The organism is Micropruina sonneratiae, from assembly GCF_025972045.1.
In the GTDB taxonomy this organism is placed as follows: domain Bacteria; phylum Actinomycetota; class Actinomycetes; order Propionibacteriales; family Propionibacteriaceae; genus Micropruina; species Micropruina sonneratiae.
This window is the reverse complement of record NZ_JAPDHX010000006.1, coordinates 57672-113801: the sequence shown is the minus strand read 5'-3', so window position 1 is coordinate 113801 and position 56130 is coordinate 57672. Positions and strand designations below refer to the sequence as shown.

55 protein-coding genes and 1 pseudogene (2 of these 56 running past the window's edge) are annotated in these 56130 nt (G+C 71.3%); 38 read left to right on the top strand and 18 right to left on the bottom strand.

Annotation, left to right across the window (positions count from 1 at the left end; genetic code table 11):
* The 6 genes from dhaK to OIE40_RS15180 form a co-directional block, all read left to right on the top strand.
* Window positions 1–630 carry the 3' portion of a dihydroxyacetone kinase subunit DhaK gene (gene dhaK, locus OIE40_RS15205; RefSeq protein WP_264703634.1) on the top strand. The gene continues 372 nt to the left of window position 1, outside the view, so only the last 630 of its 1002 coding nucleotides appear in the window; its start codon lies beyond the left edge, outside the window; it ends in the stop codon at window positions 628–630.
* Window positions 631–727: 97 nt separating this feature from the next.
* The gene (locus OIE40_RS15200) at window positions 728–1966 is read left to right on the top strand and encodes an AI-2E family transporter (protein ID WP_264703632.1); all 1239 of its coding nucleotides are present in this window, start codon (window positions 728–730) and stop codon (window positions 1964–1966) included.
* Window positions 1963–2229: a DUF6578 domain-containing protein gene (locus OIE40_RS15195; protein WP_264703630.1), complete on the top strand. Its 267-nt coding sequence runs from the start codon at window positions 1963–1965 to the stop codon at window positions 2227–2229. Before OIE40_RS15200 ends, OIE40_RS15195 begins: the two co-directional genes overlap by 4 nt.
* 68 nt (window positions 2230–2297) lie before the next feature.
* Window positions 2298–3392 (top strand): hypothetical protein, encoded by a 1095-nt coding sequence (locus OIE40_RS15190; protein ID WP_264703628.1) that lies wholly within the window; start codon window positions 2298–2300, stop codon window positions 3390–3392.
* A 1-nt stretch (window position 3393) separates the two neighbouring features.
* On the top strand, window positions 3394–4605 hold the full coding sequence (locus OIE40_RS15185; RefSeq protein ID WP_264703626.1) for an NAD(P)/FAD-dependent oxidoreductase: 1212 nt from the start codon (window positions 3394–3396) through the stop codon (window positions 4603–4605).
* Entirely contained in the window at window positions 4563–5723 is a 1161-nt protein-coding gene (locus tag OIE40_RS15180; protein WP_264703624.1) for an amidohydrolase, read from the top strand. The genes OIE40_RS15185 and OIE40_RS15180 overlap by 43 nt, the downstream gene beginning before the upstream one ends.
* A 22-nt stretch (window positions 5724–5745) precedes the next feature.
* Here OIE40_RS15180 and OIE40_RS15175 read toward each other — a convergent pair whose 3' ends face one another.
* On the bottom strand, window positions 5746–6558 hold the full coding sequence (locus OIE40_RS15175) for a DUF4253 domain-containing protein (RefSeq protein ID WP_264703622.1): 813 nt from the start codon (window positions 6556–6558) through the stop codon (window positions 5746–5748).
* Window positions 6559–6596: 38 nt separating this feature from the next.
* Between OIE40_RS15175 and OIE40_RS15170 the strand changes: the two genes are divergently transcribed.
* The 4 genes from OIE40_RS15170 (at window position 6597) to OIE40_RS15155 (ending at window position 14988) form a co-directional block, all read left to right on the top strand.
* Window positions 6597–8513 carry an acyl-CoA dehydrogenase family protein gene (locus tag OIE40_RS15170; protein WP_264703620.1) on the top strand — a complete coding sequence of 639 codons (1917 nt, stop codon included), beginning with the start codon at window positions 6597–6599 and terminating at the stop codon, window positions 8511–8513.
* A gap of 22 nt (window positions 8514–8535) precedes the next feature.
* Complete coding sequence (locus OIE40_RS15165) at window positions 8536–9045, top strand: hypothetical protein (RefSeq protein ID WP_264703618.1); 510 nt, start codon at window positions 8536–8538, stop codon at window positions 9043–9045.
* A gap of 543 nt (window positions 9046–9588) precedes the next feature.
* Window positions 9589–14142 (top strand): ATP-dependent helicase, encoded by a 4554-nt coding sequence (locus OIE40_RS15160; protein ID WP_264703688.1) that lies wholly within the window; start codon window positions 9589–9591, stop codon window positions 14140–14142.
* A 9-nt stretch (window positions 14143–14151) separates the two neighbouring features.
* Window positions 14152–14988 carry an Fpg/Nei family DNA glycosylase gene (locus tag OIE40_RS15155; RefSeq protein WP_264703617.1) on the top strand — a complete coding sequence of 279 codons (837 nt, stop codon included), beginning with the start codon at window positions 14152–14154 and terminating at the stop codon, window positions 14986–14988.
* Between the two features lie 13 nt (window positions 14989–15001).
* Here the strand turns inward: OIE40_RS15155 and OIE40_RS15150 are convergent, their stop codons facing one another.
* Together OIE40_RS15150 and OIE40_RS15145 are read right to left on the bottom strand one after the other, a co-directional pair.
* Window positions 15002–15289: a putative quinol monooxygenase gene (locus OIE40_RS15150; protein WP_264703615.1), complete on the bottom strand. Its 288-nt coding sequence runs from the start codon at window positions 15287–15289 to the stop codon at window positions 15002–15004.
* Window positions 15290–15301: 12 nt separating this feature from the next.
* Window positions 15302–15730 (bottom strand): SRPBCC domain-containing protein, encoded by a 429-nt coding sequence (locus tag OIE40_RS15145; RefSeq protein ID WP_264703613.1) that lies wholly within the window; start codon window positions 15728–15730, stop codon window positions 15302–15304.
* Between the two features lie 62 nt (window positions 15731–15792).
* On the opposite strand from OIE40_RS15145, the gene OIE40_RS15140 reads away from it, so the two are divergent.
* The 10 genes from OIE40_RS15140 to OIE40_RS15095 all read left to right on the top strand — a co-directional run bounded on the left by OIE40_RS15140 (window position 15793) and on the right by OIE40_RS15095 (window position 24372).
* A complete protein-coding gene (locus tag OIE40_RS15140) occupies window positions 15793–16578 on the top strand; it encodes a phosphotransferase family protein (RefSeq protein WP_264703611.1) in 786 nt (261 codons plus the stop codon).
* 4 nt (window positions 16579–16582) lie between these two features.
* Entirely contained in the window at window positions 16583–16897 is a 315-nt protein-coding gene (locus OIE40_RS15135) for a TFIIB-type zinc ribbon-containing protein (protein ID WP_264703609.1), read from the top strand.
* Between the two features lie 83 nt (window positions 16898–16980).
* The gene (locus tag OIE40_RS15130; RefSeq protein WP_264703607.1) at window positions 16981–18456 is read left to right on the top strand and encodes an FG-GAP repeat domain-containing protein; all 1476 of its coding nucleotides are present in this window, start codon (window positions 16981–16983) and stop codon (window positions 18454–18456) included.
* Between the two features lie 33 nt (window positions 18457–18489).
* Window positions 18490–19338: a hypothetical protein gene (locus OIE40_RS15125; RefSeq protein ID WP_264703605.1), complete on the top strand. Its 849-nt coding sequence runs from the start codon at window positions 18490–18492 to the stop codon at window positions 19336–19338.
* Between the two features lie 26 nt (window positions 19339–19364).
* Window positions 19365–20492, top strand: a complete 1128-nt coding sequence (locus OIE40_RS15120; RefSeq protein ID WP_264703603.1) for a carboxylate-amine ligase — start codon at window positions 19365–19367, stop codon at window positions 20490–20492.
* Window positions 20489–21217 (top strand): glutamine amidotransferase, encoded by a 729-nt coding sequence (locus OIE40_RS15115; protein ID WP_264703601.1) that lies wholly within the window; start codon window positions 20489–20491, stop codon window positions 21215–21217. The genes OIE40_RS15120 and OIE40_RS15115 overlap by 4 nt, the downstream gene beginning before the upstream one ends.
* Window positions 21218–21289: 72 nt before the next feature.
* Window positions 21290–22120 carry an ABC transporter ATP-binding protein gene (locus OIE40_RS15110; RefSeq protein ID WP_264703599.1) on the top strand — a complete coding sequence of 277 codons (831 nt, stop codon included), beginning with the start codon at window positions 21290–21292 and terminating at the stop codon, window positions 22118–22120.
* A gap of 1 nt (window position 22121) precedes the next feature.
* A complete protein-coding gene (locus tag OIE40_RS15105) occupies window positions 22122–22763 on the top strand; it encodes an ABC transporter permease (protein WP_264703598.1) in 642 nt (213 codons plus the stop codon).
* The gene (locus OIE40_RS15100; protein WP_264703597.1) at window positions 22760–23422 is read left to right on the top strand and encodes an ABC transporter permease; all 663 of its coding nucleotides are present in this window, start codon (window positions 22760–22762) and stop codon (window positions 23420–23422) included. The genes OIE40_RS15105 and OIE40_RS15100 overlap by 4 nt, the downstream gene beginning before the upstream one ends.
* A gap of 26 nt (window positions 23423–23448) precedes the next feature.
* Window positions 23449–24372 (top strand): ABC transporter substrate-binding protein, encoded by a 924-nt coding sequence (locus tag OIE40_RS15095; protein ID WP_264703595.1) that lies wholly within the window; start codon window positions 23449–23451, stop codon window positions 24370–24372.
* Here OIE40_RS15095 and OIE40_RS15090 read toward each other — a convergent pair.
* From OIE40_RS15090 to OIE40_RS15080, 3 genes are read right to left on the bottom strand one after another with little or no spacing between them, the layout of a single operon-like run.
* A complete protein-coding gene (locus OIE40_RS15090; RefSeq protein ID WP_264703593.1) occupies window positions 24369–24857 on the bottom strand; it encodes a guanyl-specific ribonuclease in 489 nt (162 codons plus the stop codon). The two genes, OIE40_RS15095 and OIE40_RS15090, sit on opposite strands and share 4 nt — an antisense overlap.
* Complete coding sequence (locus OIE40_RS15085) at window positions 24854–25318, bottom strand: barstar family protein (RefSeq protein ID WP_264703591.1); 465 nt, start codon at window positions 25316–25318, stop codon at window positions 24854–24856. The genes OIE40_RS15090 and OIE40_RS15085 overlap by 4 nt, the downstream gene beginning before the upstream one ends.
* A complete protein-coding gene (locus OIE40_RS15080) occupies window positions 25315–25809 on the bottom strand; it encodes a universal stress protein (RefSeq protein ID WP_264703589.1) in 495 nt (164 codons plus the stop codon). Before OIE40_RS15080 ends, OIE40_RS15085 begins: the two co-directional genes overlap by 4 nt.
* Window positions 25810–25870: 61 nt before the next feature.
* On the opposite strand from OIE40_RS15080, the gene OIE40_RS15075 reads away from it, so the two are divergent.
* The 4 genes from OIE40_RS15075 to OIE40_RS15060 all read left to right on the top strand — a co-directional run bounded on the left by OIE40_RS15075 (window position 25871) and on the right by OIE40_RS15060 (window position 30427).
* On the top strand, window positions 25871–26788 hold the full coding sequence (locus OIE40_RS15075; RefSeq protein ID WP_264703587.1) for an ABC transporter ATP-binding protein: 918 nt from the start codon (window positions 25871–25873) through the stop codon (window positions 26786–26788).
* Complete coding sequence (locus OIE40_RS15070) at window positions 26785–28032, top strand: ABC transporter permease (protein ID WP_264703585.1); 1248 nt, start codon at window positions 26785–26787, stop codon at window positions 28030–28032. Before OIE40_RS15075 ends, OIE40_RS15070 begins: the two co-directional genes overlap by 4 nt.
* A 103-nt stretch (window positions 28033–28135) precedes the next feature.
* Complete coding sequence (gene rocD, locus OIE40_RS15065; protein WP_413774503.1) at window positions 28136–29356, top strand: ornithine--oxo-acid transaminase; 1221 nt, start codon at window positions 28136–28138, stop codon at window positions 29354–29356.
* 177 nt (window positions 29357–29533) lie between these two features.
* Window positions 29534–30427: a hypothetical protein gene (locus tag OIE40_RS15060; RefSeq protein WP_264703582.1), complete on the top strand. Its 894-nt coding sequence runs from the start codon at window positions 29534–29536 to the stop codon at window positions 30425–30427.
* 66 nt (window positions 30428–30493) lie between these two features.
* Here OIE40_RS15060 and OIE40_RS15055 read toward each other — a convergent pair whose 3' ends face one another.
* The 3 genes from OIE40_RS15055 to OIE40_RS15045 all read right to left on the bottom strand — a co-directional run bounded on the left by OIE40_RS15055 (window position 30494) and on the right by OIE40_RS15045 (window position 31622).
* The gene (locus OIE40_RS15055) at window positions 30494–30808 is read right to left on the bottom strand and encodes a hypothetical protein (RefSeq protein WP_264703579.1); all 315 of its coding nucleotides are present in this window, start codon (window positions 30806–30808) and stop codon (window positions 30494–30496) included.
* The gene (locus OIE40_RS15050) at window positions 30787–30939 is read right to left on the bottom strand and encodes a hypothetical protein (protein WP_264703577.1); all 153 of its coding nucleotides are present in this window, start codon (window positions 30937–30939) and stop codon (window positions 30787–30789) included. Before OIE40_RS15050 ends, OIE40_RS15055 begins: the two co-directional genes overlap by 22 nt.
* 125 nt (window positions 30940–31064) lie before the next feature.
* Entirely contained in the window at window positions 31065–31622 is a 558-nt protein-coding gene (locus tag OIE40_RS15045; RefSeq protein ID WP_264703575.1) for a YceI family protein, read from the bottom strand.
* A gap of 213 nt (window positions 31623–31835) precedes the next feature.
* Here OIE40_RS15045 and OIE40_RS15040 point away from each other — a divergent pair, with 213 nt between their 5' ends.
* Window positions 31836–33116, top strand: a complete 1281-nt coding sequence (locus OIE40_RS15040) for a citrate synthase (RefSeq protein WP_264703573.1) — start codon at window positions 31836–31838, stop codon at window positions 33114–33116.
* On the opposite strand, the gene OIE40_RS15035 is transcribed toward OIE40_RS15040, so the two are convergent.
* Together OIE40_RS15035 and OIE40_RS15030 are read right to left on the bottom strand one after the other, a co-directional pair.
* Window positions 33092–33934 carry a class I SAM-dependent methyltransferase gene (locus tag OIE40_RS15035; RefSeq protein WP_264703687.1) on the bottom strand — a complete coding sequence of 281 codons (843 nt, stop codon included), beginning with the start codon at window positions 33932–33934 and terminating at the stop codon, window positions 33092–33094. The two genes, OIE40_RS15040 and OIE40_RS15035, sit on opposite strands and share 25 nt — an antisense overlap.
* A 57-nt stretch (window positions 33935–33991) precedes the next feature.
* Window positions 33992–35791, bottom strand: coding sequence for a DUF2207 domain-containing protein (locus tag OIE40_RS15030; RefSeq protein ID WP_264703571.1), 1800 nt, complete (start codon window positions 35789–35791; stop codon window positions 33992–33994).
* Between the two features lie 359 nt (window positions 35792–36150).
* On the opposite strand from OIE40_RS15030, the gene OIE40_RS15025 reads away from it, so the two are divergent.
* Entirely contained in the window at window positions 36151–37446 is a 1296-nt protein-coding gene (locus OIE40_RS15025; RefSeq protein WP_264703569.1) for an HNH endonuclease, read from the top strand.
* 366 nt (window positions 37447–37812) lie between these two features.
* A complete protein-coding gene (locus OIE40_RS15020; protein WP_264703567.1) occupies window positions 37813–38331 on the top strand; it encodes a phospholipase D-like domain-containing protein in 519 nt (172 codons plus the stop codon).
* Window positions 38332–38358: 27 nt separating this feature from the next.
* Here OIE40_RS15020 and OIE40_RS15015 read toward each other — a convergent pair whose 3' ends face one another.
* From OIE40_RS15015 to OIE40_RS15005, 3 genes are read right to left on the bottom strand one after another with little or no spacing between them, the layout of a single operon-like run.
* Window positions 38359–38538: a hypothetical protein gene (locus OIE40_RS15015; protein ID WP_264703565.1), complete on the bottom strand. Its 180-nt coding sequence runs from the start codon at window positions 38536–38538 to the stop codon at window positions 38359–38361.
* A 58-nt stretch (window positions 38539–38596) separates the two neighbouring features.
* Window positions 38597–40408, bottom strand: coding sequence for a hypothetical protein (locus OIE40_RS15010; RefSeq protein ID WP_264703562.1), 1812 nt, complete (start codon window positions 40406–40408; stop codon window positions 38597–38599).
* The gene (locus OIE40_RS15005; RefSeq protein ID WP_264703560.1) at window positions 40405–40776 is read right to left on the bottom strand and encodes a hypothetical protein; all 372 of its coding nucleotides are present in this window, start codon (window positions 40774–40776) and stop codon (window positions 40405–40407) included. The genes OIE40_RS15010 and OIE40_RS15005 overlap by 4 nt, the downstream gene beginning before the upstream one ends.
* Window positions 40777–40869: 93 nt before the next feature.
* Between OIE40_RS15005 and ilvD the strand changes: the two genes are divergently transcribed.
* Window positions 40870–42840 (top strand): dihydroxy-acid dehydratase, encoded by a 1971-nt coding sequence (gene ilvD, locus OIE40_RS15000; RefSeq protein ID WP_264703559.1) that lies wholly within the window; start codon window positions 40870–40872, stop codon window positions 42838–42840.
* Window positions 42841–42946: 106 nt separating this feature from the next.
* Window positions 42947–43348 (top strand): hypothetical protein, encoded by a 402-nt coding sequence (locus tag OIE40_RS14995; protein ID WP_264703557.1) that lies wholly within the window; start codon window positions 42947–42949, stop codon window positions 43346–43348.
* Between the two features lie 5 nt (window positions 43349–43353).
* Here the strand turns inward: OIE40_RS14995 and OIE40_RS14990 are convergent, their stop codons facing one another.
* Window positions 43354–44316, bottom strand: a complete 963-nt coding sequence (locus OIE40_RS14990) for an NAD-dependent epimerase/dehydratase family protein (RefSeq protein ID WP_264703554.1) — start codon at window positions 44314–44316, stop codon at window positions 43354–43356.
* A gap of 46 nt (window positions 44317–44362) precedes the next feature.
* On the opposite strand from OIE40_RS14990, the gene OIE40_RS14985 reads away from it, so the two are divergent.
* The 7 genes and pseudogenes from OIE40_RS14985 (at window position 44363) to OIE40_RS14955 (ending at window position 51664) form a co-directional block, all read left to right on the top strand.
* Window positions 44363–45361, top strand: coding sequence for an HAD family hydrolase (locus OIE40_RS14985; protein WP_264703553.1), 999 nt, complete (start codon window positions 44363–44365; stop codon window positions 45359–45361).
* 26 nt (window positions 45362–45387) lie between these two features.
* Window positions 45388–46842 (top strand): DUF2252 domain-containing protein, encoded by a 1455-nt coding sequence (locus tag OIE40_RS14980; protein ID WP_264703552.1) that lies wholly within the window; start codon window positions 45388–45390, stop codon window positions 46840–46842.
* A gap of 173 nt (window positions 46843–47015) precedes the next feature.
* Window positions 47016–47747 (top strand): annotated as a pseudogene (locus tag OIE40_RS14975) (ABC transporter ATP-binding protein); the annotation flags it as partial.
* Window positions 47747–50194 carry an FtsX-like permease family protein gene (locus tag OIE40_RS14970; protein ID WP_264703548.1) on the top strand — a complete coding sequence of 816 codons (2448 nt, stop codon included), beginning with the start codon at window positions 47747–47749 and terminating at the stop codon, window positions 50192–50194. The pseudogene OIE40_RS14975 and the gene OIE40_RS14970, both read left to right, overlap by 1 nt.
* 111 nt (window positions 50195–50305) lie before the next feature.
* Window positions 50306–50641 carry an ArsR/SmtB family transcription factor gene (locus OIE40_RS14965; RefSeq protein ID WP_264703546.1) on the top strand — a complete coding sequence of 112 codons (336 nt, stop codon included), beginning with the start codon at window positions 50306–50308 and terminating at the stop codon, window positions 50639–50641.
* Entirely contained in the window at window positions 50638–51120 is a 483-nt protein-coding gene (locus tag OIE40_RS14960; protein ID WP_264703545.1) for an SRPBCC domain-containing protein, read from the top strand. The genes OIE40_RS14965 and OIE40_RS14960 overlap by 4 nt, the downstream gene beginning before the upstream one ends.
* Window positions 51110–51664 carry a TIGR03086 family metal-binding protein gene (locus OIE40_RS14955; RefSeq protein WP_264703544.1) on the top strand — a complete coding sequence of 185 codons (555 nt, stop codon included), beginning with the start codon at window positions 51110–51112 and terminating at the stop codon, window positions 51662–51664. The genes OIE40_RS14960 and OIE40_RS14955 overlap by 11 nt, the downstream gene beginning before the upstream one ends.
* A gap of 21 nt (window positions 51665–51685) precedes the next feature.
* Here OIE40_RS14955 and OIE40_RS14950 read toward each other — a convergent pair whose 3' ends face one another.
* Complete coding sequence (locus OIE40_RS14950) at window positions 51686–51955, bottom strand: TetR family transcriptional regulator C-terminal domain-containing protein (protein WP_264703686.1); 270 nt, start codon at window positions 51953–51955, stop codon at window positions 51686–51688.
* Here OIE40_RS14950 and OIE40_RS14945 point away from each other — a divergent pair.
* Window positions 51909–52178: a DMT family transporter gene (locus tag OIE40_RS14945; RefSeq protein WP_264703542.1), complete on the top strand. Its 270-nt coding sequence runs from the start codon at window positions 51909–51911 to the stop codon at window positions 52176–52178. The two genes, OIE40_RS14950 and OIE40_RS14945, sit on opposite strands and share 47 nt — an antisense overlap.
* On the top strand, window positions 52175–52540 hold the full coding sequence (locus OIE40_RS14940; protein ID WP_264703540.1) for a DMT family transporter: 366 nt from the start codon (window positions 52175–52177) through the stop codon (window positions 52538–52540). Before OIE40_RS14945 ends, OIE40_RS14940 begins: the two co-directional genes overlap by 4 nt.
* Here the strand turns inward: OIE40_RS14940 and OIE40_RS14935 are convergent.
* Window positions 52524–55874, bottom strand: coding sequence for a S8 family serine peptidase (locus OIE40_RS14935; RefSeq protein WP_264703538.1), 3351 nt, complete (start codon window positions 55872–55874; stop codon window positions 52524–52526). The genes OIE40_RS14940 and OIE40_RS14935 overlap by 17 nt on opposite strands.
* Before the next feature lie 97 nt (window positions 55875–55971).
* Window positions 55972–56130, bottom strand: partial view of an arsenate reductase/protein-tyrosine-phosphatase family protein gene (locus OIE40_RS14930; RefSeq protein ID WP_264703536.1) — the 3' end only. 249 nt of this gene lie beyond the right edge of the window; 159 of the gene's 408 nt are visible here — the last part of the coding sequence; its start codon lies off the right edge, out of view; the stop codon is at window positions 55972–55974.

Below are 56130 nucleotides of genomic sequence, written 5' to 3'. Positions count from 1 at the left end.
GAGATCGACGTCAAGACCGTCGTCATCGACGACGATGTCGCGGTCGAGAACTCCACCTACACGGCCGGACGCCGCGGCGTCGCCGGCGCGATCGTCGCGTTCAAGCTGGCCGGCGCGGCCGCCGACCGGGGCGACGACCTCGAGAACGTCACCCGCATCGCCGCCAAGGCCAACGACAACATGGCCACCATGGGCCTTGCGATGACCGCCTGCACGGTGCCGACCGTCGGCAAGCCGTCGTTCGAGCTCGGCGAGGACGAGATGGAGCTCGGCATCGGCGTGCACGGCGAGCCCGGCGTCAAGCGGGTGCCGATGATGAAGGCCGACGACATCGTCGACGTGCTGCTGGAGAAGGTGCTCGCCGACCTGAAGCTCGAATCGGGCGAGAACGTGCTGCTGTACATCAACGGTCTGGGCGCCACCCCGCTGAGCGAGCAGTACATCATGTACAACCACGCCCACGACGTGCTCACCGAGAAGGGCATCAACGTCACCCGCAGCCAGATCGGCAACTTCTTCACCTCGCTGGAGATGTCGGGCGCCTCGCTGACCGTGATGCGGCTGGACGACGAACTGACCGAGTTGTACGACGCCCCGGTGCGGACGGCGGGCTGGCGCGCCGGTATGTGACCAGGGACGGCGGTCCCGACGACGGGATGGCCCGGGACACGGAATTCGTGCCCCCGGGCCTCCCTTCCTGGCGCGCGTGCGGGCCTAGACTCCTCGCGTGAGCGCACCCGGCACCCCCTCGAGTCCCGCCGTACCGGTGGTTGCGGCAGAGGGCATCCGCATCCTCTACGCGGGTGCCGCGCTCGTCGCCTGCCTGGTCGGCATCTACTTCATCAGGGACGTGGTCGCCCCGGTCTTCCTGGCCATCACCCTGGTCCTGACCGTCCGCCCGCTGGTGCTGTGGCTCAACGACCACAAGATCCCCAAGCTGGTCAGCGCACTGACCGGCATGCTGGTGGTGTTCCTGGTCCTGCTCACGATCCTGTTCGCCGTCACGGTGGCGATGATCCAGTTCGTCCAGGCGATGCCCGCCTACGCCGACCGGTTCACCGAGCTGTACAACGCCGCGTCCCAACAGTTGCTGGCCTGGGGCGTCAGCCAGGAGACGATCACCGAGTGGCTGCGGACCTTCGACTACACCCGGCTGCTCGGCTACGTCACCGGGGTGATGAGCTCGGTTCAGTTCTGGGCGACCTTCCTCGGCTCGCTCTTCCTGTTCGTCGCCTTCGTCGCGGTCGACCTGACCGACACCACCGAGCAGCGGTCCAAGCTGGCCCAGCTGCGGCCCAACCTGGCCGCCGCGCTGCTCGACTTCTCCTGGCGGGTGCGCAAGTACTGGATCGTCAACACGATCTTCGGCGTGGCCGTGGCACTGATCAACATGGGGATCCTGACCTGGTTGCAGATCCCGCTGGTGCTCACCTGGGGCATCCTCGCCTTCGTCACCGCCTACATCCCCAACGTCGGCTTCATCATCGGCATGGTGCCCCCGGCGCTGATGGCGCTGCTCGCTCGGGACTGGCAGACCATGGTGATCATGGTCGCCGCCTACGTGGTGATCAATTTCATCGCCTCGATGGTGATCCAGCCGAAGGTGACTGGCGACGCGGTCGGGCTGAACATCACCACCACGTTCATCTCCCTGGTGTTCTGGGCGATCATCATCGGCCCGCTGGGCCCGATCCTGGCCGTGCCGCTGACCCTGTTCTGCAAGTCGGTGCTGTTCGACGCCGACCCCCGGACGCGTTGGCTGTCGGTGTTCATGGGCGGCAGCCTCGACAACCTGGTCACCGGCGAGGAGGTGCCGCCGGTGCAGGCGCCGGCCGTGGTCGAGGACGACGAGATCCAGCCCGATCCCGATCCGACCGGTCGGGTGGACGGCCAGCCGGAGGCCCCGGGGGGCGTCGTGGAGACCGAAGACGAGGCTGAGGTGGCCGAGGACGACGGCCGGTCATGACGATCGAGGTGTTCGTCGGCGGCTGGGAACACGAATGCTGCGGACCTCAGTACGTCGTGGACCAGGTGGTCACCTGGGACCTCCGCGCAAACGGCGACGGCCACCTCTGGGAGACACACCACCTACCCGAGAACGTCGTCCGCACCGTGACCGGTCGGGTCATGGCCATCCGTGAGATCGACGGCGACGGTGACCCGGAAGAGGCAGGCATGGTGATCGCACGCGATGGCGAACACACCTACCTGGTGACGCTCAGCACCTGACAGCGGTATCAACCGCGCCCGCCGGGGCACTCAATGCACAACACCGTGCATTCGAGACAGGAGCCGCCGTGAGCGACCCGACCGCCGCCGCCGCCGCCGCGAAGCGATTCGCCTTCCTCGTTCATCCGCGCGCCGACGTCGCCTCAGACATGGCGCGGGTGTGGCGTCCGCTGGGTCGCATGCCGGCCGCAGCCTGGGACTGGGGGCTGAAGACCCTGCCCGTGCCGCCCGTGCCGCTGGCGACCGTGCACCGCCGCGACGTTGCCGACGGGCGGCCCGCCGGCTGGGTGATCGTCGTCCCGGTCGGCGCCAGCCAACTGCTCACCGAGGACCGCCGCTGGGTCATAAGCAAGGTCGAACAAGCCGTCGACAAGGCCGAACGTCTCGGCGCCGAGGTGGTCGGGCTGGGCGCCCTCACCGCGCCGGTGACCGGTGGCGGCCGGCTGCTGCGGCCGCGCCCGGGGCTCACGATGACCACCGGCAACGCGTTCACGGCCCACCTGACCGTCGAGGGTCTGCGCCGGCTGCTGCCGGCGGCACCGGGCGGGCACGTCGCGATCGTCGGCGCCACCGGCAGTGTCGGCTCGTGCGTGGTGCGGCTGCTCGCCGACGAACCGCTCGGCACGCGGCTCACCCTGATCGCCCGCGGCGAGCGCCGGCTGCAGAACCTGGCGATGGACGTCGCCGCCCGCGGTACCGGGGTCGAGGTGCACACCTCGACCTCGCTGGACGCTGTGCGCGAGGCCGACCTGGTGCTGGTCCTCACCTCGGCCGCCGACGCCCTGCTCGGTTCGGCCCAGTTCAAGCGCGGCGCGGTCGTCCTGGACGACACCCAGCCCCGCAACACCGACGCGGCCCTGCTCGTGCAGCGTCCCGACGTGACCGTGATCGACGGCGGGGTGGCCGCCGTTCCCGGCATCGACCTCCGCGGCGACATCGGCCTGCCCCGTGGGCTGGCCTACGCGTGCCTGTGCGAGACCATGTTGATGGCGTTCGACGGGCACGACGCGCACGCCCTCGGCGAGGCCGACGTCGAACATGCCCTCCGGATGCGGGACGCCGCCCGGCGGTTCGCGTCCCTGGGCTTCACGCTGGCCGACCCGCTGTCGTTCGGCCGGGCGACCAGCTGGCCCGAACCGGCCCCGCTCACCCTGGCCGCCTGAGATGACCGAGATCGTCGTCCTGGGCGGGGGCTACACCGGGGTGTGGGCGGCCCGGACCGTCTCCCGGGCGATCCGGGCCGGGCTGCTCGAGGGCGTCCGGGTCACCCTGGTGTCGGCGACGCCGGAGCACTCCTTCCACGGCTGGACGGCCGAGGTGATCACCGGACACGTCCGCCCCGAACACGCCCGGGTGCCGCTGACGCAGCTGCTGCCCGGCGTCCGGCTGGTGCACGGCCGGGTGAGTGCCGTCGACGTCGGTGCCCGGACGGTGAGCGTCGCGACGGCGTCCGGCACAACCCAGGTGGGCTACGACCAGCTGGTGGTCGGGGTGGGCAGCTTCGACGCCACCGAGCGGGTGCCGGGCCTGGCCGAGCACGGCTGGTCGCTGAAGGATCCCGACGGACTGGCCGCCCTGCGGACGCACCTGGGCACCCTGGCCGCCGGCGAGACGGTGCTGGTGGCCGGCGCCGGCTTCACCGGGCTCGAGGCCGCGACGGCGATCGCGCAGCGGCACCCGCGGCTGCGGGTGAAGCTGGCGCACCCGGGCACGCGTCCGCTGCCGATGCTGCGGCCCCGCTTCGACCGGGTGGCCGACTACGCCGTCGCGCAGGCGAGGAGCGCCGGGGTCGAGTTCCTGCCGGACAGCCGGCTCGCCGAGGTCAGCCCCGACGGTGGCTGGCTCGACCCGCACGGGCCGATCGCCACTCGGACGGTGATCAGCACCATCGGCCAGACCCCGGTCGCCCTGCCCGGGCTGGTCGATCAGGGCCTCGACGGGGGCGGACGGCTGATCACCGACCTCTTCCTGCGTGTCGCACCCCGGATCTGGGCCGGTGGCGACGTGGCGGCCGTGCCGCAGCCCGGCGGTGAGGGCGCCTGCCCGGCCAACGCGTTGTGGGCAATCCACCACGGCACCCACATCGGCGCCAACCTCGTGCGGCACCTGCTCGGCTGGCGCCTGCGGCCGTTCCGGTTCCCCGGCCTCGGCCACGGCGCGGGCTTCGGTGTCGGACGCGGCGCCGCCGAGCTCTACGGCGTCCAGTTGACGGGGTGGGCCGCCTGGCTGGCTCGCTGGCTCTTCTTCCACTGGTACATGCCGTCGCGCCGGATCGGCGTCCGGACAGCGGCGGAGTGGCTGCTCGGGCCGGTCTCCGATGGCAGGGTGGCGGCATGGCAACCATCGCGATCACTGCAGGTCATGTCGTCGGAGTAACCGGCGAGCCGTTCGACGGCACCGTCGTCATCACCGACGGCCGGATCGCCGCGCTCGGCCCGAAGGCGAAGGTGCCGCGCGGCGCCGAGGTGATCGACGCGTCCGGCCAGTGGGTGCTGCCCGGCTTCCTGGACGCCCACACCCACCTCGGCGTCGACGAGGCGGCCGAGGGCTGGGCCGGGCAGGACACCAACGAGAAGACCGATCCGGTGACCGCGCAGGTCCGGGCGCTGGACGCCATCAACCCCGCCGACTTGGGCTTCGCCGACGCCCTCGCCGGCGGGGTCACCACCGTCGGTGTCAACCCGGGATCGGCCAACGTGGTCGGCGGGTTGTGCGTCGCCGTGCACACCCACGGCCGCACCGTCGACGAGATGGTGCTGCGCTCGCCGGCCGGGGTGAAGTCGGCCCTCGGCGAGAACCCCAAGCGGGTTTACGGCGAGCAGAAGACGATGCCCTCGACCCGGCTGGGCACCGCCGCAGTGCTGCGCAAGGCGTTCGTGGACGCCGAGAACTACCGCCGCAAGCGGGCCGCGGGCGGCGCCGACTTCGACGGCCGCGACCTGAAACTCGAGTCCCTGGCGGCGGTGCTCGAGGGCGAACTGCCGTGGCGGCAGCACTGTCACCGCGCCGACGACATCGCCACGGCACTACGGGTGGCGGACGAGTTCGGCTACCGGCTGGTCATCGACCACGGCACCGAGGCCCACCTGATCGCGGACCTGATCGCGGCGCGGGGCATCCCGGTGCTCATCGGTCCGTTGTTCACGTCGCGCTCGAAGGTGGAGCTGCGCAACAGGTCACTGGCCAACCCGGGCCGGCTGGCAGCGGCCGGGGTGGAGATCTCGATCATCACCGACCACCCGGTGGTGCCGATCAACTTCCTGGTGCACCAGGCAACCCTGGCGGTCAAGGAGGGCCTCGACCGCGAGGTGGCGCTGCGGGCGCTGACGATCAACCCGGCCACGGTGCTCGGCGTGCACGACCAGGTCGGCTCGCTGGAACCCGGCAAGCTCGGCGACGTCGTGCTGTGGTCGGGCGACCCGCTGGACGTGATGCAGCGGGCCCTGCGGGTCTTCATCGCCGGTGACCAGGTGTACCGCTACAGCCCTGAGTGAGCCGGCGTCGGGCCGCCTGTCGCTAGTCCCACCAGAAGTTCCAGATCGCCTTGCCGGCCACCTCGGCGCCGTACTGGGCGAGGTCGTCGATGCCCTGGTCGATGTTGTCGGGACAGAACGCGTAGTGCTCGGCGACCAGCCGGTCGAGCTGCTCGCCCGAGGACGGCACCGCCTCGCTGAGCGTCGCCAGGGTGTCGAAGCCGACCACCACCGGCACCGTGCCGAACCGGTCCTCCCATGACCGCAGCACCACCGTCAGGTCGCCGGACTGGTGCACGTTGGTGGCGCCCAGCCAGCCCAGCCGGGACAGGACGTCGGCCGGGCGCGTCGTCGGCACCAGCAGGATCGACCCCGAAGGCAGGCCTACGCGCGGCAGGGTCACGGTGTCGGCGTCCGCCCGCAGCCGCTCGGCCAGGCCGGGGAAGCCCTGCGGGTAGCGCCACGAACCGTCGAGGTCGACCTCCTCGTGGCCGGCGAGGGTGGCGGCGAAGAACTCCTCGGCGCTGCGGCCCGGCTCGGTCGGGTCGGAGAGTTCACCGTCGCTCCAGGGCCGTTGACGCGTGTGCGGGTCGTCGAGGCTGTGGGCCACCAGCGGCCACAGCCCGGACTCGGGGAACTGCCGCGCCAGCTGCCACCACAGGTCGGTGGGACCGTCGAGCTCACCGGCGCTCATCCAGGCCCGCTGGGTGGCGTGCGCCGGCTCGGTGGAGAACTCCGGGTCGGCGTTGACGATGACGCCCAGGGGCAACTGGATGCTCTGCAGCGTCGTGGGCGCGGCCGGCGGGAGGCGTCCGGGGGCGTCGGCTCGGATCGACAGGGTCTCGGTGTCGGCCATGTGAACTACCGTAGGCGCACAGGCACGAGGAGGTGCGCATGTCCCCCAGTCAGAGCGGGCCGACCGAACGTGAGGCCCGGAAAGTCGCCGAGGCCGCGCGAGAGGCGGAGTGGACCAAACCGAGCTTCGGCAAGGAGTTGTTCCTGGGCCGGCTGCGGCTCGATCTGGTCGATCCGTGGCCGGCCAACGACGCCGAGCAGGTGGCCAGGGGCGAGGCGTACCTGGAGCGGCTGCGGCCCTTCGTCGAGTCCATCGACGGCGCGCAGATCGAACGCGACGCCTCGATCCCCGACGACGTGTTCGCCGGGTTGGCCGAGCTCGGGGCGTTCGGCATGAAGCTGCCCACCAGCTACGGCGGGGTCGGGCTGTCCCATCTCTACTACTGCAAGGCGCTCACCCTCGCCGGTTCGGCGCACGCCTCGATCGGCACCCTGCTGAGCGCGCACCAATCGATCGGCGTCCCGCAACCGGTGAAGATGTTCGGCACCGACGAGCAGAAGCGGCAGTACCTGCCCCGTGTGGCCGGCGGCGAGGTGTCCGCCTTCCTGCTGACCGAACCCGATGTGGGCTCCGACCCGGCCCGGCTCGCCTGCGAAGCCCGACCCGTCGAGGGCGGCTACCTGCTCAACGGCGTGAAGCTGTGGGCCACCAACGGCCCCATCGCCACCCTGCTGGTGGTGATGGCCCGGGTGCCGAAGTCGGCGGACCGCCGCGGCGGCGTCACCGCCTTCGTGGTCGAGGCCGACTCGCCCGGCATCACCGTCGAAAGCCGCAACGCCTTCATGGGGCTGCGCGGCATCGAGAACTCGGTCACCCGCTTCGACGACGTGTTCGTCCCCGAGGCCAACGTGCTCGGCGGTGAGGGCCGCGGACTGAAGATCGCCCTGACCACCCTCAACACCGGACGCCTCTCGCTGCCGGCGATGTGCGTCACCTCGGCCAAGTGGTGCCTCAACGTGGCCCGCGGCTGGTCCGCGCAACGGGTGCAGTGGGGGCGACCGGTGGGCCGGCACGAAGCCCTGTCGACCAAGATCAGCTACATTGCAGCCACCACCTACGCGATGGAGGCGATGCTCGACCTGTGCTGCCTGCTCGCCGACGACGAATCGAACGACATCAGGATCGAGGCGGCGCTGCTGAAGCTGTGGGCGTCCGAGAAGGCGTGGACGATAGCCGACGAACTGGTCCAGATCAGGGGCGGTCGGGGCTTCGAGACCGCCGACTCGCAACGCGCGCGGGGCGAGCGCGGCATCGAGGCCGAACAGGTGCTGCGCGACCTGCGGATCATGCGCATCTTCGAAGGCTCGACCGAGATCATGCACCTGCTGATCGCCCGCGAGGCGGTGGACGCCCACCTGGCCGTGGCCGGTGACATCATCGACCCCGAGGCGTCCCGCGAGGACAAGATCCGAGCGGTGGCGAAGGCCGGCGCCTTCTACGCCGCCTGGCTGCCCACCCTCGTGGCCGGCAAGGGCATGGTGCCGAACTCGTTCGGCGAGTACGGCCCGCTGGCGGCGCAACTGCGCTGGGTGGAGCGCACCACCCGCAAGCTGGCCCGCTCCATCTTCTACGGAATGGGTCGTTGGCAAGGTGCGATGGAGCGCAAGCAGGCCTTCCTGGGCAGGGTGGTCGACATCGGCGCCGACCTGTTCGCGATGACCGCAGCCTGCCTTCGGGCGCAGACCGAGCGGGCCGGGCACCCCGAGGGCGTCGAACTGGCGCAGGTGTTCTGCGAGCAGGCCCGGGTACGGGTGGGCGCGCTGTTCACCGCGCTGTGGGACAACACCGACGACAGCGACGACGCCACTGCCGCGCAGGTGCTCGAGGGCCGGTACTCGTTCCTCGAGGGCGGCATCAGGTTGCCCTCGACCGACGGTCCGTGGGTCAGCCCGGTTGAGCCAGGAGCGTCGGTCAAGCCCGACGTGCGGCGACGCCTGCCGCACCAGGGCGGCTGACGCTCGCCGCTACCCTGGGGGCATGCCTCCGCTGCGTCTTGCCGCCCTCGGGTTGGTGCTGGTCCTGGTCGAGATCCGCCTCGGGTCGCTGACCCTGTCGCTCGACCTGGTCGGCTGGGTGCTGGCCGCGATGGGGATGAATCAGCTGATCGACTCCGGAAAGTGGTTCCTGTGGGCGCGCAACCTGGCGATCACCGCGCTGGTGCTCGAATTGGTGCTGTTGATCTCGCCGCTGGCCGCGATCAACGTGCTCGCCGACCTGCTGCTGCGACTGACCGTGCTCGCCTTCGTGTTCGCGTTGTGCACGGCGCTGCTGGCTCGGCTCGGCAAGCGGGATCGCGGGTACTCCACGACGTTGCAGATCCTGCGGGTGCTGATCCCGGTGGTCACCCTGCTCGGCGCGGTGTTCGCGGTGCTGGGCGCCCCCGCCGGCCTCCCGGTCGGCTGGCTGTACCCGATCCAGCTCGCGGCAACGGTGGTGCTGGCCGTGCTGATGTGGATGCTCGGCTCCCGGTACAGCTACAGCCGCTGACTCTTCAGCCTTGCCGGCGCCGCCGTCCAGCGTGAGCCGGCGGGCCGGATCGAGGCTGTAGTCGGCCATGAAGTCGAAGACGCCGCGCAGCAGCTTCCGTTCGGGATCGCGATAGTACGGCCGCTGGATCGCGGCGAGGTCGGCCCAGCTGCCGACGAAGTCGAACGCCCAGGTGAATAGATCCTTGGGTTCGTCGGCAACGGCGAACAGGCAGCGGAAGCCGTGCCGCTCCCGGACGGCGACGTTGCGGCGCCAGATCGCCAGGAACCGCCGCCAGTCACCGACGATCGAGTAGCGGCGCAGGCACACGGTCCGGCCGGGCTCGTCGGGCGGGTCGCGCAGCAGTTCCAGCGTCACCGGGCGAATCACCAGGTTGCCGAACACGTGCGGGGCGAGCCGTTCGCGCAGCGCGGCGGTGTCGGGGTCGCGGCCAGGGCGGCTGCGCCGGCGTCCGGCTCGGGGTGGGAGTACAGCCAAGTCAGCGTAGGCCGCGGCACCCGGCACCGATTCCTGTCGGTGCCGCGTGGCATTGTTGTGCGCGACATGACCGATGACGTGCTCGAACGCTTCTCCCCGGCAACCAGGGCGTGGTTCCGGGGCAGCTTCTCCGCGCCGACGGCCGCCCAGGCGGGGGCCTGGCAGGCCATCAGTTCGGGCCGGCACACGCTGGTGGTCGCACCCACCGGTTCGGGCAAGACACTGTCGGCGTTCCTGTGGGCGCTCGATCGGCTCGCCACCGAACCGCCGCCCAAGAAGCTGAAGCGCTGCCGCGTCCTGTACGTGTCACCGCTGAAGGCGCTGGCCGTCGACGTCGAACGCAACCTGCGCTCACCGCTCGTCGGCATCGGCCACGAGGCCGCCCGGCTGGGGCTCGAACCGCCCGGCATCACCGTCGCCGTCCGCTCCGGCGACACCCCGGCCGACCAGCGGCGCAGCTTCGCCCGCGAGCCGTCGGACATTCTGATCACCACCCCCGAGTCGCTGTTCCTGCTGCTCACCTCGGCCGCGCGCGAAACCCTGGCGGGCATCGAGACCGTCATCGTCGACGAGATCCACGCCCTGGCCGGCGGCAAGCGCGGCGCCCACCTGGCGCTGTCGCTCGAGCGGCTCGACGCCCTGCTGCCACGGCCCGCGCAACGCATCGGGCTGTCCGCCACGGTGCGGCCCATCGAAGAGGTGGGCCGGTTCCTGGCGGGCGGGCGTCCGGTCGAGATAGTGAACCCGCCCAGCGAGAAACGCTGGGACCTGTCGGTCGTCGTCCCGGTGCCCGACCTGGGCGCACTCGGCGAGACGACCGACGACCTGTCCGGCCCGGCCGCCAGCGACCCGCGGCGCACCTCGATCTGGCCGCACGTCGAAGAGCGCATCGTCGACCTCGTCGCCGCGCACCGCTCCACCCTGGTGTTCGCCAACTCGCGCCGGCTGGCCGAGCGGCTCACCGCCCGGCTGAACGAGATCTGGGCCGAGCGGCAGGATTCGGCGGCCGAACCGGCGTCCGCCCAGCAGTCCACCCCCGCCCAGGTGATGGCCCAGTCGGGGCAGTCCGCCGGCGCGCCGGCGCTGATCGCCCGCGCCCACCACGGCTCGGTCAGCAAAGAACAGCGCGCCGCCACCGAAGAGGACCTGAAGGCCGGCCGGCTGCCGGCCGTGGTCGCCACCTCGTCGCTCGAACTCGGCATCGACATGGGTGCGGTCGACCTGGTCGTCCAGGTCGAGGCACCGCCGTCGGTGGCGTCCGGGCTGCAACGGGTGGGGCGCGCCGGGCACCAGGTCGGCGCAACCTCGCGCGGGGTGCTGTTCCCCAAGTTCCGCGGCGACCTGGTGCAGACGGCGGTGATCACCGAGCGGATGCGCGCCGGCGCCATCGAGTCGCTACGGGTGCCGAGCAACCCGCTCGACGTGCTCGCCCAGCAGATCGTCGCCATCTGCGCCCTGGACGACATCACGGTGGGCGACCTCGAGCAGTTGGTTCGCCGGGCCGCGCCGTTCACCGGCCTGACCCGCGGCGTCCTGGAATCGGTGCTCGACATGCTGGCCGGGCGGTACCCCTCCGACGCGTTCGCCGAATTGCGGCCCCGGCTGGTGTGGGACCGCACCACCGATCTGCTCACCGGACGCCGCGGCGCCCAGCGGCTCGCGGTCACCTCGGGCGGCACCATTCCCGATCGCGGCATGTTCGGCGTGTTCATCACCGGCGACGGCGCCGGCCGGCGGGTCGGCGAACTCGATGAAGAGATGGTCTACGAGTCCCGGGTCGGCGACGTGATCACCCTCGGCACCTCCACCTGGCGGATCGAGGACATCACCCACGACCAGGTTCAGGTCAGCCCCGCCCCCGGCCAGCCGGGCCGGCTGCCGTTCTGGAAGGGCGACACGCTGGGCCGCCCGGCAGAACTGGGCCGGGCGCTCGGGGCGTTCGTCCGCGAGCTCGGCGCGCTCAGCCCGGACGCCGCCCGCGACCGGGCCCGACGCGCCGGCCTGGACGACTGGGCCGCCGACAACCTCGTCGACTACCTGACCGAGCAGCGCGAGGCGATCCCGCAGCTGCCCAGCGACACCACGATCGTCGTCGAACGGTTCCGCGACGAGTTGGGCGACTGGCGGGTCGTCGTCCATTCGCCCTTCGGGGCGCCGGTGCACGCGCCGTGGGCGCTGGCCATCGCCGCCCGGCTGCGCGAGAGCCACGGCGTCGACGTGCAGGCGATGCACGGCGACGACGGCATCGTGCTGCGGCTGCCCGAGGTCGGTTGGGCCGACGACGCCGAGCACCAGCCCCTGCCCGACCTGCTCGAGGCGATCGTCATCGACCCCGACGAGGTGGCCGGGCTGGTCACCGACCAGATCGGCGGCTCGGCGCTGTTCGCCAGCCGGTTCCGCGAGTGCGCGGGCCGCGCCCTGCTGCTGCCCAAACGGCGGCCCGACCGGCGGCAGGCCCTGTGGCAGCAGCGGCAGCGGGCGTCCCAGCTGCTGCAGGTGGCCTCGGAGTACCCGAGCTTCCCGATCGTGCTCGAGGCCGTCCGCGAATGCGTGCAGGACGTGTTCGACGTGCCGGCCCTGGTCGACCTGATGCGCGCCGTGGCCTCCCGCCAGGTGCGCACCGTCGAGGTGACCACGTCGCGGCCGTCGCCGTTCGCCGGCTCGCTGCTGTTCGGCTATGTCGCGCAGTTCCTCTACGAGGGCGACTCGCCGCTGGCCGAGAAGCGCGCCGCAGCGCTCACCCTCGACCCGACACTGCTGTCCGAACTTCTGGGCAGCTCCGAGGGCCTGGCGCTGGCCGACCTGCTCGACCCCGAATCCCTGACCCGCACCGAGAACGAGCTGCAGCATCTCGCCGACGGACGGCGGGCGCGCGACGCCGAAGACCTCGCCGACATCATCCGGGTGCTGGGTCCGCTCGACCTGCCCGCCCTGCAGGCCCGCAGCGACGACGCCCAGGCCACCGCGCGGTGGCTGGTCGAGCTCACCGAACAGCGCCGGGTGATCGAGGTGCGCATCGGCGGCGGCACCCGCTGGGCGGCGGTCGAGGACGCCGGCCGGCTGATCGACGCCCTCGGCGTCACGGTCCCGGTCGGGGTCCCCGAGGTGCACCGCGCCCCGGTGCCCGACCCGCTCGGCGACCTGGTGCTGCGCTACGCCCGCCACCACGCCCCGTTCCTGGCCGGCGAACTGGCGGCCTGGCTCGGGCTCGGCCACGCGGTCGTGCACGGCGTGCTGCGTCGGCTGGTCGGCGAGGGGCGGCTGGTCGAGGGCGATCTCAGACCCAACGGCGGCGGTGCCATCGCCTATTGCGACCCCGGCGTGCTGCGGGTGTTGCGGCGCCGTTCGCTTGCCGCCCTCCGCGATGCCGTCGAACCCGTTCCGGCCAGGCAGTTCGCCCGCTTCCTGCAGCACTGGCAAGGGCTGCCGGCGCCGCTGCCGGGCACCGCCGGGTTGCTGTCGGCGGTTCAGCAACTGGCCGGGTACGCCGTTCCGGCCAGCTCGCTGGAGTCGTTGGTGCTGCCCGTGAGGGTGGCCGGCTACGCCCCCGCCATGCTCGACGAACTGCTCGCCACCGGCGAGGTGGTCTGGCAGGGCGCCGGGGCGCTGGCGGGCACCGACGGCTGGGTCACCCTGCACCCGGCCGAGTTGGCCCCGCTCACCCTGCAACGGCCCGGCGAGGTGCCCGGCGAACTCGGCCAACGCGTCCTGGAGGCCCTCGACGGCGGCGGCAGCTACCTGTTCCGGGCGCTGGCCAGCCGGCTCGGGGTCGGTGACGGCGAACTGTCCGAGACGCTGTGGTCGCTGGTGTGGGCCGGCCACGTCACCAACGACACCCTGGCCCCGCTGCGCGCGCTGCTCGGTGGCGGCCGGGCCAGCCTGAAGGCCCGGCCCGCCCCCGCCCGGGGGCGCTTCGGGCGTCGTCCGATGCCCCGCGGGCCGCTGCCCCGCCCCGCCGGACCGCCCGAGACGGCCGGACGCTGGTCGCTGCTGCCGATCGTCGAGGCCGACCCGACGGTGCTTGCCGCCGCCCGCGCCGAGGTGCTGCTCGACCGGTACGGCATCGTCACCCGCGGCAGCGTCGCCGCCGAAGAGGTGGCCGGCGGGTTCGCCTCGGCGTACCGGGTGTTCAGCGCCTTCGAGGACGCCGGGCAGGTGCGCCGCGGCTACTTCGTCGAGGGGCTGGGCGCCTCCCAGTTCGGCGACCGGCACGCCGTCGACCTGGTCCGCGAGGCGAAACCGATCGCGGACGCCGTGGTGCTGGCGGCGTCCGACCCGGCGAACCCGTACGGCGCCGCCCTGCCCTGGCCCGCCCGCGACCAGCCCGGCCGGCATCAGCCCGGCCGCAAGGCGGGGGCGCTGGTGGTGCTGTCCGACGGCGCCCTCACCCTCTACGTCGAACGTGGCGGCCGCACCGTGCTCTCCTACAGCGCCGAGCCCGAGGTGCTCGCCGCGGCCGCGGCGGCGCTGGCCAGGGCCGTCCACGCCGGGGTGCTGGGCCGGTTGACGGTGGCGAAGATCGACGGCGAAAGTGCTCTCGGCTCCGACAACGCGCTGGCCGAGGCCCTGGCGGGGGCAGGGTTCCGGCTCACCCCGCAGGGCCTGCGGCTGCGCAGGTGAGATCCCGCCATGCCCGAGGGTGACACCGTCTGGCGCACCGCTCAGCGCCTCGACCAGGTCTTCGCCGGCCAAGAACTGACCCGCACCGACCTGCGCTGGCCCGACCTGGCGACCATCGACTTCACCGGCGCGACGACCATCGAGGTGGTCGCGCGGGGCAAGCACCTGCTGCACCGCCTCGACTCAGGTTGGACGATCCACTCCCACCTGCGGATGGAGGGCCAGTGGCGGGTCGAGGATGCCGCCGCCGCGCGTCCCAACAGCCAGACCCGGGCCGTGCTCAGCACCCGGCAGTGGACGGCGCTGGGCCAGCGGCTGGGCATGCTCGACGTGGTGACGACGCCCCTGGAGGACACCCTGGTCGGGCACCTGGGGCCCGACCTGCTCGGCCCCGACTGGGACGCCGACCTCGCCAGCGCCAACCTGGCCGCCGCGGGCACGACGATCGGCGCCGCGCTGCTCGACCAGCGCAACCTCGCCGGGCTGGGCACCCTGTACGCCTCGGAGGCGCTGTTCCTGCAGCACCTCAACCCGTGGACGCCGGTCGCCGAACTGACCGGTGGCCAGCTCGCCACCCTCGTCGAACGAGCCGGCCGGCTGCTGCGGGCGGGCCGGCGCTCCGTCGTCCAGTCCACCACCGGCAGCACCCGGCGTGGCGAGACGCACTGGGTGCACGCCCGCTCGGGGCTGCCGTGCCGACGCTGTGGCGAGGGTGTCCGGGTCGCGCTGATCGGGCCGCCCACCAGGGAACGGACGATGTTCTACTGCCCCACCTGTCAGGGGGGTCTCGCCCCCACCGACGACGGACGCCCGCAGCGTCCGCTCGGCTCGGGGCGGCGCTACTGAGCGCCGGGCACGCTCAGAGCTTGTCGCCGAACTGGTAGGTCTGCCGCGGCGTCGCCATCAGGTCGGCGACGGTCTGGCGCCAGGTCAGATAGTGCTCGGTCGTCTTGTGCGCCTCGGTGGCGGCCACGTCCACGTACTCCTCGTAGAGGATGAACCGGGTCGGGTCGTCCACCTGTTGCAGCAGATCGAAGCGGGTGATGCCGGGTTCCTGCCGGCTCGCCTCGGCGTTGGCCAGCGAGGCGGCCTTGAACGCCTCGATGCCGTCGTCGGTGACGTGCACGTTGCAGACGGTGGTGATCACGATGTTCCCCTCTCAGGCCTCGGCGGCCGTCACGAAACGCTTCAGCAGATGGGGCCATTCGGTGAACTTACCCCGCGCGTCGGCGTTCAGTTCGTTCCAGCCGTCGTGCTCGAAGGTCACCTGGGTGCCCGCGTCGGAGGGCACGAACGTGACCCTGACCACCGACGGCACGGTCCGGTCCTGGGCGAGGGTGAAGCTGAATGCGACCTTGGCCGGCGGATCCCAGGCGATCACCTCGCCCCAGTCGTGCTCGGCGCCGTCGGAGTGCCGTTCGGTGATCTGGCCACGCATCCGCGGATCGATGGTGACCGTGGTGAAGGTGTCGGCGTTGCCGGTGTAGGCGGGATCCCACCACTCGCCGATCCCGGAGGTGAAGACCTCGAAGGCGTGTTCGGGGGTGCAGCGCACGCTGAGCTCGTGCACGATCGGGCTGGTGTCCATGCCCCGATCCTTCCACGATCTTGCGTTCCGCGGCACTGCCCGGACGCGCCAGAATGCAGACCATGTCGGCCGACTCGTCTGCTGCCTGGGTGCGTACCGCGTCCGGTTCGATGCTGCGGTTCGACCGGCACACCGTGACCAAGCGGCACCATCCGCGCACCGATCGTGAGGCCCTGACCCGGCGCCTCGCGTTGGCCGCCGACTGCGCCGCGTTCGTGCCGCCAGTGGACGCCGTGCCCGGCAGCGCACCCGACGGACGGCTCATGTCGCGCTGGCCGCGGGTGCCGGTACTGAGTTCCGACCGGCTCGACCCGCCCTGGTCGGACGCCGGGGCGTTGCTCGCCGCCCTGCACGTCACCCCACCGCCCGAGGGCCTTCCCCGGCACGGCTGGGCGTCCCGGCTGACCCGCGCCGCCGAGCGGGCTCCGGCTGAGCTCCGCGACCTGGGCGCCGCCCTGGCCGCCGAGGCGTCCGCACGCGTCGAGCCGGCCCTGCTGGTGCACGGCGACTGGCACTTGGGTCAGCTCGGTCATTGGACCGATGGCTGGCGACTGCTCGACGTCGACGACGCCGGTCTCGGCGACCCTGCCTGGGACCTGGCCCGACCGGCCGGCTTCTGGGCGGCGGGACTGCTCCCCGATGACGACTGGGCAGCCTTCCTGGACGGCTATCGCGAAGCCGGCGGTCCGGCCGTGCCGCCGGCGACAGACCCGTGGCCGGCCCTCGACCTGCCGGCGCGGGCGGCCGTCTTCGTCGCCGCAGTCCGAACCGTCAGCCAGACCGGCCACGATCACAGCCGATCCACGGCCGATCCACTCCTCGCGGCTTGTCGTCGGATGGCACCCTGAAACCATGTCCACCAAAGACCCGCTGCCCCGCTACGAGCCCTACGCCCCCACCGGCGCCTCCCCCGCCGGCTACACCTGTCCCAAGTGCGGCGGCGGCATGCGCACCGTCGACCGCAACAGCGTGCACATCGAACAGTGCCTGAACTGTCGAGGCGTGTTCCTCGATTTCGGCGAGCTGGAGAACATCACCCAGCTCGAGAGCCGCTTCGTCGCCGCCCCGCAGCCGGGCCCCGGCTACGGCTACGGACCCGAGTGGGGTCATCGCGGCAACAAGCACTACCGTCGCGGCGGTCTGGGCTCGCTGTTCTTCTCCAGCTGACGCGGCGCGGCACGTCCACGAGGCGTATCAGCGGGACCGCGGCGATGCACCTGTGCGTTGACCCGAATGCTCAGGAGGCCCGCATGTCCCGCACCCGCCGTCTGCTCACCACCCTCGTCGCCCTGGGCCTGACCGGTTCGGGCCTTGCACTGTCCGGGCCGGCGGCCACGGCCGCGGCGTCCTGCGACCCCGGCAACGGCGTGGCCGGCGACCTGAACTCCGACGGAAAGGCGGACGTCGTGGTCGGCGTCCCCGGCTACGACGACGAACGCGGGGCGATCGACATCCTGTTCAGTGACGGCGAGCGGCGCTTCGTCCCGGCCAGCCAGATCGTCTCCACGTCGATGCCGGGCGATCGGTTCGGCGCCTCTGTGGCGCTGGGCGACCTGGACGGCAACGGCTGCGCCGAACTCGCGGTCGGGGCGCCCGGCCGCGCCGGCAGCCGCGGCGCGGCCTACCTGCTGCGCAGCGGCACCGGCAACGAGGTCACCCTGGTCAACATCTTCAACGGCACCGCCGCCCACGGCAGCTTCGGCGCCCAGGTGGTGCTGCTCACCCCGGACGCCGCGACGCCGGCCCCCCAACTGGTCGTCTCGGCGCCCACCGCCGACGACGGAACCAAGTGGGAGGCCGGGCAGGTCGCGGTGATCCCGCTCACGGCGTCCGGCACCCAGGCAGCCCCGCGCACTGTGCTCACCCAGAACTCGCCCGGCGTGCCCAACACCTCCGAGAACGGTGACCGGTTCGGCACGGCGCTGGCCGGCCAGGACCGGACGATCGTGATCGGCACCCCGGACGAGACGGTCGGCAGCCGCCGGCAGGCCGGGATGGTGACGTTGCTGTCCGCCACCGCGGCCGCCCCGACCGGCTACCGCGGCGTGGCCGTCACACAGAACTCCGCCGGCGTCCCCGGCACCGCCGAGTCCGGTGACGGTTTCGGTTCGGCGGTCGCCTACCGCGACCACTACGTGCTGATCGGCGCCCCCAACGAGACCATCGGCTCGGCGCGCTGGACCGGTCAGGTGCACATCCTTAACTTCGACCCGTCCAAGCGGACCTTCCGCTCGCTGCGGGCGGTACACCAGGACACCGCGGGCATTCCCAGCAGCAACGAGACCGGGGACGCCTTCGGCTCGGCGGTCGCCCTGGGCATCAACACCGTCGACCAGTTGACCGCGATCGTGGGCGCACCGGGCGAGGCGGTCGGTTCGGTGCTGGGCGCCGGCACGGTCACCCTGTTCCGCGCCAACCGCAGCGGCGGCGCCGCCCGCCTGCTCCGCCAGGGCGCCGGCGGCGTCGGCGGGGTGGTCGAGGCGGCCGACCATTTCGGCTCGTCGGTCGCGGTGCTGTCGGGCGACCTGAACGACGGTGAGGCGATGCGTGACGGGCTGGTTGTCGGCGTCCCGGGCGAGGATGTCGGCAGCGTCCCGGACGCCGGGGTCGTGGTCTACAGCCGGACGCCGTCCACGGCCCCCACCCTCGTGCTGGAGGACACCGGCTCGGCCACCGTGCCCCCCTACGCCGGCTTCGGGGAGTCGTTGGGCCAGCCTGCGGTCTGAGATCGGTCACCGCCCCGTGTTACCGTCTGGCGCATGACGAGGCGGATGGAGCGGCTGGCTGCGGGCCTGGCGCTTCCCTGCCTCCTGCTGGCCGGTTGCACGGGATCGGCGGCCGGCCCGCCGACCCCGAGCCCGACGCCCACGAAGGCCTCGCCAACCAAGCCGCCGACGGTGCAGGGCACGGTGCGCACCAACAAGTCGACGCCGCTGTCGCTGCGCAAGCAGCCCACCATCGAGAGCGACCGGCTGGCCCGCATTCCGCACAAGACGAAGATCACCCTGCAGTGCCGCACGATCGGCACCACGGTGAGCAACGGCACCCGCGCGTCGAACGTGTGGAACAAGGTGACCTTCAAGAAGAAGACCGGCTACGTGGCATCGGTCTACGTCGCCGGCGGAGACTCCACCACCTTGTCGGTGTGCCAGACGGCGACGGTGAAACCGTCGGCCACGCCGAGCCGTCCGCCCAACGTCGAGCCAGCCATCATCAAGGCGGCCCGCAGCCAGAAGGGCGTCACCGAGAAGAAGGGCAAGAAGAAGAACTGCACGCCTTACGGCGGCTGCATGCCGTGGTCGTCGCTGTTCGCGACCTGGGCGTGGAACAAGGCGGGCAACACCGTGCCCAGGTTCTCGTTCTCGGGCGACCTGTACAACTGGGGCGCGATGCACGACCGGGCGCACGACGGCGTCGAGGGGGTCGGCCCGGGCGACCTGGTGCTGTACGGGAAGAGCCCGCAGAACTCCACCACCTCGACCCACGTCGACATCGTCATCGAGGTGTTGCCCGACGACAGGCTGCGGGTGATCGGCGGTGACGTGAAGAACAAGGTGACCGAACGGATCGTCTCGACCAAGAAGGTGTACGGGTGGGTCGACGCCTGAGCACGGCGCCCCACTAGACTGCGGCCGTGCGGTTCGACTTCGTGCCGGGCGGAAAATCCACTATCGGCGTGGAGTGGGAACTCGCGCTCGTGGACGCCACCACGCTCAGCCTGGCGCCTCGCGCCCAACAGGTCCTCGACGCCGTCGACGACCCGAAGTCAGGCGCGATCCGGCGCGAATACCTGACAGACATGATCGAGCTGGTCACCGGCGTCCATCACCGTGTCGATGCCGCGATGGACGACCTGCGCGGCAGCCTGCACCGGGTGCGGGAGATCCTCGGCGACGACACCAGGCTGCTGGGAGCGGGCTCCCACCCCATCGACCGCGCCGCCGACTCCCAGCCGTTCGACTTCTGGCGCTACAACGTGGTGAAGGAACGCAACGCCTACTGGGGGCGGCAGATGGCCGTCTTCGGTACCCACATCCACGTCGGGGTCGACCACCGCGACAAGGCACTGCCGATCACCTACGGGCTGGCCCGCTTCACCCCCTACTTCATCGCGCTGTCGGGCTCGTCGCCGTACTGGGAGGGCGAGGACACCGGGTACGCCTCGCAACGCACGCTGATCTTCCAGCAGCTGCCCACCAACGGGCTGCCGTACCCGATGGAGACCTGGGACGAGTTCGAGCACTACGCCTCCGAGCTGGAAGAGGCGCGGATGATCTCCGCCCCCAACGAGATCCGCTGGGACGTGCGGCCCTCCACCTTCGGCACCGTCGAGAACCGGGTGCTCGATTCCGTGCCCACCTTCGCCGAGCTGGCCGCGCTGACCGCGCTCACCCAGTGCCTCGCCGAGTACATGTCGCGCGAGCTGGACGACGGGCGCGCGATCGCCAAGCTGCCGGTGTGGTTCATGAAGGAGAACCGCTGGCGCGCGGCCCGCTACGGCCTGGACACCGACGTGATCACCCCGCGGGTCGGCCAGAAGGTCCGGCCGATGCGCGAGGGCATCGAGGACTGGCTGAACCGGCTGGAGCCGATCGCGGCCGAACTGGGCTGCGGCACCGAGCTGGCGTTCATCGACCAATTGCTGCGGCACGGCCCCAGCTACGTGCGGCAGCGGGCGGCCGGCGGCCCGGCCCAGGCGCTGCGGCAGCTGGTGGACTCGACCGGGGCCGATCGCCCCGACGGGCTACCCTTGCGGCCGTGAAACCGTTCGTCCTGCTGGCCACCCGCGATCATGACAAGGCGGCCAGGGACGAATACGAGTCGGTCCGGCAGCACGCCGGGCTGGCGCCCGACGAACTGGTCCACATCCGGGTCGAGTCCGGCCCGCTGACCGGGCTGCGGCTCGACGACTACTCCGGGGTGCTGCTGGGCGGCAGCCCGTTCAACATCTCCGACGCGGTCAAGTCCGACCTGCAGCTGCGGGTCGAATCCGACATCCGCGCCGTCGTCGACGAGATCGTCGACGCCGACTTCCCGTTCCTGGGCATGTGCTACGGCATCGGCACCGTCACCGTGCACCTGGGCGGCACCGTCGACCGGACCTACGGCGAGGGGCTGGGCGCCATCGAGGTGACGCTGACCGAGGCGGCGGCGTCCGACCCGGTGCTGCAGGGCCTGCCCGAGAAGTTCCAGGCGTTCGTCGGGCACAAGGAGGCCTGCAACAGCGCCCCGCCCGGGGTGACCCTGCTGGGCACCGGCGAGGCCTGCCCGGTGCAGATGTACCGGCACGGCGACAACGTCTACGTGACCCAGTTCCACCCCGAGCTCGACGTCGACGCGCTGGAGCAGCGCATGTCGATCTACCGCAACGCCGGCTACTTCCACCCCGACGACTTCGACATCCTGATCGGGATGGCCCGGGCCTCCGGCGTCGAGCATCCGTACCGCCTGCTGCGCAACTTCGTCACCACCTACGCCCGCGACTGACGGCACGCGCACGACCGCCGGGTATTCCTTGGGGGGGAGACAACCCCGTCCGATTGGGGTTGAGTGGGCGACATGATCCGTTTCGACGACGTGAGCAAGTCCTACCCGGACGGCACAGAAGCCGTCCGGTCGTTCACGTTGGAGGCGCCCACCGGCCAGACGACCGTCCTGGTCGGCAGCTCGGGCTGCGGCAAGACCACCCTGCTGCGGATGGTGAACAGGATGGTCGACCCGACCAGTGGCCGGGTCTGGATCGACGACGAAAACGTGGCCGACGTGCCGCCGGTGCCATTGCGCCGCCGGATCGGCTACGTGATGCAGAACGCGGGCCTGCTGCCGCACCGCAAGGTGATCGACAACATCGCCACCGTGCCGCTGCTGACCGGGACGCCGAAGGCGCAGGCGCACGCCCGCGCCCACGAGCTGATGGAGCTGGTCGGCCTGGAGAGCTCGATGGCAAACCGGTACCCCGATCAGCTCTCCGGCGGCCAGCAGCAGCGGGTCGGGGTGGCGCGCGGGCTGGCCGCCGACCCGAACATCCTGCTGATGGACGAGCCGTTCGGCGCGGTCGACCCGCTGGTGCGGGCCGACCTGCAGGCCGAGTTGCTGCGCATCCAGCGCGAACTGCACAAGACCATCGTGTTTGTCACCCACGACATCGCCGAGGCGTTGGCGCTCGGCGACCAGATCGTCATCCTGGCCAAGGGTGCCCGGATCGCGCAGGCCGGGACGCCGCAGCAGGTGGTGTCCGAACCCGCCGACTCGTTCGTCGCCGACTTCCTGGGACTGGGCCGCGGCGCCCTCGACCTGCACCTGCGCGAGACCGCCGGCGGCACCCTGGTGGTGGACGCCCTGGGCAGACCCGCCGGGCGGCTCGCCGACGGCCCCGGCCCGGAGGCGTGAGATGGGCTGGGTGCTGGCGAACCTGGAGTTGATCGGCTCCCGGACCGTGTCCCACCTGCTGCTGGCGCTGCCGGCGATCGCGCTGTCGTTCGTGCTGGCACTTCCGCTGGGCTGGTTCGCCGCCACCCGACGCTGGTCCCGGGCCACGCTGCTCACCGCCGCGGGCCTGCTGTACGCAATCCCGTCGCTACCGCTGTTCGTGGTGCTGCCGACCATCTTCGGATTCGGCGTCCGCGACGCGCTGAACGTGATCGTCGCGCTCACCCTGTACGGCCTGGCGCTGATGGTGCGCTCCGCCGCGGACGCGCTGGACTCGGTCGGACGTCCCGTGCGGCTGTCCTCGACCGCTCTGGGCTACTCGACCTTCAGCCGGTTCTGGCAGGTGGAGCTGCCGCTCGCCGGGCCGGTGTTGCTGGCCGGGCTGCGGGTGGTGGCGGTCAGCACGATCAGCCTGGTGACGGTGTCGTCGCTGCTCGGCGTCGACAACCTCGGGTTGCTGTTCGTGGACGGCTTCCAGCGCGGCATCCTCGCCGAGGTGCTGACCGGCATCATCGCCACCGTGCTGCTGGCGGTCGCGGTCGACGGCCTGCTGGTGCTGCTCGGCCGGCTGCTGATGCCGTGGGCGAAGGCGGCGGGCCGATGAACTACTTCAGCGAGGCCATCGCCTGGATCCTCGACCCGGCCAACGCGTCCGGGCCCTCGGGGGTGTGGGCGCGCTGCTGGGAACACCTGTGGTACACCCTGCTCGCCGTCGTGCTGGCCTGCGTGATCGCCATCCCCCTGGGCTACCTGGTCGGCCACACCCGCCGCGGCCGGGGGCTGGTGGTCGTCTCGTCGGGCGCGGCCCGCGCCCTGCCGACCCTCGGTGTGGTCACCCTGGTCGGCCTGGTTCTCGGTATCGGCCTGGTCGCGCCGATGGTGGCCCTGGTGCTGCTGGCCGTGCCGTCGGTGCTGGCCGGCGCCTACGCCGGCATCGAAGCCATCGATCGCCGCACCGTGGACGCCGCCCGCGCGATGGGCATGTCCGAGTGGGAGGTGCTGACCAGGGTGGAGATCCCGCTGGGGCTGCCGCTGCTGCTCGGCGGCGTCCGGTCGGCGACGCTGCAGGTGATCGCCACCGCCACCCTGGCCGCCTACGTCGGCGCCGGTGGGCTGGGCCGCTTCCTGTTCCTTGGACTGAAGACGCAGGATTATCCTCAGATGCTCGCCTCCGCCCTGCTGGTGGTGGCGATCGCGCTGCTCATGGAAGGAGTGTTCGAGATCTCCGAACGCGCGGCCGCCCGGCGGCTGCACACCGCCTGACCCATCCGAATACGAGAAGGAAACCCATGAAGATCCGCATCGCCGCCGCCCTCGCGGCGGGAGTGCTGGCGCTCAGCGCCTGCTCGTCGTCCAACCCGCTGGGGTCGGCCTCCGCCCAGCCGTCCGGTTCGACCTCGGCCGCCGGCGGCGGGACGCTGGTCGTCGGCTCGCAGCAGTACTACTCCAACGAGATCATCGCCGAGTTGTACGCGCAGGCGCTCGAGGCCAAGGGCTTCACCATCGACCGGCAGTACCAGATCGGCCAGCGTGAGGTGTACCTGCCCGAGCTGCAGGCCGGCACGATCGACGTCTTCCCCGAGTACGCGGGCAACCTGCTGCAGTACCTGGACAAGGACTCCACGGCCAAGACCGGCGAGGAGGTGATCGCCGCGCTGCCCGCCGCGCTCGGTGACACGCTGCGTCCGCTGACCGCGGCGGCGGCCACCGACCAGGACTCCTACAACGTCACCAACGAGTTCGCCACCACCAACGGCCTGACCAGCATCGCCGACCTGGCGAAGCTGAACCGCACGGTCAAGGTGTGCGCCAACTCGGAACTGGAGAAGCGGCCCTACGGACCGCCCGGGTTGAAGTCGACCTACGGGCTGGACGTCGAGGTGATCCCGGTGGAAGATTCGGGCGGCCCGCTGACGGTCAAGGCCCTCAAGGACGGCAAGTGCGACACCGCCGACATCTACTCGGCCGACCCGTCGATCGTCGCCAACGACCTGACCACGCTCACCGACCCGCAGAGCCTGATCCTGCCGCAGAACGTGGTGCCGATCGTCTCGACCAAGGTGGACGACGCGGCCGCGGCCGTGATCGACAAGGTGAGCGCCGCGCTCAGCACCGAGGAGCTGGTGGCGCTGAACGCGCTCAGCGTCGACAAGCAGCAGTCGTCGGCGCAGATCGCCAAGGACTGGCTGACGGCCAAGGGGCTGCTGAGCTAGAGGCCCACCAGTTCGCAGAACGACTCGTAGTGGTCGGCGGTGTAGTACCAGACCTCGGGCTCGGCGCCCAGCCTGGACTGCCCGCCGGTGATGAGGCGCCGGGGGCCGGGGAACCGCTCCCCCGGCGCCTCGACCGTGTATTCGCGGTAGTACCCGCTGCGCCGCTGCGGCAGCAGCCGTTCCCGGTTGCCGAAGACGCCGCCGTCGTCGCGGGGGCGCAGGTAGGGGCCGTTGGCACGAACGGCCGCCACGGCGTCGGCCACCTCGGGTGGGCTGCCGGTGCACGACGGCAGCCCCGACGTGGTGGTGGTCGAGGCGCTCGCTGTCGTCGTCATCCGAGCGGATGCGGTGGCGGACGCGGTCGCCTGTGGCCGGACGGTGGTGTCGGCCTGCCTGTTCTGCAGCAGCTGGGTGAGCGCGAACAGCAGCACCAGCACCGCACCGACCGTGACCAGGGTGCGGCCCCGCGGCGTCAGCCCCTTCACGCGTCCAGCCCGTCGGTCAGCAGCAGCGTCTCGAACAGCCGGTCGGCGGGGTCGGCGCCGCCGCGCCACAACCGTTCGGACGCCTCGACGAGCACGTCGGTGAGCCGGAACCACCCCGGCGTGTCGGCCTCGATGATCTGTTCGGGATGGCACCACACCAACGCCAGCCGGGGCGAGTCCGGCCAGTACCGCGCCAGGTCGTGCAGGCTGTCGGCCAGGGCGTCCAGGTTGCGCCCGGCAGTCTCGGGCAGCCGCAGGCCTACCGCTATCCGGCGCTGCGCCTCGCGGAAGTCGAGCACCCCGGTGGTGTCGACCGCCACCACCGTGTAGCCGGCATCCCGGCACCGGTCGATCAGCGCCTCGCCCCGGGCCGCGTCGGCGAAGACGAGCCGGTCGCCCTCGACGTCCAGCACATCGGCCAGCGACATCCGGTGCGCCGGTTCAGGGGCCGCGGGAGTCACTGGTCGAGGAAGCGATCCAGCTTCAGCCGCCGGTCGGGGGACATCTCGTTGATCCCGCGACGCACGACCAGCACGTCGCAGGCGGCGTGCTCGACCACCTGGTTCGACACCGACCCCATCAGCAGCCCCTTGAAACCACCGGCGCCGCGGGTGCCGACCACCAGCACCCTCGCCTGTTCGGCGGCCTTCAACAGTTCCCGGCCGGCCGGACCGTGCGGGGTCTCCAGCGTCACGCTGACGTCGGAGTAGTCGGCGAGGGTCGCCGCCACGTCACGCTGCAGCCGTTCGCGCACCGCGACCTCGAAGTCGTCGGCCGGCGGAACGTAGCCGGGAGACCAGGTCGAGGGCCGGGGCGCCGTGCTGATCGACCAGGCCCTGATCACCCGCACCTCGGTCTTGAGCTGCCGACCGAGCCACAGCGCCCGGTCCAGCGCGAGCAGCGCGAAGTCCGATCCGTCGTTGCCGACGACGATGGGCAGTTCGACGTCCATGTCGGCAGCGTAGCCGCATCGGGGCACCGGGCGGGGGCGGCGGATGTGGTTCAGTGGGGCCATGGACGCGCAACCCATCCCCGCCATCGAGGTCCGCGGCTTCCGGATGGCGTTCGGCGACCAGGTGGTGATCGACGACCTGAGCTTCGCCGTCCGGCCCGGCGAAACCTTCGGCCTGCTCGGCTCGAACGGCTCTGGCAAGACCACCACGATCCGCGCGCTGCTCGGCATCTACACCCCGACCGCCGGACAGCTGCTGGTCGAGGGACGCCGCTTCGACCCGGCCCAGGGCTCCCGGCTCGGCTACCTGCCCGAGGAGCGCGGCCTGTACCGCAAGGAGTCCGTGCTCGACGTGATGACGTACTTCGGCCGGCTCAAGGGGCTCAGCCGCGAGCAGGCCGACGGCTGGTCGCGTGCCTACCTGGAGCGGGTCGGGCTGGCCGGGCACGCCCGGACCAGGCTGGACAAGCTGTCCGGAGGCCAGCAGCAGAAGGTTCAGCTCGGCGTGACGATCATGAACAGCCCCGACATCCTCATCCTCGACGAGCCGACCAAGGGCTTCGACCCGGTCAACCGCCGGCTGCTGATGGACCTCGTCGACGAACAGCGCTCGCAGGGCGCGACGGTGGTGATGGTCACCCACCAGATGGACGAGGTCGAGAGGTTGTGCGACCGGATCCTGTTGCTGAAGGACGGCCGCGCCGAGGCCTACGGCACCGTCGCGGAGGTGCAGGACGCCTTCGGCGGACGCCGGATGCGGGTCACCTTCTCGGGCGTCCTGCCCGCGTCGGCGAACTTCCGGGTGGCCGTCGGCGAACGCAACTACGCCGAACTCGAGCTGCCCGACGGGGTGGAGCCGAACCTGGTGGTGCGCGAACTGCTGGACGCCGGCGTCCGGCTGCGCGGGTTCAGCACGGCACGGATGTCGCTCGACGAGATCTTCCTCAAGGTGTACGGCGAACAGGAGGCCGCGGCATGAACCGGCACAATCTCGGCACCGTCATCGGCTTCGAGTTCCGCCGCACCGTGTTCAAGCCGCGGTTCTGGCTGATCTCGCTGTCGGTGCCGGTGCTGATCGCGGTCGTCGTCGGGCTGATCGCGCTGAGCGGGCAGACCACCGCCGAGCGGGCGGAGAATCAGGGTTCCGAGCCGGTGACGTTCACCTACACCGACGCGTCCGGCCTGGTCGACCCGGCGATCGCGAAGGCCGCCGGCGGCACCGAGGTGACCGACGCCGCGGCCGCCCGCCAGGCCGTCGTCGACGGCACCTCGCAGTGCCACATCGACTTCCCCAAGGACCCGCTCAGCCAGAGCGTCGAGGTGCGCGGAACGGATCTCGGCCTGTTCGACTCCGGCCGCTACAGCGCGGTCGCGCAGGCGGTGCTGAGCGCCTCGGTCGAGAAACGGATCGGCGACCCGGTGGTGGCCAAGCTGGCCGTCAACGGGGCCGACATCAGCCTGGTCACCTACGCCGACGGACGCCCCACGCCCGGCCTGGCCGGGGTGATCGCGCCGGGGCTGTTCCTGGTGCTGTTCTACCTGGCCGTGCTGATGCTGGGCAACCAGATGCTGAACGTCACCCTGGAAGAGAAGGAGAACCGGGTCACCGAGATGATCCTCACCACCATGAACCCGACCACGCTGATCGTCGGCAAGGTCATCGCCTTGGCGCTGATCGGCATCGTCCAGGGAGTGGCGGTGGGGCTGCCGGCCGGCATCGTGTTCGGGCTGTTCAGCGGGTCGCTCGGGCTGCCGTCGGCATCCGACGAGGCGGGGGCGGCCGCGGTGCTGGGACTGATCCCGATCGATCCGGCGACCATGCTCGTCGGCTTCGCGCTGTTCCTGCTCAGCTTCCTCATGTTCACCGGGTTGCTGGTGGCGATCGGGGCGGTGATGCCGTCGGCGAAGGAGGCTGGCAACGCCTTCGGCGTGGTGGTGATGTCGATGTTCGTGCCGCTGTACGCGGCGTCCCTGCTGGTGTCGGACCCGCACGGCGTGGTGTCGCAGGTGTTCACCTTCTTCCCGCTCACCGCCCCGGTCTCGGCGCTGCTGCGCAACGCCACCGGCGGGTTGTCGTGGTGGGAGGCGGGCATCGCGCTGGTGGTGCTGGGGGCGTTCGGCTGGGCGTTCCTGGTGCTCGGCGTCCGGCTGTTCAGGACGGGGTCCATAAGCTACGGCAGCCGGGTACGGATCGGCCGAGCCCTGGGGATCGGACGCCGTTAGGGGCTTCGCCACGGCGTCCTGGTACGATTCTGGCTTTCTTGCGTCGAACCAGTCCAGTTCCGCAAGAACTCGCGCTGTCGCGGTGATTGAGCGGAGGTTTTCCATGGTGGATCGCAGGGTGACCAGCCCAGCGCAGCAGTGCGCGATCGAGCAGGCCGAGACGTGGGGGGCGCACAACTACCAGCCGCTGCCGGTCGTCATCGCCGGCGGCGAGGGGGCGTGGCTGACCGACCTGGACGGCAACCGCTACCTCGACCTCCTGTCGGCATATTCCGCAGTCAACTTCGGCCACTGCCATCCGGCCCTGACCAGGGCCGCCGTCGAGCAGTTGCATCGGGTGACGATCACGTCGCGCGCGGTGTACTCGGCCGGCTACGGGCCCTTCGTGCAGGCACTGGCCGAGCTGTGCGGCAAGGAGATGGCCCTGCCGATGAACACCGGGGTGGAGGCCGTCGAGACCGCCATCAAACTGTCCCGCAAGTGGGGCTACGAGACCAAGGGCGTCGCCGAGGACCGGGCGAACATCGTCGTGATGGACGGCAACTTCCACGGCCGCACCACCACGGTGATTTCGTTCAGCAACGACGAGACCGCGCGGCGCGGCTACGGGCCGTTCACCCCCGGCTTCCGCAGCGTGCCGTTCGGTGACCTGGCCGCCGTGGCCGAGGCGATCGACCCTGACACCGTGGCGGTGCTGGTCGAACCGATTCAGGGCGAGGCTGGTGTTGTGGTGCCGCCGGCGGAGTTTCTGCCGGGGGTGCGTGAACTGTGCAGTGAGCATGGCGTGCTGCTCATCGCCGACGAGATCCAGTCGGGACTGGGCCGCACCGGCACCACCTTCGCCTGCGAACACAGCGGGGTGGTCCCCGACCTGTACCTGTTGGGCAAGGCGCTCGGCGGCGGCATCCTGCCGGTGTCGGCGGTGGTCGGCGACCGGGCGGTGCTTGGGCTGCTGCAGCCCGGCCAGCACGGGTCGACGTTCGGCGCCAACCCGCTCGCCTGCGCGGTGGGGCTGGCGGCCGTCGAACTGCTGCGCACCGGCGAGCTGCAGCGCCGCTCCGCCGAACTGGGTGCCGTGCTGCACGAGCGGTTGACGGGCCTGGTCGGCAACGGCGTCACCGCCGTGCGGGGCAAGGGGCTCTGGGCGGGGGTCGACATCGACCCCGCGCTCGCGACCGCCCGGACGATCTGCTACCGGCTGCTCGACCGCCGGGTCATCGCCAAGGACACCCACGAACGGACGATCCGGCTCGCCCCGCCGCTGGTGATCACCCGCGAAGAGCTCGAGGGGGCGCTGGACGCGCTGGAGGCGTCCCTGGCCTGAGGCCTGTGGACGGCCGAGCCTCCCAGGCCCGACGTTGCGCGCGGTCGGGCACATTGCGCGCGTTGCAGCAGCGGCAACGTGTCCGGCGGCGCGCAACATCGAAACCGCTTCGTTGTAGGTCCTGTGGATAACGTCCACCGACCCGGCGGCTGTGCTGAAGTCTCCGCCATGCCGCTGATGCGAACCTCAGACCTACGAGCCCGCGGCGTCGGGTCGAGCCAGGTGCGCCGCATGGTCAGGGACGCCGAACTGTTCCGTCTCAGACGGGGTGCCTTCGACACCGACGCCGTGGAGGGCTTTACCCGGCATCGCACCCTGATCCGCGCCACCGTGCCGGTACTGGGCGAGGGCGCCGTGTTCAGCCACGTCTCCGCCGCCGTGCTGCACGGCCTGCCGGTCGAACGCCGCTTGCTGGACCGCGTCACCTACACCTCCCCGGGACGAGGCGGAGGCCGGGTGGGGGCGCAGATCCACCAGTACCGGACGCCCCTGCCGGAAGGCGATGTCGAACTGGTCGACGAGCTGCACCGGACGACCATGCCGCGCACCGTCGTCGACCTGGCCCGCAGCTGCGACGCGCGCCTCGCCCTGGCGGCGGCGGACGTCGCCCTGCGCCGCGGCGTCCCCCCGTGCGAGTTGTCGGCACAACTCGAGGCGGCGCACCGCCGGCGCGGTGTCGCGCAGGCCCGAATGATCGTCGGCTTCGCGGACGCCCGCAGTGAATCGCCCGGTGAATCGGTGAGCCGGCTGACCCTGTGGCAACTCGGCCTGCCGGTGCCGGTGTTGCAGTACGACCTGGAGATCGGAGGCGCTCGCTACCGGGCCGACTTCGCCTGGCCCCGCTGGAAGCTGCTCGGCGAGTTCGACGGCAAGGTGAAATACGGGGAACTGCTGGCCGACGGCGAGACGGCGGCCGACGTGGTGATGCGTGAGAAGCGCCGCGAGGTCGATCTTCGCAGTCACGGCTGGGCGATCGTCCGCTGGTCCTGGGCCGAGGCGATGCACCCGGACAAGCTCGATCTCCTCGTGCGCTCGATGCTGCAGCAGCAGGGCTGGCGTCCAGGTGCGTGACGTTGCGCGGGGTCGGTCAGGTTGCGCGCGTTCTAACGGCGGCAACGTGTCCGGACGCGCGCAACGTCAGCGGCGGCGCATCCAGACCACCACCGCGACCAGCGCCAGGACGCCGGTACCGGCCAGCCAGGCCGTCGGCGTCCCCCACCAAGGCGTCACGTCGGCGGGCGTCGGCACCGCCGTCACCGCTGGGCTCGGCGTCAGCGGGGCCGGCGTCCGGCCCGTGCCCAGCTTCGCGCGGTCCATAGGATTCGGCGCCGAGCACAGGGTCGTGGTCAGGGCGTCGTACGAACCACGCGCGAACACCAGCACCTCGCCACTGAGCCGGACGCCGCAACTGGCCTCGCTCGCCGCGGACGTCACCAGCACCCGGGCGGGCACCGACCCCTTGTAGACCCGCGCACGGCGATCGGATCCCCCGAACCGGATGCCGTGGCCGGGGTGACGACGCCGCCCGCCAGGGTGAGCAACACGACGGCCAGCAGCCGCAGCAGGACGACCATGGGGCTCATGTTCGCACGCCGAGCGGCGCCGAGGGAGTGTTCAGCCCGGGCGGAAGCCCAGGCGTCCGGTCCGAACGCACGAAAGCCCGGCCGAAGCCGGGCTCGTGCCCCCCGTTCGGGAAGCCTGTGTGAGGTCAGGCCTGCTTGATGGCGGACACCTCGAACTCGAGGGTGATCTTCTCGCTGACCAGGACGCCGCCGGCCTCGAGGGCCGCGTTCCAGTTCAGGTCCCAGTCCTTGCGGTTCACCACGACGGAGCCCTCGAAGCCGATGCGCTCGTTGCCGAACGGGTCGGTGGCCGCGCCCTGGTACTCGAAGGGGATGGTGACCGGGTGGGTCTTGTCCTTGATGGTCAGGTCGCCGGTCACCTCGACGGTGTCGCCGTCGATGTCGAAGCCGGTGCCCTTGAAGGTGATCTCGGGGTAGGTCTCGGCATCGAAGAAGTCGGCCGACTTCAGGTGCGCGTCGCGACCCTCGCTGCGGGTGTCGACCGAGGCGGTTTTGATGGTGACCTCGAGGGTGGAGGCCGACGGGTTCGCGCCGTCGATGGTGGCGGAGCCCTCGACATCGTTGAACGAGCCGCGGACCTTGGTCACCATGGCGTGCCGGGCGATGAAGCCCAGCTGGCTGTGGCTGGCGTCGAGTACGTAGGTGCCCTGCAGATCGGTCAGGGCGGGAACGGCGGTGGTCATGGGGTGTGCCTCCTCAGGCTGTGGTGGTCGAGGTGCCGGGGCCGGAACCCCGGAAGTTGTTCTCGAGACTGTTTTTGAAATCTCAACTACCTTCAGCATAGCCGCTGTTGTTGACTTGTCAACCATCGTTCTCACGGGAGCCCTGGAAGCCCGCGCTAGGGTGGGTCCGCAGGCGACGGAGCCTCCCTCACCGGTCGCCGAAAGGAGACACGCGTGAGCAATGCGCAGTTCGTCCATGGCGACCAGACCTGCGAGCTTCCGCAGGTCCGGGCCAGTGTGGGAAGTGACGGCTACGACATCTCCACGCTACTCGCCGACACCGGCGACGTGACGCTGGACGTCGGATTCGGCAACACCGCCGCGTGCCAGTCGGCGATCACCTACATCGACGGCGACGCCGGCATCCTGCGCTACCGCGGCTATCCGATCGAGCAACTGGCCGAGCGCTCCACGTTCCTCGAGACGTCCTACTTGGTGCTGTACGGCGAACTGCCGACCGCCGAGCAGTTGGCCGAGTTCACCGGGCAGATCAGCGAGCACTACCTGCTCGACGAGCGGCTCAAGGAGATGTTCAAGCTGTTCCCGAGGCGCTCGCACCCGATGCCGGTCCTCGCCGCGGGCATCAACGCGCTGTCCACGTTCGCGATGCCGCCGGTGGCGCTGACCGAGCGCACCGTCGAAGAGCACGCGTACCGGCTGATGGCCAAGGTGCCGACGCTGGCCGCGTACGGCTACAAGAACTCTCTCGGCCTGCCGACCCTGTACCCGGACGAGTCGCTGGGCTACATCGAGAACTTCCTGCGGATGAGCTTCGGCGTCCCCACCCGGCCGTTCGAGATCGACGAGACCATCGTGCGCGCCCTCGACGTGCTGCTCATCCTGCACGCCGACCACGAGCAGAACTGCTCCACCTCGACGGTGCGCATGGTGGGCTCGTCGGGGGCCAACCTGTACCTCTCGGTCGCGGCCGGGGTGAGCGCACTGTCCGGGCAGCTGCACGGCGGCGCCAACCAGGCCGTGATCGAGATGCTGCAACAGCTGCGCGAGTCCGGGCAGAGCGTCGCCGACTTCGTGGCCCGGGTGAAGGACAAGAAGTCCAACGTCAAGCTGATGGGTTTCGGGCACCGGATCTACAAGAACTTCGACCCCCGCGCGCAGATCGTCAAACAGCACGCGGACGCCATCCTGCGCGACCGGCCCGGTCACGACGAGCTGCTCGACCTTGCCCTCGCGCTCGAGGAGGCGGCCCTCAACGACGACTACTTCGCCGAACGCAAGCTGTATCCGAACGTCGACTTCTACACCGGGCTGATCTACCAGGCGATGGGCTTCCCGGTGAACATGTTCACCGTGCTGTTCACGATCGGACGCCTGCCCGGCTGGATCGCGCACTGGCGTGAGCAGCACCTCGACCCGGTGAAGCGGATCGGACGCCCCCGGCAGGTGTACACCGGCGAGGTCGAGCGCGACTACCTGCCGCTCGACCAGCGCTGAGCGACGGCGCGGGAAACCGGGCCGTGGCCTGGCAACAGCCCCGGCACTCCTCGGGTTGGGGCGCCACCGTGCGCCGTTGGGTCCCCGCCCTGGGCCGGGTGGCGCCCGCCGCGATCGGGCTGCTGGTGCCGCACCCGGTGGTGCTCGGCGTCGCCGGCACCGCGGTGGTGGGCGGCGTCCTCGGGGTGGCAGGCACGCTGCGGCTGGACCCGTGGCCGAGCTTCGTCGCCGAGACCGGCGAACACTACGCCGGACGCCGACGAGTTGCCGGTGCCGGGCCTGCTGGAGTCGCTGGGACTGGACGGGCTGCGGGTCGAGGGAGTGCTGGGGGGCGGCGAGCCGGGCGAGGAATGGCTCGCCTTCCAGACCGTCGATCGGCTGGGCGGGCGCACCAGCCGGATCGCGGCCCGGCTGCCGGGACGGGTGACGGCGCCGGTGACGATGGTGGTCTCGGTGACGTCGGCGAAACCAGCCCTGGTCAGCCAGGTCGTCAGTTCGCCGGGGGTACCGAAGCGGTACTCCAGTGCGGTGTGGTCGGCCCCGCCGGCGGCCGCGGCGGCCTGCCAGAAGTCGCTCAACAGACCCATGCCCTGTTCGGCGTCCCAGACGCAGGCGGCCACCACATCTCCGGGGCGGTTGACCCTGGCGAGTTCTGCAGCCGCGGCGTCGGGATCGGTGACGAAGTGCAGCACCAGTTGGCTGAGGGTGGCGTCGATGCGGGCGTCCTCGAAGGGCAGCAGTTCGGCGGAGCCGATCCGGACGAGTACCCCTGGGTGCCGGCGAACTGCGCGAACGGCGCAGCCAACCGGCGCGACCAGCGGCCCATGAACCGGTCGTAGGCGTCGCCCGAGCCCGCGAAGGCGCCCGCGGTCACGTCACCAGCCGCCGCCACCGCCACCGCCGAAGCCGCCACCGCCGCTGAAGCCGGAGCCGCCGCTGGACGCCGCCGTGGCCGACTGCATCGAGGACGACATGGTCGAGGCGAGCTGGTCCATCGACGAGGTGAGGGTGCCGAAACCGAGGCCGTAACCGTAGCCGTAGCCCACGTACCAGGAGGTGTCGGCGACGTAGCGGCCCTCGGCGGCGAGCTGCTCGAAGACCTTCGCCCAGCGGTCGGCGACGCCGAAGACGATGGCGTAGGGCAGGTAGCGGGAGAACACGTCGATGCCCTCCTCGAACTTGATCTGGTCGGCCTCGGCCGTGGTCAGGTACAGCTCGAAGCCCTTCGCCTGGGCGAGCACGGCCGAGCCTTCGGCCGTCCGGGCACCGAACCGGTTGCTGAGGGCCAGCATGGCGATCCCGCAGATGACCCCCGCCAGGCCGACCAGCCCCCACCCGACGAAGCCGAGGGCGAGCCCCAGCGCACCGCCGGCCAGGGTCAGCCCGATGCCGCCGACGATCGCCACCCCGCGGACATGGCTCGGGTTCTTGGTGAACCAGTGCAGCTCGTCGGTGACCCGCTTGTAGAGCCTCTCCCGGGTCTTGTCGAGCAGGCCGGCGTAGTCGCTGTCCTTCAGGTCGTCGGTGGTGACCACGGAGCCCTTGGAGAACAGCTTGTCGACCAGTTTCGCTTCGTAACGCGTCAACCGTTCGGGGTTGTTCAGCCGGGTGAACGTCCAGTCCTTCTTGTCCTGCTGCTCGATGGTCAGGTGCTTGCGGACGGCCAGATCGATGATGGTGGCCGTGATGTCGACGTTGTCGGCGGTCGAGTCGGTCAGGACGCCGATCTCACCCGGCCGGGCGTCGCGGGGCGGCGTGAACTGGACCGCGACCGGGGCGTTCGAGGTGCCGTGGCCGATGGCGACCTGCTGGTCCTTGGCCGGCGTGACGCCGGGCGTCAGGCCCAGGTACACCTGGTCGCGGGAGCCGCGCCGGGTGCGCCGCAGCAGGGCACCCAGGCCGAGTGCGGTGAGTACCGCGGTGACGCCACCGGTCGCAGCGGTGACGGGGAACATGTTGCCGATCCAGAACCGCTTCTCGAGCCTGGCCTCGGCGCCGACGAAGGTGCCGGCCGGGAAGCCCGCGACGATCTGCAGGTAGGTGTGGTCGGAGAGCCGCGACTGGGTGAAGGTGACCGTGTCGCCTCGCTGATCGGCCTGGCAGGGGTTGGAGGTGTCGCCGTCGATGAAGCAGGCGGACTGCGTGACGTCGACCGGTCCGGTGACGGTCGCGGTGATGTTGCTGATCGGGATCTCCCAGCCGTTGCCGATGACGTTCCAGTTGAACTCGTCGAGACCCGAGGTGGTCTGGTTGGGGGCGATCAGGCCGCGGATCGTGTACGTCACCACATAGGACTGGGTGCCGGTGAAGTACGTGTTCTCGTTGCCGATCCGGACCAGCAGGTTGCCGTCCTGGGTCTCGGTACTCACCTCGGTGTTCGCGCCGGACGGGCTGGTCACGTCACCGAGGCTCATGTCGAGCATCCGCCAATGGTCGGGATCGTTGGCGATCTCCTGCCGCAGCGGGAAGGTCAGGTACGGACCCCGGCCCTCGTCGGAGCCGAAATCGAAGTCGAACGCGAGCTTTACCGAGGTGGTGCCGTCCTTGGCGACGTCGGCGGTCACTGTGTACGTGGTGATGCTGTCGTCGTCGGAGTCTGCACGTGCCGTGGTGGCCGGCAGCATGCCGAGGACGAAGATGCCGAGGCCGATGAGCAACAGGGAGAGGCGGCGCATGGCTCAACGGTAACAACCCACAGGTATCGGCAAGGATGGCCCCTGCCCAGGCTGACCCGACCATGCCGGCCTCACGGAGGAGACCGTGCTCTACTACCTGGCCATCGGATCGCTGGACGGCTATCTGGCCGACCCGACGGGAACTTCGATTTCGCCTTCCCCGACGAGCAGGTGCATCGGTTCGTCAACGACCTGAGCCGCGTGGGGTCGGATCGCTGAGGTGGAAGGTGGAACCGTCAGAGGCTCCGGGTAGCGTGCGAGTCAGGTCGAGCCGGGTCCGGCTCGACCGCGACGTCACCGGCCGAACAAGTGTGCGTCGGAGCCTTGTAATCGTACGTATGTTTGATTATACTCTCCATATGAAACCCTCTCCCAACCTTGACCCCGCGGCCGTTGCCGCGATGGTCACCGAGCTGGGCAGGAGTGAGGTCGAACACTCGCCGACGGAGCTGGTCGAGTTGATCGGACAGCTCGAACTGCTGAAGAACTCCGCCGCCGCGCTGCAGGCCAGGGCGAGCGTCGCGCTCCGTTGGCACCGCGAGGCCGAAGCCGAGGTTCATGGGCACAACGCGCGGAGGGTGCCGGCCTCGGTCGCCGGCGAGGTGGCGCTCGCACGTCGTGAGTCCCCGCACCACGCGACCCGGCTGGTGGGCCTGGCGATGATGCTGGCGCGCGAGCTGCCGCACACCATGCGCCTGTTCCGCGCCGGGCTGGTGAGCGAGTGGCGCGCCGGGCTGGTCGCCTGTGAGACCGCCTGCCTGAGCCGTGAGCACCGGGCAATGGTCGACGAGCAGCTGGCCGGCCGGCTGGCGGAACTGTCCGACCGGCAGGTGGCGTCCGAGGCGCGGCGGGTCGGCTGCCGACTCGACCCCCACAGCATCGTGGAGCGCATCGGGCAGGCCGAGGCCGACCGCCGGGTCAGCCTGCGACCCGCGCCCGACTGCATGGCGCGACTCAGCGGACTGCTGCCGGTCGCCCAGGGCGTGGCCGTGCTGGCGGCCCTGGGGGTCGAGGCCGACACCGCCCGCGCCGCCGGTGACGCCCGGTCGCGGGGGCAGGTGATGGCCGACACCCTGGTCGCCCGGGCCACCGGACTCACCGCCGCCGACGAGGTCGGGGTCGAGGTGCAGCTGGTGATGACCGATTCCGCCCTGCTGGGCGGGTCGCACGAGCCCGCCCGGCTGGCCGGGTACGGTCCCCTCCCGGCCGGGGTCGCCCGGCGGATCGCCGCCGCGGCGTCCGGTCGGGGCAGGGCGTGGCTGCGCCGGCTCTACAACCGTCCCGGCACGGGCGAACTGGTCGCGATGGAGTCGCGGCGCAGGATCTTCCCCGCCGGCCTGAAGGCGTTCATCGCGACGCGCGACGAGGTTTGCCGGACGCCGTGGTGCGGCGCCCCGATCCGGCACACCGACCACGTGGTGCCGGCGCACGCCGGCGGGACGACCACCGCCCACAACGGCCAAGGGCTGTGCGAGCAGTGCAACCAGCTCAAGGAGCACCCGGGCTGGCGGGCCAGACCGGGGCCGGGCGGCAGCGTCGCGCTGCGCAGCCCGAGCGGCCACGAGTACGCGAGCATGCCGCCGCCCCTGCCGCACGAACCGATCGACCGACCCTACGCGCTGCCGTTTCCCGTCGAGATCATGATCGCGGCGTGACCCAACAGCGTTCCGCTGCGGCCGACAACGAGAGAAGGTGTCCCTCATGACAGTCGTCGCCACCATGTCGATCACCCTGGACGGGGTCGGGTCCGCCCCTGACCAGACCGAGCAGCGCCCGTTCGGCGACGTTCCCGAGGGGGTTCTGCACAACTGGATGCAGGACGGCGGCCCCGAGAGTGCCCGCGGCGATGGAGGCCATCCTCGGTGCGGGCGCCTACATATGGGCCGCAACATGTTCGGCCCCGTCCGGGGCGACTGGCGGCGCTGGTGGGGTCCCAATCGCCCTACCCGCTAATCACACTGCTGTAGTTCTCCACAGGTGTGGATGCCGATGTGGACGAACCGAGCGGCTAGCCTCGCGGCATGGAGTGGCTGAGCGGGCGCGAACTGTACCGCGCGGTCATCACCGAGGGTGTGCTGCGGGCGCAGAAGTCCATCTGGATCGCCACCGCCAACCTCAAGGACCTCTACGTCCCCGGGGCCGGACGCCGCTACCGCCCCATCCTCGATGAGTTCAGCCGGCTGGCCCGCGACGGCGTCCAGATCAGGGTCATCCACGCCGAACTGCCCTCGCGCAGCTTCCGCGAGACGTTCGACACCCTGCCGGCACTGGTCGACGGCGGCCTGGAGTTGCAGATCTGCCCGCGCAGCCACTGGAAGATCGTCATCGTCGACGGCGAACTGGGCTACACCGGCTCGGCGAACTTCACCGGCGCGGGCCTGGGCGCCAAGAGTGAGGCCAACCGCAACCTCGAGCTGGGCGCCGTCGGCCGCGAACCCGACTTCGTCGCCATGCTCGAACAACGCTTCGACGCGTTCTGGATGGGCGAGCACTGCGAGGGCTGCGGACGCCGCGAACTGTGCCCCGACCCGATCCGCTAGCAGCCGGCGAGCCGGCCGCCCACACGGCTAGCCTCGATCGTCGGGCTTGGCCTTCGGCATCCTGATCGTCACCGAACCCGATTCGAGATCGTGCGGCTTGGGACCCCAGGCGCCCTTCTCGTAGTCGGCGACCAGGATCTTCTCGAGATCCTTCTGGGCCCGGGCGTGCGCAGCCCCGGGATTGAAGACCTCGAAGAAGTTCGTCATTGGCTCAGTCTAGGCGCCGGCTGTGGAATCGGTGCATCGCCGGCATGGCCGCCCCACCTCACGGGTCCCGCAGCCGCGCCAGCTCGTCCAACCCGACACCGACCAGCACCTCGTCGACCACCACCGTGTCCAGGCCGTGCACCTGCCGGTACTCGGCGATCACCTCACCGGTCGACGGGTCCAGCAACCGCAGCTCCCGCGACGCCAGCAGCAGGCTGTCCTGCCACGCCCAGACCCCACCGGTCGAGCCGGGCTTCTCCCTCGTCCATTCCACCTCGTTGCGGCGTCCGCTTACCGCGAAGATGTTGTCCCGGTCCGAGATCAGGGTGAGCCCGTCCACGAAGTCCGCCGTCGGCCACACGGTCAGGCCCCACACCGAGCTGATCCGGGTCTCGGCCACGGTGCCGACCGTCCTGCCGGTTTCCGGATCCACCTGCACGGCCCGGCCCTCGGCGTCGAGGAAGACCGGCGTGGTGACGTCGCCGCCGCGCGGGTCGCGGCCCGGAAAGGCCAATCGCACGTTGAGGTCGGTCTCGTACAGGGCCTTCAGCCCGTAGCTGTAGGCGACCGCCCGGGCGCCCGCGTTGCACCACAGCCGCCGCCCGTCGTCTACCAGCCGCGAGCAGCGCGGCAGAGCGACCAGGGTGCCCGCGTGCAGGTCGACGAACGCCGTGGATTGGCCCGCCCACAACGCGACCAGCCGCTTGGCGACGGTCCGCATTCGCGGCCGGTCCAGGGCCGGCCCTTCGGGGATGGGCAGTTTGCGGTTGTAGATGCGGTTGTTGCTGAACAGCCCGTCCTGCTGCTCCTGGTCCCGCAGGTCGATCCGTCCCACCTGATCCAACCCGGCATTCAGCACGGTGAGGACGGCGTGAGGTGCCGGTTGGCGTTGCTCGACCAGCAGCACCCGGCTGCCGCTCACGTACACCATGGTCAGCCAGCCGTCGAAGTCGACCCCACCGGTCTCCCGGCCGCTGCTCGGGTCGAGCAGCGAGATGCGCCACGCCACCCCCAGGCCGGTGGCCGGATCCGTCCGGGTGGACGCCGCACACAGCAGCTGGTCCCCCAGCAGCTGGGCGCCGCACAGCCCGTCGGCCAGGTCGTGGCGCCACACCTGATCACCGGTCCGCGACCGGATGCCGTGCGCCGCGATCGACCGGTCCTCCTCGTCGCCGCTCAGCACCACCCAGGTTGCCCCGGCGTCGATCAGGTGGTTCGAATCGAAGCTGCCGTCCACCGCCGACTGGAGTTCGGGTGCCTCGAGGTCATCGCGCAACTCATCGGCCGCCAGCGTCCACACCGCCGGCAGTTCGTCGGCGGGCGGCGAACTGGTCCGGGTGGGACGTGGCTCGTCGCTCCGGCCCCCACCGCCGACGAGGGCACGCAGGCCCGCAAGGACGAGCACCATGACCAGCACCCCCAGTCCGAGGGCACGCAGCACCCCCAGAAGCCGGCCCAGCGCTGTTGACGCCCCACCGCCGGTCGCGCCGTACCGCGTCCGCCGCTTGCGTCGCGACCGGGCCCGGCGCTGAGCCAGCTCGGCCAGCGACAGGGACGCCTCCGGCGACGGCACGTCCGGCCTCGAGGAGGCTGGGGACGAGTTCAGGCTGCTGTGCTGGGCGCTGGCCGGCGGGGACGCCGCAGGCTCGGCGGGCCCCGGCTGCGCCGGCGCTGCCGGCCACTGGAAGTCCGGCCCGGCCGCCCGCCGGCCCAGCCCCTGGTGCCGGGGCCCGCGACGGAACCAACGCCGCCGGCCGGTGGGGGTCTCGGCTTGGGGGACGTCGCCCGCGCCGGCGGTCTCGGCTCCGGCCCCGGCGTCGTCGAGTTCCTGCCACCCTTCAGGCCGGTGGAAGGAGTCGGGCCCGCTCACGCTCCCCCGCTCCGCCGGCGTCGGGCGTGGGCGGTGTCCAGCACCGCGCCGATCAGGCCGAGAGCCGCGATCAGCACACCGAGGGCGGTGAGTTGGAAGCCCCCCTGCAGCACGGCGAGCACACCGCCGGCCACCAACAGGGCCGCTGCCGGCCAGGTCGTCCACGGTCGCGGGTGCGCGGCGGCGGCAACGCACGCCACGGTCCCCAGCAGCAGCGGCCACACGGCCCGCACGATCTCGACGGCCAACGGGCGCGGCTGCGGGCTGGGTGCCGACCAGCCCGAGGCCAGTGCGGTCAGTCCGGCCAGGAACGCGGCCGCGATGCCCAGTGCGATCGCCGCGACGATGAAGAAGTCCCGCCCGCGCATGCCGGGCAGGCTACCCAACCTCCGGCGCACACCTTCGGGTCAGTGGCCGGCCGGGCGGTTACGCCTGTGGAGCGCGGGCGTAGGCTGCTCCCTATGCCTGCACTGCGCTCACGCACCACCACCCATGGCCGCAACATGGCCGGCGCCCGGGCACTGTGGCGTGCCACCGGCATGGGAGAGTCCGACTTCGGCAAGCCGATCATCGCGATCGCCAACAGCTTCACCCAGTTCGTGCCTGGTCACGTGCACCTGCGCGACATGGGCAAACTCGTCGCCGAGGCGATCGCCGAGGCGGGCGGGGTCGGTCGCGAGTTCAACACGATCGCCGTCGACGACGGCATCGCAATGGGCCACGAGGGCATGCTCTACTCGCTGCCCAGCCGCGAGATCATCGCCGACTCGGTGGAGTACATGGTCAACGCGCACTGCGCCGACGCCCTGGTCTGCATCTCCAACTGCGACAAGATCACCCCCGGCATGCTGCTGGCGGCACTGCGCCTGAACATCCCCACCGTGTTCGTCTCCGGCGGGCCGATGGAGGCCGGCCGGGTGCTCGGCACGCGAGTGATCAGCGGCGCTCCCGACGAGGGCGGAACCCGGCTCGACCTGATCGACGCCATGTACAAGGCGGTGGACGCCACCGTCACCGACGAGCAGCTGCTGTCCATCGAGCAGAACGCCTGCCCCACCTGCGGCTCCTGCTCGGGCATGTTCACCGCCAACTCGATGAACTGCCTGACCGAGGCGCTCGGACTGTCGCTGCCGGGCAACGGCTCGACCCTGGCCACCTCCTACGCCCGCCGCGACCTGTTCGTCCGGGCCGGCAAGCTGGTGGTCGACCTGGCCCGGCGCTGGTACGACGAGGACGACGCCTCGGTGCTGCCGCTGTCCATCACCACCAAGGAGGCGTTCAGCAACGCGATGCGGCTCGACATCGCCATGGGCGGGTCGACGAACACCGTGCTGCACCTGCTGGCCGCCGCGCAGGAGGCCCGCGTCGACTTCGATCAGCACGACATCGACGCCCTGTCGCGGATCACCCCGTGCGTGTGCAAGGTCGCGCCGAACTCCACGAAGTTCTACATGGAGGACGTGCATCGCGCCGGCGGCGTCCCCGCCATCCTCGGCGAACTCGACCGCGGCGGCTTGCTCGACCGCAACGTGCACGCCGTCCACTCCCCCGACCTGGACACCTGGCTGGGTGACTGGGACATCCGCAGCGGGCGGGTGAAGCCCGAGAACGCCGAACTGTTCTACGCAGCCCCGGGGGGCGTCCGGACCACCGAGGCGTTCTCGTCGACCAACCGTTGGGCCGAACTCGACACCGACCCCGACCACGGTTGCATCCACTCGGTCGCGAACCCCTACACCACCGACGGCGGGCTGGCTGTGCTGTACGGCAACCTCGCCGAGGACGGCTGCATCGTGAAGACCGCCGGCGTGCCGCAGGAGCAGTGGGAGTTCACCGGCACCGCCAAGGTCGCCGAGTCGCAGGAGGAGGCGGTCGAGAAGATCCTCGGCGGCGAGATCGCTCCCGGCGACGTCGTCGTCGTCCGCTACGAGGGCCCCAAGGGCGGCCCGGGCATGCAGGAGATGCTGTACCCGACGTCCTACCTCAAGGGCGTCGGGCTCGGCCCCAAGTGCGCACTGATCACCGATGGCCGGTTCTCCGGCGGCTCGTCGGGGCTGTCGGTCGGCCACGTGTCGCCCGAGGCCGCCGCGGGCGGCACCATCGGCCTGGTCGAGGACGGCGACATCATCACCTTCTCGATCCCCGAGCGCCGGGTCACCCTCGAGGTGGACGACGCGGTGCTGGCCCAGCGCCGCCGGGACGCCGAGGCTCGCGGCTGGCAGCCGCGCACCAGGCAGCGGATCGTGTCGCCGGCACTGAAGATCTTCGCGCTGCTCGCCCAGTCGGCCGACAAGGGCGCATCGCGGCTCGACCCCGACCGGCTCAACGTGCAGCCCGGCATCAAGGACGCCGAGCCGACGCCCCCGGCTGTGCCCGACACCGCCGCCGGGGTGACGGCCGCGGATCCTCTGGTGGAGAGCACGGCCGGCTGAGCCTGCCCACTCGTGCATCGGGAGGGCCGACGATCACCGTCGGCCCTCCTGCCACGAAGGGTTCCCTCGTGCGTTCCCACCCGCACAGGGGCGGCATACTGACCGAATGAGTGTGGCGACCCAGTCGAAGCTGTGGCAGTGGGGTGCCGTGGTGTACGTCGTCGCGGCCTCGGTGTTCTTCGCGTTCATGCCGCTGGTGGCGGTCCCGAACGGCACCGACGTCACCTGGGTGGCACCGTTCCGGCTGCTCGGCTGGCAGGTCTTCCCGCCGCTGTTGCTCCCGCTGGCGCTGACAGTGATCCCGCTCGTGGTGCGCAAGCACCGCGTCCGGGTGGGCTGGAGCTGTACCGGTGTGCTCACCGCCATCTGCCTCGTGCTGGTGCTCTCCTCGGGGCTGCTGTTCCTGCCCGCGCCGGTGCTGTCGGCGTTGAGCACCTACCTGGCCTCGCGGGCGCCGGTCGAGGACGAGGAACTGCCCGACGAGGCGTGGCAGGTGCCGGACGCCTGAGCCGCTCAGAGCCGCGCCAGCAGTTCCGCCTCCTCGGCGGCGCTCAGCCCGGAGCGTCGGGGGCGGTCCAGCCCGAGCCGGCGCTCGTAGCCCAGCACCCGCGCCACGACGTCGGCCAGCGGGCGGTTGACCCCGCCGGTGGCGCGGAACCGTTCGATCGACAACTGCCTCATCGCGGACGCCTCCGGCGTCAGCCACAGTGGCAGCGAGCGCGGCCCCATCCAGTAGCCCACGCCCTGATCGACCAGCCAGGACGCCGGCGCCTCGACCAGTTCGCCATCGAAACCGGTCACCTCGGCGATGATCGCCAGTGCCCGGTCGAACCCGACGCTCTCACCGGTGGCCTGCACCACCCCCGTCACCCCGGCCGCCGCGGCCACGGTCAGGTAGTCGGCGAGGTCGGCCACATCGATCACCTGGACGTCGGCGTCGGTCAGCGGCGGGGTCAGCACCCTGCCGCCCCGGGCGAGCCGGGCCGGCCAGTAGCCGAACCGGTCGCTGGGGTCGCCCGGGCCGGTGATCAGCCCCGGCCGGACGACCAGCAGCCGCTCGCCCAGCGCCGCCGCCGACGCCTGCTCGGCGGCTACCTTCGCGCCCCCGTAGTCCTCCGGATCGTCGCTGGCCTCGACCAGCGGCGCAGTCTCGTCCGCACCGGGACCGGCCTCGCCGGCGTACACCGAGATCGTCGAGACCAGCGTCCAGTGCGCCGCCCGGGCCGCAAGTGCGTCCAGCGCCGAGCGCACCGCGACCGGGTGATAGGCCAGCTCGACCACCTCGTCGAACTCGCCGGCCAGATCGTCGAAGGCGCCCGGTTCGGTCCGGTCGGCCGCGACGAAACGGACGCCGTCGACGGCCTGCCCCGAACGGCCGCGAGCCAGGCAGGTCACCTCGTCGCCCCGGGCCAGCGCCCGCGACGTCACTTCGCGCCCGAGCCACGCCGTCCCACCCAGCACAAGAACTCGTCGCATGCGTCGAGTCAACACCGAGGATCGGGTTTCGGCCAGACTGGGGCCCATGGCCGCCTTCACCCTGACCGCCGACCTCACCGCACCTCAGAACCACTGGGCCGAACTCGTGGCCCACCCCGAACTGCTGTTCGGTCACAACGCCCCCGACCTGGTCGCCGGCACCGACTACCTGGCCCGCAGCCCGTTCGGCAGCGGCGGCAGCGGGCGGATCGAGGCCGTTCAGCACGGCCGGGTTGAGTTCACCTGGGGTGGTGCGGACTGGCCGCAACCCGGGCGGTTCGTGGTGTACGCCGCCGACGACCTGATCGTCGACGCCCGCGCCGTCCCCGACTTCGAGGTGGAACCGACCCGCGCCCACTGGGAGCGGATGCTGCACATCGCCGCAGACTTCCTCAACACCCCGGACCGCGCCGTCGACTCCCCGGTCGAGGCGGTGCTGTTCGACGCCGACGGCGTGCTGCAGTGGCCCCGTCCGGGCTGGCTGGAGGAGATGACCACCCTGGGCGGGCCCACCTTCGTGCTGGACGCCTTCGCCGCCGAACGCGACTGCCTGGCCGGCGGCGCCGAACTGGCGCCGCTGCTGACCGGGCTGCTCACCGCCTCGGGCACCGGCGCCACCGTCGAGCAGGTGTTGCAGGTGTGGCACGACATCGTCGTCGACCCCGACGCCCTGGCGCTGGTCGACCGGCTGCGCGACAGCGGGCTGATCGTCTGCCTGGCCACCAACCAGCAGAGCCTTCGTGGCGCCCACATGCGTGACTCGCTCGCCCTGGACGCCCACTTCGACCGGGCCTTCTACTCCTTCGAGGTCGGGCACGCGAAACCCTCCCAGGAGTACTTCAGGCACATCGTCGACGTCCTCGGCCTGCCGGCCGAGCGGGTGGTGTTCGTCGACGACGCGCCCGCCAACGTGCTGGCCGCGCGCCTGGTGGGCCTGCGCGGCGTGCTGCACCGGGTCTCGGACGGGGCCGCTGGGTTGGCCGCCGACCTGGCCGGGGTCGGCGTCCGCGACCCCGCTCTGGGCAGCGCGGACGCTTCCGACTAGGCTCCTTGCCGCTGAGAGGAGCTGCGATGACGCAACACACCAGCCACACCGTCCTGGCCAGTACCGACAGCAGCGCGTTCGCGTCGGTGCGTGAGACCGGGACGACCCGCGAGGAGCGCTACGCGCTCGGGCGGTCGCTGCGCGAGAAGGTGCCGATCTCGGCGCTGGGGGTGTGGAACGCGACCCAGGCCCGGCCGGACCCGATCGAACTGATCAACGAGTCGCACCAGGGCCGGGTGGACGAACTGGTGCCGATCCGGGTCGGCCGGATGATTTCCTCGCCCTACGGTTTCTACCGGGGCACCGCCGTGGTGATGGCCGCCGACGTGGCGATGCTGCCGATCACCGGGATCATGCCGGTGATCTGCGGCGACTCCCACCTGGGCAACTTCGGCTTCTACCGCTCGCCCGAGGGCGAACAGGTGATCGACCTGAACGACTTCGACGAGGCGCATCCCGGCGCCTGGGAGTGGGACCTGCGCCGGCTGGCCGCCGCGGTCTGGGTGGCCGGACGCGAGAACGGCTACGGCGAGGACGACATCGCCGAGGCGGTGCACGCCTGCGTGATCGCCTACCGCGACGAGGTCGACCTGCTGGCCTCGATGCCACTGCTCGCCCGCTCCTACAACCGGCTCGACATCGAGCGGCTGCACGAAACCGCCACCGAGAAGGAGTTGCGGGACGAGATCAAGCGGGCCGGCAAGACCGCCCGCAAGCGCACCTCCGACCGTGCCCTGCCCAAGTTCACCGACTCCACCGACGAGGGCGAGCGAAGGATCGTCGAGGACCCGCCGCTGATCCGGTCGGTGACCGGCGAGGAGTACGAGCTGCTGGCCGAGGGCCTCGACGCCTACCTGGACACCCTCGCCCCGCACTGGCGCCGCGTGGTGGCCGGCTACCACCTGGTCGACATCGCCCACAAGGTCGTCGGGGTCGGTTCGGTGGGGCTCCGCGCGTACGTGGCACTGCTCGAGGGCAGCTCGCCCGACGACGTCCTGTTCCTGCAGTTGAAGCAGGCCCGGCGCTCGGTGCTGGCCCGTTACGTGCACGGCGACAGCGCCTGGCACGCCCACCAGGGCCAGCGGGTCGTCGAGTACCAGCAGGCGCTGCAGACGGTCTCCGATCCGCTGCTGGGCTGGACGGAGGTCGACGGCCGGCAGTACTACGTCCGGCAGTTCCGCAACATGAAGGGGACCGTGCCGCTGGACGGCCTGACCGCCACCGCCCTCACCGACTACGCCGGCATCGTCGGACACCTGCTGGCCAAGGGTCACGCCCGCACCTCCGGGGCGTCGATGATCGCGGGCTACCTGGGCAAGGGCGAGAAGGCGGCCAGGGCGTTCTCGCGTTTCGCCAGGCTGTACGCCGACCAGACCGAGGCCGACCACGCGGCGCTGGTGAAGGCCGCGCAGACCGGACGGGTGCCGGTCGCCGACGGTGCGCTGGCGTCCATGGGCTCGGCCTTCCGGCCGGGGGGCTAGTCACAGCATCCCGGTGTGGCGGCGCGGTCCACCGCACCCACCGCCGGGGTCCACGGGCCGATCGACCCAGACCGTGGTAGTGCCATCGCTACCCCAGGTGTGGCCCGTGGACGATTCGAACGCCCGCGCCCTTTCCCTATGTTTGAGCTGTGACCGAAACAATCCCCGTGGCAACCCCCACCGATGTCATCGCCCGCGCGGTGGCGCTGACCAAGACCTACGGCACCGGCGACGCCGAGGTGCACGCCCTGGCGGGCGTCGACCTCGACCTGCGGACCGGTAGCTTCACCGCGATCATGGGCCCCTCGGGCTCGGGCAAGTCGACGCTGATGCACTGCCTCGCCGGCCTCGACTCCCCCACCTCGGGGCAGGTCTGGCTGGGCGGGGTCGAACTGACCGGCCTCAACGACCGGAAGCTGACCGCTGTGCGTCGCGATCAGGTCGGCTTCGTGTTCCAGGCCTTCAACTTGCTGCCGACCCTGACGGCCAAGGAGAACATCCTGCTGCCGCTCGACCTGGCCGGCCGCAAGGTGGACGCCGCGCAGTTCGACTCCATCGTCACCTCGCTGCGACTGACCGAGCGGCTCAGGCACCTGCCGTCGCAGTTGTCCGGCGGCCAGCAGCAGCGCGTGGCGATCGCCCGCGCGCTGATCACCAGGCCGGCGGTGCTGTTCGCCGACGAGCCGACCGGCGCCCTCGACTCCAAGGCCGGCACCGAACTATTGACCCACCTGCAGGGCGCCAGCCGCGAGCTCGGCCAGACCATCGTGATGGTCACCCACGACCCGAACGCGGCCGCCTACGCCGACCGGGCGCTGATCCTGTCCGACGGACGGATCGTCGATGACCTGGCCACGCCCAACGCCGACAGCGTGCTCGACGCGATGCGGAAGCTCGGCGCCTGATGCTTCGCCAGGTCCTCAGGGAGTTGCGGTTCCACCCGTCCCGTTTCGTCGCCACGATGATCGCGATCGCGATCTCGGTGGCCTTCATGGCCGGGTCGTCGATCCTGGTCGCCACCGAGAACAACGGCGTCCAACGCGAGCAGTCTGCCCGCTACGGCGCCGCCGACGTGCTCGTCAGCATCGACGGCGGCTCCACCGCCGACCTGCAGGACGCCGGACGCCTGATCGCCTCGAGTCCGGGGGTCGCGGTCAGCGAGCCCGCCCTGACCAGCACGCTGGCCCTCAAGCACGGCCAGGCCTCGCTCTACGCCGACGCCATCGCGCTGCCCGTCAGCGACTCGCTGCGCGACGTTCGGGTGGCCGAGGGCAGGCCGCCGGTCGCCGCGGGCGAGTTGCTGCTCGGCCGCGACGCGGCCCGCACCCTCGGCGTCGGGCTGGGCGAGACCCTCACCTCCGCTTTCGACGAGGCGACCTACACCGTGGTCGGCCTCACCGACCAGCCCGGCTCGCTGTTCCTGCAGAGCGTGTACGTGGCCGCCGCGGACTTCGCCCGCAGCGGGGTCGACCCGGCCGTCGGCACCGGCGCCTGGTTGGTGAAGGCCGCCGACGGCGTCGGTGCCACGACGCTGGCCCGCGACCTGACCGACACCCTCGGCCAGATCGAGGGCGCGAAGGTGCAGACCGCCGATCAGGCCCGCGCCGACGCGATGGGCGACTTCACCGGCAGTTTCGACGCCTTCCGCAACCTGCTGTGGACCTTCGCGGCCATCGCCGCGGTCGTCGGCATGATCACCATCGCCAACACGTTCAGCATCCTTCTCGCGCAGCGCCGGCGGCAGATCGGCCTGCTGCGGGCGGTCGGAGCCGCTGGTGCGCAGGTCCGCCGCCGCTTCGGCCTCGAGGCCGTCGCCCTGGGCGTCCTGGGCTCCGCACTGGGCCTGCTGCTCGGCGTGGGCCTGGCACTGATCGGCGCCTCACTCACCGGCTCGCTGTACTGGGGGTTGAGCCTGCCCGCCGGCGAACTGGCACTGGCCTTCGCGGTCGGGGTGCTGATCACCGTGCTCGCCGCCTGGCTGCCGGTGCTGCGCGGCACCCGGGTGCGCCCGCTGGAGGCCCTGCAGACCGAGCCGCCTGCTCAGGCCAAGCGGCGGGCCGGCCTCGTGCGCGGGATCGTCTGCGGCGTGCTGATCGTGTTCGGGCTCTGGCTGTCGGTCAGCAGGCTCGGGACCGACGAGGCCCTGCCGCGCGCGATCGCCGGCAGTGCCCTGGTCGCCCTCGGCGTCCTTTTCGCCGCGCCGCTGTTCGTGCCGGCGCTGCTGCGCCTCGTAGGCGGCCTCGTCGGGCGATTCGGGCCCACCGCCCGACTCGCTGCCGACAACTCGGTGCGCAATCCGCGCCGGGCGGCCACCACCGCCACCGCACTGATGCTGGCGGTCGGGCTGATCGTCACCCTGCAGGTCGCCACGGCGTCCATCCGGGGCAACGTGCTCGACCAGATCGACCAGCACCGCCCGGTCGACATCGCGGTCAGCAGCAGCGGCGACGTCCGCTCGGTGCCGGCCGACCTCACCGACCAGTTGGGTCGAATCCACGGCGTCCAGGCCTCGGTCGTGATGCCGATGACCGCCGCCGAAGTGACCGTGAACGACGACGACTACGGCCGGCTGAGGGTGATCGGCTACGACCCGGCCGCCGCCACGGTGGCCGCCGGGGCCCCCGCCACCATCGCCGACGACGAGGTCTACGTGCCGCAGTTCGCACAGGTGCGCGCGGGGCAGAACGCGACCGTGAAGACCGACTCGGCCACCCTGACCATGCGCGTGGTGCCCTCGCCGCTGATCGACTCCGACCAGGTGCTGGTGTCGCAGGCCACCCTGCAGCGGCTCGGCGGGACGGTTCCCTCGGCGATCGTCTGGCTGTCGGTGCCGGACCGCGCCGACGCGGTCTCCGTGGCCGCCGCGGTCACCGAACTCGTCGGCAACCAGGAGTACGCGATGTCCGGCGGGGTCATCGAGGCGGCCTCGATGGAGTCGGTGCTGAACCTGTTGCTCGGCATCACCACCGCCCTGCTGGGGGTGGCCGTCCTGATCGCCCTGATCGGGGTCAGCAACACCCTGGGGCTGTCGGTGCTGGAGCGCACCCGCGAGTCGGCGTTGATGCGTGCGCTCGGCTTGCAGGCGCGCTCACTACGCCTGATGCTGCTCGTCGAGGCGCTGCTGCTGGCTCTGGTCGGGGTGGCAGTCGGAATCGCGGCAGGCATCTGGTTCGGTTGGCTCGGCGCCGAGGCGGTGGCCTCCGCGCTCGGCTCGAACGCCGGCCTCGTGGTGAACCTGCCGCAGACCCTCGGCATGGTCCTCATCGCGGTGGTGGCCGCGGCGCTGGCGTCCGTGCTGCCCGGGCGCCGGGCCGCCAAGGCGTCCCCGACCGAGGCCCTGGCCGAGATCTGAGCCCGGCCACGGACCCTCTGCGGACTCGGTCCGGACGATATTCAACCGAATGGTTGACAATGAGCCGGGGGTCGTTCTAGGGTTTATTCAACCGACCGGTTTAGGAGGACCATGACGGACCCGCTCGACGCGTCCTTCGCGGCACTGTCCGACCCCACCCGGCGCGACCTTGTCGCCCGGCTGGCACTCGGCGACGCGACGGTCTCAGAGCTGGCCGCCCCCTACGACATGACCATCCAGGCGGTGTCCAAGCACCTGAACGTGCTGGCGGCCGCAGGGCTGGTCACCAAGTCGGCGCAGGCGCAGCGCCGACTGATCCACCTGGAGGCCGACGCCCTGCGCCGGCTGACCGACTGGGTGCAGCACTACGCCCAGCTGGCCGACCAGCGCTACCGGCGCCTCGACGAGGTGCTGGTGCAGCTGGCAGACACCGAGGAGTCACCATGACCGAACACCTGACCACCGCCTCGATCGAGGCCGACCCGACCGTGCCGATCATCCATGTCACCCGCGACTTCAGGGCCACCCCGGCGCTGGTCGTGCGCGCCCACCTCGACCCTGAACTGTTCGTGCGGTGGATCGGCCCCGACAGCCGAACCGCCGAGATCGACTACTGGGACGCCCGCGACGGCGGCAGCTGGCGCTACTTCGACCGGGGCCCCGACGACGTCCAGACCTTCCGGGGCTGCTTCCACCAGCTCACCGACGACCGCATCGTGCAGACCTTCACCTGGGAGGGGATGCCCGACGGCGTGGCGCTGGAGACCCTGACCGTCACCGACCTGGGCGACGGCTGGACCCGGCTGCACGCCCAGTCGCTGACCGACAGCTTCGAGGGCCGAGACGCCTGGCTGAACTCCGGCATGGAGAGCGGCGTCAACAGCGGCTACGCCAAGCTCGACGCCCTGCTGGCCGATGTCGGCTGAGTTCGCGCGGCACCACCGCGAGCGGGCCGCCACCTTCAGCCGGGTCGTCGAGCAGGTCACCGACTGGGACGCCCCCACCCCGGTCGCGGAATGGAAGGCCCGCGACGTCGTGGGTCACCTGACCACCTGGTTCCCTGCGTTCCTGGCCGCCGGCGGGGTCGCCGTCCCGTCCGGGGACCCCGGCGATCCGGCCGGCTCGTGGGTCGCCCAGAGCGCGGCGGTGCAGGCGCTGCTCGACGATCCCGACCGCGCTGCGGCACCCTTCACCCACCCCCAGGTGGGCACCCATCGGCTGGGCGGCGCCATCGACACCTTCTACACCCCCGACGTGTTCATGCACACCTGGGATCTGGCCCGCTCGGCCGGTCTCGAGGTACGCCTCGACGAGGCGACCTGCGCCGGCCTGCTGGCTGGGATGGAGGCGATGGGACCGATGCTGCGGGAGTCCGGCCAGTTCGGCGTCCAGCGACCCGTCGCGGCGGACGCCCTCGCGCAGGACCGGCTGGTCGCCTTCATCGGCCGCGATCCCCACTGGCGCCCCTGACGGCCGGGACCGGCGCCGGACTCAGGACCGGGTGACCAGCCGGCCGACCGCCGCGCGCACGATCCGCTCGGCCGACCCGGCCGGCACCCGGCCGAGCAGGACGTGCAGCGTCAGCCCGTCGATCAGGGCCTGCAGCTCGCGCGCCGCGGCCGACACCCCGCCGTCGACGGCGTGCCCCGAGGCGGCCAGCTGTTCGAGCAGTCCGACCAGCACCGCGTGCAGGTCGCGGTAGACGATTCCCCGGATGTCGTCGAGGCCCTCGTCCCCCGCGGCCGGGCCGACGAACGCCAGCCAGACCTGGGAGGCGCGGCTGCGCCGCGGCCAGCTTCCCCTGCTGTCTCGGGCGATGGAGACGATCCCCCTGGGTACCGCCTACGCGGTCTGGAACGGCATCGGTGCGGTCGGCACCGTCCTGGTCGGGGCGTTCGCCTTCGGCGAGAAGCTGCGGCCGGCCATGCTGGCCCTGCTCGGTCTCGTCGTGGCCATGATCGTGGGCCTGAAGGTGATCGCATGACCGCGCACACGGCACAGGCCCGCCCGGCGGGGCACCGTGCCTGGTGGTGGCTGCTGCTGGCCGGCGGGTTCGAGATCGGGATGACCACGACACTGAAGCTCGAACAGGCCGACGGGCGCTACCTGTGGCTGTTCCTGGCCTGTGCGGTGCTCGGCTACCAGTGCCTTTCCCGCGCCATCGCGTCCATCCCGCTCGGACTCGCCTACGCACTGTGGACGGGTATCGGCGCCGTCGGCACCGTGCTCGTCGGCGCGATCGCCTTCGACGACCCACTGGGTCCCGTCCGCGTGCTGCTGCTCTCGGGCCTGGTCGCAGCGATGGTGGGGCTCAAGCTGGTGGGTGGCGCTAAGCGGGCAGCGTGAGCACCTCGCTGCGCCGGCCGCTTGCCCCGTTGAGGTGGATCAGCAGCGCCCGAACCGTCGCCGCCGCGTCGTCGGGGGTGCCATCGGCATCGGCGCCGCCGGCACCCTGCGGCGCGGCCACCGTGTAGTCGATCTCGACCCCGGGCAGATCGGCGTACAGCGCGTAGTCCGTCACGACGGTCGGGTTCACCACGTCGTAGTCGACCCAGTCGGTGGAGTCGAAGGCTCCCCCGTCGAGGTCGGCCTCGCTGAAGGTGTAGACGCGGTAGCTGATCGGGAAGCTGGTCGCGTTCGACTGGACGCCGAGGTCGCCGGCGTAGACCGGCAGCAGGAACGAGTCGCTGTCGTAGGCGTTGGTGTCGGTCGAGCCGTCCAGGAAGTTGATCGGGTAGGCGCTGATCGCATTGCCTGCGGCGTCCACCAACAGCGCGAACGGCTGGTCACTGTCCGCGGGGGTGAAGGCGGCCACGATGTAGTCGGTCTCCTGGTCCCCGTCGACGTCGATCGCCACGTCGGTCTCCCGGCCGCCGCCCAGGATCGGCGAGTTGCCCCACATGGTGACCCCGAACCACAGCACGCCGTCGTCGGGGGTGGCACCCTCCTGCACGTAGCCGGCACCGGTGTAGCGCAGGTCGGAGGATCGCCCGGTGGAGTTCAGGGCGCACCCGCCGAGCTGGCCGAGCACGCACGAGGGCAGCTTGCGGCTCGTCGCCCCCAGGGTGAGCAGGGACGCCTTGGAGAGGTACCCCTCCGAGCCCGACCCCTGAGCGACACCGGTGCCGCGCAGGGTGACCCGCGTCGCGCCCACCGACGCCGCCGTCACGGAGACCGGCTTGGCGGCGCCGTACACCGGCACCCGCAGCGCGGTCTTGCCCGACGGTTTGACCAGCAGGTTGCCGGACGCGTCGGCGACGAACTGCCGGCTGCCCGGGCCCGTCCACGAGCTGTTGGTGATGTCCGACATGGTGGGGTCGAGCGTGCGGCGCAGCTTGCTCGGCTTGATCGTCATCGTGACGGTGACGGTGCGGGTGCTCTTGCCCTTGATGGTCACCGCGCTCGGCGAGACCGAGTAGCCGACGCCCGGCTGGCTGACCGTGCCCGCATAGCTCAGCGAGACCTTCTGGGTCGAGCTGCCCAGGTTGCGCACCGTGACCTGAGCCGTCCGGGTCACCGTGCTGGAGGTGATCGGCGCCTCGACCACCCCGAAGCCGACGCTGACCAGGCCGGAATCGGTGGTGTTATAGGCGACCAGCTGGGTGGTGGTGGCGTAGTTGGCGTCCACCCGCCCGGCCCCCACCCGGTTCGGGCCGTACCTGCGGCCGGTCTCGTCGGGCTCGGTGTACAGGTCGTGGACGGCGGTGTTCATGATGGCGGCCTTCACCCTGGTGACCGACCAGGTCGGGTTCTTGCCCCGCACCAGCGCGGCGATGCCGGCCACGTCGGGGCTGGCCATCGACGTGCCGCTCATGCTCCGGGCGCCGGCCCCGCTCGCCACACCGGCCGACACGATGGTCGAGCCGGGTGCGGTCACGTCCGGTTTCAGCGTTCCCGGCCCGCCGTGGGTGCCGCGTGAGCTGAACCCGCTGAGCAGGTCGGTCGCCGAATCGGCGTAGTCCTTCACCGAGGCGAGCAGGCTGTCGGTGAACGTGACCCGCAGGGTGCCGGCGGACGCCGCGGAACGCAGCTCCCGGGTCGCGTTCAGGCTCAACTGGAAGACCGGGATCGTGTCGTCGCCGGTGATCCCGCCGGCGAAGTCCGGCGCATCGGTGGTGAACAGCGCGCCGATCGCACCGGCGGCCTTCACGTTGGCGGCGCGATCGGCCGACCCGCACCGCCGGGTGGCATCGTCCTCGGTCCATTCCAGCCAGGCGATCCGGCCGGCCAGCTTGGCGGCGTCCGACTGGCTGATGGTGCCGCACCCGTCGGAGTTGCTCGACGACAGCGGCAGCGCCACCGTGCCGGAGACCTCCGGCGCGGTCTGCCAGGGGTAGGCGACCGACACCTGGCCGCCGACGTCGCCGACGTCGCCGGCGACAGCGGTGGGAGCGTCGACGACCAGGCCGTCCTGCAGGCTGTATGCGTCGACACTGCTGGCCACGGTCAGGGCGCGTCCCGCCGCCGAGCCGGCGTCGGTGTAGTCGCCGGCGTTGCCAGCCGAGTTGACCGTCAGCACTCCGTGGCCGGCGAGTTCGTCGATCAGGGTGTTGGCGGGATCGTCGGGCGCGTCGTAGTCGGAGCCCAGCGACATGTTGAGAACGTCGAGGTGGTCGGAGAAGTCACCGTCGCCGTCGGGGTCCAGCGCCCAGTCCAGCGCGGGCATCACCAGGTCGGTCGACCCCTCGCAGCCGAACACCCGCAACGCGTACAGCGTCGCCCGCGGCGCGGTTCCGGGCCCGATCCGCATCGACTTGAGCAGCGTCCCGGACAGCTTGCTGTAGGCACCGGTGAAGCTCGACCCGTCCCCGTTGACCCCGTAGCCCGCGGCGATGCCCGCGACGTGCGTGCCGTGACCGGCGTCGGCGCAGTCGAGCGGGTTCGGGTCGGGGGCGATCACCGGGTCGTCGTCGTCGGCGTTGTAGTCGTTGCCGGCGAAGTCCCAGCCGCCGGCGACCTTCCTGGTCTCCCAGCCCGGCTCGGTGTCGGCGGCGGCGGCCGCCGCATAGGCCGCTTCGGTCCCGGCGCCGCCGAAGTCCGCGTGGGTGTAGTCGATACCGGTGTCCAGCACCCCGACCTTCACGCCGCTGCCGGCCAGCTTGCTCTTCTGCCAGGTCAGCAGTGCACGGGTGAGGACGTCGGCGCTGGCCGTCTCGACCCGGTAGCGGGCGAGCGGGGTGACGCTCAGCACATCGCTGCGCCGGGCGATCGCCTTGATCCCGGCCAGGTCGGTGCGCAGCGCCACGCCGGGCAGCCCGTTGCTGATCGAGAACAGCTGCCGGGCACGGCCGTCCGACTTGCGAGCGAGTTCGGTGACCGAATCGGAGACCCGCTGCACCTCGGCCCGCCGGACACGGGCCGCCCGGGCCGAGGTCGACTTTCCGGCCCCGTCGGCGCGGGCCTCACTGTTGACGTCGACCGCGCTACGCCCGCTGAACCGCACGAAGACCGACTGCCTGGCGGTGTCGTCGGCGAGCAGCCGGACGCTCACCTTGGCCTCGGTGGAAGCCGTGCCCTCGGCGTCCGCCACGGTCTTGCGCAGTTTCAGCGGCTCGGTGGGAATGTCGATGCCCGGCGGATCGGGCTCGGCCAGGGCGGGGGTCGGCGGCGTCGCGATCAGCACCAGGGCGGCGAGCAGCACGCCGGCGGTGGTCAGGGGACGGTGGACAGCGATCTTCACGGGGACCGGCCTCTCTGGTGGCTCCGCCGGGGCACCGCGCCTCGATGGGGCCGCCTCGACCCAAGCATGTCCCAGGCCCGGGCACAAGGGGTGCGGGTCAGGCGGCTGCGGGCACCTTCAACTCCGCGAGCAACGCCACCACCCGGTCCCGGATCGCGTCTCGGGTCGGCCGGACCTGCGCGAGCCGGCTGTCGGCTGAACTCGGGAAGTCCCAGTCGGCGAAGTGCGAGCCGGAAACCAGCCCCCGCAGGTCGGC

Coding starts and splice junctions, on each gene's coding strand:
- OIE40_RS15195 (WP_264703630.1), top strand. CDS start 1,963: ATGACGATCGAGGTGTTCGTCGGCGGCTGGGAACACGAATGCTGCGGA.
- OIE40_RS15185 (WP_264703626.1), top strand. CDS start 3,394: ATGACCGAGATCGTCGTCCTGGGCGGGGGCTACACCGGGGTGTGGGCG.
- OIE40_RS15180 (WP_264703624.1), top strand. CDS start 4,563: ATGGCAACCATCGCGATCACTGCAGGTCATGTCGTCGGAGTAACCGGC.
- OIE40_RS15175 (WP_264703622.1), bottom strand. CDS start 6,558: ATGGCCGACACCGAGACCCTGTCGATCCGAGCCGACGCCCCCGGACGC.
- OIE40_RS15170 (WP_264703620.1), top strand. CDS start 6,597: ATGTCCCCCAGTCAGAGCGGGCCGACCGAACGTGAGGCCCGGAAAGTC.
- OIE40_RS15165 (WP_264703618.1), top strand. CDS start 8,536: ATGCCTCCGCTGCGTCTTGCCGCCCTCGGGTTGGTGCTGGTCCTGGTC.
- OIE40_RS15160 (WP_264703688.1), top strand. CDS start 9,589: ATGACCGATGACGTGCTCGAACGCTTCTCCCCGGCAACCAGGGCGTGG.
- OIE40_RS15155 (WP_264703617.1), top strand. CDS start 14,152: ATGCCCGAGGGTGACACCGTCTGGCGCACCGCTCAGCGCCTCGACCAG.
- OIE40_RS15145 (WP_264703613.1), bottom strand. CDS start 15,730: ATGGACACCAGCCCGATCGTGCACGAGCTCAGCGTGCGCTGCACCCCC.
- OIE40_RS15140 (WP_264703611.1), top strand. CDS start 15,793: ATGTCGGCCGACTCGTCTGCTGCCTGGGTGCGTACCGCGTCCGGTTCG.
- OIE40_RS15135 (WP_264703609.1), top strand. CDS start 16,583: ATGTCCACCAAAGACCCGCTGCCCCGCTACGAGCCCTACGCCCCCACC.
- OIE40_RS15130 (WP_264703607.1), top strand. CDS start 16,981: ATGTCCCGCACCCGCCGTCTGCTCACCACCCTCGTCGCCCTGGGCCTG.
- OIE40_RS15125 (WP_264703605.1), top strand. CDS start 18,490: ATGACGAGGCGGATGGAGCGGCTGGCTGCGGGCCTGGCGCTTCCCTGC.
- OIE40_RS15110 (WP_264703599.1), top strand. CDS start 21,290: ATGATCCGTTTCGACGACGTGAGCAAGTCCTACCCGGACGGCACAGAA.
- OIE40_RS15105 (WP_264703598.1), top strand. CDS start 22,122: ATGGGCTGGGTGCTGGCGAACCTGGAGTTGATCGGCTCCCGGACCGTG.
- OIE40_RS15100 (WP_264703597.1), top strand. CDS start 22,760: ATGAACTACTTCAGCGAGGCCATCGCCTGGATCCTCGACCCGGCCAAC.
- OIE40_RS15095 (WP_264703595.1), top strand. CDS start 23,449: ATGAAGATCCGCATCGCCGCCGCCCTCGCGGCGGGAGTGCTGGCGCTC.
- OIE40_RS15080 (WP_264703589.1), bottom strand. CDS start 25,809: ATGGACGTCGAACTGCCCATCGTCGTCGGCAACGACGGATCGGACTTC.
- OIE40_RS15075 (WP_264703587.1), top strand. CDS start 25,871: ATGGACGCGCAACCCATCCCCGCCATCGAGGTCCGCGGCTTCCGGATG.
- OIE40_RS15070 (WP_264703585.1), top strand. CDS start 26,785: ATGAACCGGCACAATCTCGGCACCGTCATCGGCTTCGAGTTCCGCCGC.
- rocD (WP_413774503.1), top strand. CDS start 28,136: ATGGTGGATCGCAGGGTGACCAGCCCAGCGCAGCAGTGCGCGATCGAG.
- OIE40_RS15060 (WP_264703582.1), top strand. CDS start 29,534: ATGCGAACCTCAGACCTACGAGCCCGCGGCGTCGGGTCGAGCCAGGTG.
- OIE40_RS15050 (WP_264703577.1), bottom strand. CDS start 30,939: ATGAGCCCCATGGTCGTCCTGCTGCGGCTGCTGGCCGTCGTGTTGCTC.
- OIE40_RS15045 (WP_264703575.1), bottom strand. CDS start 31,622: ATGACCACCGCCGTTCCCGCCCTGACCGATCTGCAGGGCACCTACGTA.
- OIE40_RS15030 (WP_264703571.1), bottom strand. CDS start 35,791: ATGCGCCGCCTCTCCCTGTTGCTCATCGGCCTCGGCATCTTCGTCCTC.
- OIE40_RS15025 (WP_264703569.1), top strand. CDS start 36,151: ATGAAACCCTCTCCCAACCTTGACCCCGCGGCCGTTGCCGCGATGGTC.
- OIE40_RS15020 (WP_264703567.1), top strand. CDS start 37,813: ATGGAGTGGCTGAGCGGGCGCGAACTGTACCGCGCGGTCATCACCGAG.
- OIE40_RS15015 (WP_264703565.1), bottom strand. CDS start 38,538: ATGACGAACTTCTTCGAGGTCTTCAATCCCGGGGCTGCGCACGCCCGG.
- OIE40_RS15005 (WP_264703560.1), bottom strand. CDS start 40,776: ATGCGCGGGCGGGACTTCTTCATCGTCGCGGCGATCGCACTGGGCATC.
- ilvD (WP_264703559.1), top strand. CDS start 40,870: ATGCCTGCACTGCGCTCACGCACCACCACCCATGGCCGCAACATGGCC.
- OIE40_RS14995 (WP_264703557.1), top strand. CDS start 42,947: ATGAGTGTGGCGACCCAGTCGAAGCTGTGGCAGTGGGGTGCCGTGGTG.
- OIE40_RS14990 (WP_264703554.1), bottom strand. CDS start 44,316: ATGCGACGAGTTCTTGTGCTGGGTGGGACGGCGTGGCTCGGGCGCGAA.
- OIE40_RS14985 (WP_264703553.1), top strand. CDS start 44,363: ATGGCCGCCTTCACCCTGACCGCCGACCTCACCGCACCTCAGAACCAC.
- OIE40_RS14980 (WP_264703552.1), top strand. CDS start 45,388: ATGACGCAACACACCAGCCACACCGTCCTGGCCAGTACCGACAGCAGC.
- OIE40_RS14970 (WP_264703548.1), top strand. CDS start 47,747: ATGCTTCGCCAGGTCCTCAGGGAGTTGCGGTTCCACCCGTCCCGTTTC.
- OIE40_RS14965 (WP_264703546.1), top strand. CDS start 50,306: ATGACGGACCCGCTCGACGCGTCCTTCGCGGCACTGTCCGACCCCACC.
- OIE40_RS14960 (WP_264703545.1), top strand. CDS start 50,638: ATGACCGAACACCTGACCACCGCCTCGATCGAGGCCGACCCGACCGTG.
- OIE40_RS14955 (WP_264703544.1), top strand. CDS start 51,110: ATGTCGGCTGAGTTCGCGCGGCACCACCGCGAGCGGGCCGCCACCTTC.
- OIE40_RS14945 (WP_264703542.1), top strand. CDS start 51,909: ATGTCGTCGAGGCCCTCGTCCCCCGCGGCCGGGCCGACGAACGCCAGC.
- OIE40_RS14940 (WP_264703540.1), top strand. CDS start 52,175: ATGACCGCGCACACGGCACAGGCCCGCCCGGCGGGGCACCGTGCCTGG.